This window comes from Allobosea sp. 2KB_26, assembly GCF_052115715.1.
Taxonomy (GTDB): Bacteria; Pseudomonadota; Alphaproteobacteria; order Rhizobiales; family Beijerinckiaceae; genus Allobosea.
Genome location: NZ_JBFRHE010000003.1, coordinates 1 through 56248, shown reverse-complemented (window position 1 = coordinate 56248; position 56248 = coordinate 1). Strand labels below are relative to the sequence as shown.

Here is a 56248-nt window from a genome sequence, read left to right as displayed (position 1 = left end):
GATCCCGACCTTGTTGGCCGTGCTCGATGTTTTCGCGCCGACGGGAATCGAGCTCGAGATCGAGATGAAGATGGATGCCTTCGGCAAGCCCTATCCCGGCCTGCTCGAGAAGGTCATCGCCCTGGTCGAGGCCAGGGGCATGGCCTCGCGCGTCGTCCTGACCTGCTTCGTGCCCGAGGTGATCGAGGAGATCAGGGCGAAGGCCCCTCACATGCGCCGCCTCGCTTCGGTCGATCGCCGCTCCTGCGAAGCCTTCGGCGGTGTCGACGCGACGCTGCGGCGCTTCGTTGATCTCGGCTGCATCATTGCCGTCGAGCAGTCGCTGCTGCGTCTGGCGCTCGATCGGGCCCTCGACATCGTCGGGCGCGACAAGCTCGGCGTCTGGGTGCCGAACACCGTGAGCGAGCTCGATCACTGGCTGGGACAGCCGGTCGCGCAGATCACCAGCGACCGGCCCGATCTCGCGCTGCAGCTGCTGGCTGCGAAGGCCGGGTGAGGCCATGGCCGTCACTCTGTCGCGAGCCCGGCTGGGGGAGATCGGCCGCGCGGTTTCCCGGCCGCGTTATCAGCCGCAGGATCTCAGCGCCGGCATCGTCCATTTCGGCGTCGGCAATTTCCACCGCGCGCATCAGGCCTGCTATCTCGACGAGCTCTTCGAGAGCGGGGCCGACCGCGACTGGGCGATCATCGGGACCGGCGTGCAGGAGGGCGACGCCGCGATGGGGCGCGATCTTGCCGCCCAGGACTTCATGACCACGGTCGTCGCCCAGGAGGCGACGTCCTCGCAGGCGCGGATCACCGGCGCGATGATCGATTTCATTGCGCCCGGAGACAGGGCCGCGCTCCTGGCGCGCCTCGCCGACGCCCGCACGCGGATTGTCTCGCTCACCGTCACCGAAGGCGGCTACTACGTCGATCCGGCGACGCAGGCCTTCGATGCGAACCATCCAGACATCGTTGCCGACGCCACCGATCGTCTCGCCTCGCCGAAAACCGCCTTCGGGCTGATCGGGGCAGCCCTGCTGCGGCGCCGCTCCGCCGGCATCGCACCCTTCACCGTGATGTCCTGCGACAACCTGCCGGGCAACGGCCATGTCACGGAGAACGCCGTCGCCGGGCTGGTGGAGCTTGTGGACCGCTCCGATGCGCAGTGGATCCGCGAGGCCGTCGCCTTTCCCAACGGGATGGTCGACCGCATCACGCCCGCGACCTCGGAGCGGGAGCGCGCTGCCTTGCGCGACGATTTCGGCATCGACGACCGACGCCCGGTCTTCTGCGAGGATTTCCGGCAATGGGTGCTGGAGGATCGCTTCCCCGCCGGGCGGCCGCGGCTCGAACAGGTCGGTGTCCAGTTCGTGGCCGATGTCGCGCCCTTCGAGCTGATGAAGATCCGCATCCTCAATGGCGGGCACGCAGCGGTCGCCTATCCCGCTGGCCTGCTCGATATCCATTTCGTGCATGAAGCGATGGCAGACCCGCAGATCGCGCGCTTCCTCCAGGCGCTGCTCGAGGACGAGATCAGCCCACTCGTTCCGCCGGTCCCCGATACCGACCTCCAGAGCTACCGACGGACGATCGAACGGCGCTTCGCCAATCCGAAGATCGGCGACACGATCCGCCGGCTCTGCCTGGACGGATCGAACCGCCAGCCCAAGTTCATCCTGCCGACGCTACGCGATGCGCTCGAGGCAGGTCGCGCCATCGACGGGCTCGCGCTCGTCTCTGCGCTCTGGTGCCGCTACTGCTACGGCGAAACCGAAAGCGGAAAGCTGATCGCGCCGAACGATCCGAGCTGGCAAAGGCTGACCGAGCAGGCGCGCAAGGCCAGGGCCGCGCCGGAAGCCTGGCTCGGGATGCGCGACGTCTATGGCGACCTGGCAGACGACCCGCGTTTCCGGGAGGCCTTCGGCCAGGCCCTGCAACGGCACTGGCGCGACGGCACGCGCGCGAGCCTCGACCATTATCTGGCCCGCCGCGCCCAGAGCTGAGCGCGCCGGCGTTCGGGCGCCGCGCTGCCAGGCTACAATCGGGGCATCAGGCTAGTCCGGTTCGCGGAACGGGGCGGGAATCTGGCTTATCGGCCAAGCTTGATGTCCAGCAGTCTTTCGATGGCCTTGATCCCGATCTCCGCCTGGAGCCTCTCGTCGATTTCCTCTGCGCTGAGGCATCCTTCGAGCCAGAGTCCGTCGATCACGGCGTTGAGCGCGATGCTGAGGCGTTGCCGCTCGGAGGCGCCCGGATTGCGCCCCTCGGCTGCCAGCACCTCGCCGATCAGGACGTCGCAGGCGCGCCGGTAGGCGAGATATTTGTCGCGATGCACCTCGGCGAAGGCAGGGTTGATCGGAACCTGGCTGATGAAGGTCGCCCAGAGCGACAGGACGCGCGGATCGGCGACCGGCCCGCTGATGCTCGCGAGGATGAAACGGCGCAGCTTTTCATGCGCGCTGCCCTCCGTCTCGACGATCGCGAGAGGCGGTCCCGTGATGATCTCGATCGTCCGACGGTACGCTTCGACCATCAGATTGTCCTTCGACGCGAAATGGTGCCGGATCAGGCCGTTGCTGACACCGGCATGGGCCGCCACGGCGCGCACGGTCGTGCCCTGGATCCCGAGCTCTGCGATGCAGTCGAGCGCGGCCTCGATCAGGTCGGCGCGCCGGTTGAAGTCAGGGGCACGCCTGAATGAAACCGTCACCACGTTGCCTCCGATGCAGTCAGAGTGGGCAATTCAGATTATGCGCTTGCATAGTTACTATACATTCGCATAGTCCGGCGCCACAAGATCCGACAGGGGCAGATCGCTTACGGCATCGGCGGACACAGCGCTTGACCCACCATTCGACATCATTGAACGACCGCTCCAAGGGGACGTTCCTCGTTCTGGCGGCGACGATCTGCTGGAGCGCCAGCGGACTCTATTCGCGTCTGCTGACGACCGATGTCTGGACGGCGATCGGATGGCGATCCTTGTTCGCCGGTCTCTTCCTGATCGGGCCTTTGCTCTTTCTGGGCGGCGGACTGTCGCGTCAGCACTGGCGGACGGTCCTGCAGCCGGCCGGATTGGCCATGATCGCTTGCCAGACGATCAGCCAGGCGAGCTTCATCGGTGCCTATTACACGACCAGCGTCGCCAACGTGGCCGCAATCTATGCAACCGCACCGTTCATTGCCGCGCTGCTGGGTTGGTTGCTCCTGAAGGAGCGCGCCTCCTGGCGCACGCTGGCGACGGGCCTGGTATGCCTGATCGGGGTCGGCATCATCATGGCTTCGTCGATCGGCGGCGGGCGGGTCGTCGGCGACCTGCTCGCCCTCGTCATGACGGCCTCGTTCGCCATGGTCATCGTGCTGCCAAGGCTGAACCCGGACCTGCCGGCGCTGCCGCCCATCATCGTCAGCGCGCTTTTGACCTTCGTGCTGTTTGCGCCCTTCGGCTCGGCAGGCTCGCTCGATATCCATAACTGGGTCGTGCTCGCGGCCTTCGGGGCCACGAATTTCTCGATCGCCCTGGTGTTGTTCATCATGGGGGCACGCCATTTGCCGCCTGCTGAGGCGGCGCTGATCGGGACGACCGAGATCGTGATGACCCCACTATGGGTCTGGCTCCTGCTGGCCGAAGAACCGCCGCTTGCCACGGTCATCGGAGGCGCGGTCATCTTCGCCGCGGTGGTCTGCCATACCGCAGTCGAACTGACCCGGAACCGCGGGCTGAGCAGATCCTGATCTGACGTGCAGCCCGCACGGTCGTTCGGGCAGGTTCGAGGTGCGGGATCGGGCTGCCTCTGCGGTGTGGGCGTGCCACGTGCCCACCCTCTGGATTACCGGATCCGGGCAACGCATCGTCACCCGGGACGACCGGGATCGCCGGCGATCAGCGAGCCCGATCAGCGGGCCGCGAAACAACACGGATATTTGTTTGACCGGGCGAGGATGCGTGGTCGGAATAGGGCAAGCCCTTGGTGCCGGACCGGGCACGGATGGGATGGACTGCGGCGATCGATTTCGCGCGGGGTGGAGGGATATCGGACAGGCACAATTCATGCTTCGCGGGGATTGCAGCAGGGGAGGCCAGGATGACGAAAGCCACCTACGCAGACTGGATGGCAGTGCTGGAGCGCATGGAGCGAACCCAGCGCGAGCACTATCTCGCAGGTCATGACGACGAGGGCGATGCTTTGGGCAAGCAGATCGAGCAATGGATCCTGGCGGGCCGGGCCCAGGGCTATTGCGTGCGGGACGGCAGGCCCCTGACGGACACGCGGCACCCTTCCGAGACAAGGCTGGCCGGCGAGATGCAGCGCCAGTCGGGCCAGCACCGGTCGTCAAAGCACTGAGCCCCGCGGACGCGTAGCGCGCCGCCGCAACAGGATGCCACGCGGCGAACGGGCGTCCGCTGCGCGCAGCTGGCCGGTGGCCGATGCTGGTGCGAAGCGGCCGCCAGCGTCGGTGGCCCTGACGCCAGGGAGACCCCATGCAACGCATCGCCTCCTGCACATGCGGCCAGCTGAGCATCTCTGTCGAAGGCGAGCCGCGTGGGGTCGGCCTGTGCCACTGCCTTGCATGTCAGAGCAGAACGGGAAGCGCTTTTGCCTATTTGGCCAGCTTTGCCGCGCCCTACACCGTGTCGGGGCGGGCCTCGGAGTACACTCGCACTGGCGACAAGGGAGCGAGGTTCAGGTTCCGCTTCTGTCCAAGCTGCGGGACCAACCTCTACCAAACCGAGGAGGGCAGTACCGGATCCGTATCGGTTGCCGTGGGCGCCTTCGGCGACCCGGATTTCCCGCTGCCCGAGGTGTCCGTCTATGAGATCCGGCGGCATGGATGGGTCGCGCTGCCGTCCGGCATCAAGGCGTTTCCGCGAGACCCGGGCTGAGCGGTCGGATACCGGCCTCACGCCCTTCTGAGCGAATTGCCGCCTCAATCGGGAGCTTTGCGAAAATCACCGCTATCGAACACCGCTGCCAAAAGCCGCGTTCCCAGATCGGCTTCCTCCTCGGAAAGCCCGGAAAATCCGAGCAACAGTCGCGATGTGTCGGAGGACGCGACATTCATCCGGGACAGCGGCATGACGACGACGCCCTTCGCCAATGCGGCCGCGGAGACGGCCCTGTCGTTGCTCCAGGTTCCTGTGCTGCGGGCGGTGAGATTGATGCCCTGATCGGGAACGACGACGGCAAGATGATCGCTGGTACGGTCCCTCAGGAGGCCGGTCAGCAGATCGCGCGACGCGCGCAGGCGCTCCCTGAGGCGGCGCAGATGCGCGGGAAAATATCCCTCATTGAGAAAATCGGCGACAACACGTTGCTGGAAGGTCGGCGGGCAACGGTCAAGCGCGGGGCGCACGGCCCGGAACACCGGAACGAGATCGGCCGGAACCACGAGATAGCCAAGGCGCAGGCTCGGCAACAGGGCTTTGCTGAACGTGCCGGTGTAAAGGACGCGATGGGCCTGATCGAGGCCCTGCAGGGATGCGATCGGGTGCCCGTCATAGCGAAATTCGCTGTCATAGTCGTCCTCGACGATCCAGCTTCCGTGTTCCCTTGCATAGGAGAGAAGCTCCAGCCGCCGCGGCAGGGAGAGAACGGAGCCGACCGGATACTGGTTTGACGGCGTCACATAGAAGAGGGCCGGCGGTTGCAGCGAGCCGGTCGCCAGGACCTCCGTCATGACCCCCTCGTGATCCACGGGCAGGCCGACGATCTTCGCGCCATTGAGCGTCAGGCATTGGCGGGCCGGCGGATAGCAGGGGTCCTCGACAACAACACTGTCGCCGGGGGAGGCCAGCACGCGAAAGGCAAGATCGAGCGCCTGTTGTGTTCCGGCCGTGATGAATAGCTGATCGGGCGTGCAGCGCACGCCCCGTGAGACGGCCAGATGAGCGGCGATCGCAGCCCGAAGCGCCGGCTCCCCCTGAATATCGCCATAGCCTTCAAAGGCGTAGTTCATGTGTCGGCCGGCAATGCGGTTCAGCAGGCCCGCGGTGCGCTCATCATGAGCGATCCGGCCGGTCACAAAGGGCAGGGGCTTTTGGGGTTCGAGGCTGGGTCCGGAGGTCAGAACCCGTGTGACCGCTTGCGAGACCGTGCGGCTGGTCGCATGCCCCACGGGCTCCTTGCGCTCGCCAGCCCGCAAAAGCCCATCTGGAACGCCCGAAGAAATGTAAGTGCCGGACCCGTGACGGGCGATGGCATAGCCTTCGGCGATCAGGATCTCATAGGCCTCGGCAATGGTGCCGCGCGACAGCTTCCATTCCTGCGATGCCAGGCGGGTCGAGGGCAGCCGCTGTCCCGCATCCAACCGGCCGTCGGCAATCGCACCGCGGAGGGCGAGGTAGAGCTGCCGCGCCAGGGATGCCGGCGAGGACGGGTCGATCCGTGGCTGAAAGCGAGCCGATGGGCTTTCCCTGCGCCGCTTCAGATTCATCCAGCCTCGCATCGGAGTGGCTCAGGCAAGTGGCTCAGGCCGGAATCGTATAGTGGCTCTGTGAATTGAATCAATGATGCATTTTAATCGAGCCACTTTCAGATTGCCGCCGCAGGCCAGCGAAGGGAGGAAGGGATGGAGACTCAGACGCCGCGCCGTTGCAGGCGGTCTTCGACCGCGTCCTTGTCCGTCGCGGCATCGCGGCAGGTCTTTGAGCCTCCTGCAAAGCGAATCCCCTGGAGTTCCTGATGTCGATGTCTTCGCCCCGATTGCGGATTGCCGTGCTGTTCGGCGGACGCTCCGCCGAGCATGACGTGTCCGTGCTGTCGGCCACCAATGTGATGAATGCCCTGGAGCCCGCGAAATACGACGCGGTTCCGATTTTCGTGACGCGCGAAGGGCAATGGCTGCTGAGCCGCTTCGAGGGCGGCATGCTTGCCAAGCCCGAGAGCGGTACGGAGATTTGCCTCGTCCCGGGCGGCCGCGGGCGAATGATCGCGATCCAGGCCGGCGGCAGAATGACGGACGCCGGGACGATCGACATCCTGTTTCCGGTCCTGCACGGGCTCTACGGTGAGGACGGTTCGATACAGGGGCTGGCGGAAGTCGCGCGCGTGCCGCTCGCAGGCTGCGGCATCCTCGGCTCCGCGACCGCACTGGACAAGGATATCGCCAAGCGCTTGTTGCGGGCTGCCGGCCTTCCGGTCGCCCGATCGGTGACCATCAGTGACGATACTGCACCTGACCTTCCGGCCCTGGAGCGCGAGCTTGGGCTGCCGCTTTTCATCAAGCCGGCGCGGCAGGGCTCTTCGATCGGCGTCAGAAAAGTCTCCGGAAGCCAGGAATTCAGGCCCGCGCTGAACGAAGGGTTCCGGCATGACCGCAAGCTGCTTGCCGAAGAATTCATCCAGGGGCGCGAGATCGAGTTCAGCGTTCTGGAAGATGAAATGGGCGGGTTGTTCGTGTCCCGGCCCGGAGAGATCGTTCCGGCCGAGAGCCATGGCTTCTACAGCTACGACGCCAAATATATCGACGAGAACGGGGCGGCCTTGAAGGTGCCGGCGGAATTGCCGCCAGAGGTCGAGGCGCAGATGCGAGAGATGGCCGCCAGGGCGTTCAGGGCTCTCGGCTGCGATGGCATGGCGCGCGTCGATTTCTTCCTGACGGCGGATATGCAGTGCCTCGTGAACGAGGTGAACACGATTCCGGGCTTCACCAATATCAGCATGTATTCCAAGGCGATGGCTGCCAGCGGCGTGAGCTATGCGGAAATCCTCGATCGTCTCGTGTCGCATGGCCTGGCGCGCGCTGGCCGAACCGTCTGACAAGGGCGGTGAACAGCATCGATGCGGCCGGGAGCACGAGCGGTTGGATGAACGGATTGATCGGAGACGTCATCGTCAGCGGGGCATTGCCGGCACCCGCCATCGGGAACCAAAGCCACACCCGCTGGTTCCACAGTAATCCGCGAGGATTCCCATGAACTGACCCGCCATCCCAAGAGGGGTGGCGGGTCTCTTTCGTCGAGCAGGACGAGCCAGCGTCGATTGCTGCTAAAGCATCGGCCCGAAAGGTGGATTGCAGCTTTCGGGAAAGCCGATGCAGACACATAAGGTTAGATCATCGAGATCGGGCGGGAAGCGGATGGGCGAGCATGGGCGTCGAGCTGCGCGACGTGACCGCTGCAACCGTTCGAGCGATCTGCAGCCTGGAGGTCGCTGACGAACAGCGCGCCTATGTCGCGCCGGTGGCTGTATCGATAGCACAGGCCCATTTCGAGCCGACGTCGGTGTTTCGAGCGGTTTATGCAGGCGATGAGCCCGTGGGCTTCATCCTCTGGCGGAGTGGGGAACGGCCGAAATCGGCTTATCTCTGGCGCTTCATGGTCGACAAGAGGCACCAAGGGAAAGGCTATGCTCGCGCCGCGATGGAGCAGGCCTATGCGGAATTGCGTGCGCTCGGCTTCGACACCGTGATGACCAGCGTCGTTCGGGGCCAGCACAGCCCCCTGGGCTTTTACCTCTCGCTCGGGTTCACAGAGGCGAATGAAACCACGCCCCATGGCGAATGGATTCTTCGCAAGACACTATAGCGCTCCAGACGTTGGCATCGGATCGTGGCCGGCTGTCCTGTGTCCGGAAGAGCTGCACGTCTGGGGCGGAGCGGCTGCCTTTGGGTCATACGGCTGGTGCAAGCAGGAGCCAGATTCGGACCTGATCTATCGGGCTCGGCTTCAGACCGCGCTTTTCAATGAATGCAGCCACATCCATGCGGTCGCCGTATCCAGCCGTTGCCAACGGAAGCCAGGTCCCCTGGTGGGCGCGTTCAGTGGTTCGAGAACATCGGTTTTCCCGCCACGGGGAGCCGGGCCTTCAATATCGTCCCGGAGGAGGATTCAGTGATGAAGAGATCCTTCCCGTCGACGCCGCCGAATGCGATATTCGTCGTGTGCAGGCCCTTGCAGGACTGGACACGATAGAGCGGCTGGCCGGTCCGGTCGAAGACCCAGACCGCGCCGATGCCGATATGGGCGACGACCAGTCCGCCATCCCCGGTCAGCGCCAGTCCGTCGGGGCCCGTGCCGCCCGAGAGCTGGATCGAAATCCCGACTTTCGCGGTGGACCCGTCGCGCAGGAATGGCAGCCGCCAGACGCTGTTGCCGCGGGTGGCCGCGACATAGAGCGCCGTTTCCTCAAGGTCCATGACCAGCCCGTTCGGGCTCGGAACGGTGTCGATCAGGCAGGTCACCCTGCCATCCCCAGTCATCCGGAAGACACGGCCGTTCGGGTCCTGCAATCCGCTGAAGCCCTGGTCAGTGAAGTAGAGATCGCCATTGCCCGCGAAGAACAGGTCGTTGACGGCCCGAAAACGCTCGATGCCGGCCCGGACGAGATAGGGCTCGATCCGGCCGTTGACCGGGTCGAGCAGCATGATGCCGTGCTTGTGGTCGGCGACGAAGATGCGCCCGTCGCGATGGATCTTCAGCCCGTTCGGCCAACCGTCATATTCACAGACCAGATGGAAGCGACGCTCGCGGTCCAGCTTGAGAATACGCCCGTTGGGGATGTCGACGCACCAGAGATTGCCGTCGCGGTCGAAGGAGGGGCCCTCCAGCACCGAGGTCATGGAGCTGCCGGGCGGCTGGCTCTCGGCAAAGCCCAGCGCGATCGTCGAGGGCTTGCGCAACTCGTCGGTCAGCGTTGCGTAGACTTCGGTCTCGACCAGCGGCGGCGGGGCATAGAGCGACAGGGACATGCGATTTTCTCTCCGGCGTCTTCGGCATCCACGGCAGGATTGCGAAGAGCGCTATTTCTCGGTTTCGAACAGTCCCTTGACGAACTGCTTCTGCATGGCCGCCACGACGATGACCGGCGGCAGCAGGGCCAGGATCACCGTCGCCATGACGAGATGCCATTGCGGCTGGAAGTCCGAGGCCCGCGCCATGCGCTGGATGCCCATGATGACGGTGTAATAGGACACGTCCTTGGTCATCAGCAGCGGCCAGAGATACTGGTTCCAGCCATAGATGAAGGTGATCACGAACAGCGCGGCGATGTTGGTGCGCGACATCGGGATCAGGATCCACCACAGGAAGCGCCAGGGCCCGGCGCCATCGATGCGTGCCGCTTCGGTCAGCTCATCGGGCACCGTCATGAAGACCTGGCGGAACAGGAAGGTCGCGGTGGCGCTCGCGATTAGCGGCAGCGAGAGGCCGGTATAGCTGTCGAGCATGCCGAAGCCGGCGACGACCTCGTAGGTCGGCAGGATCCGCACCTCGACCGGCAGCATCATGGTCGCGAAGATGATCCAGAACGCCAGGATCCGGAACGGGAACTGGAAATAGGTGATCGCGAAGCCCGAGAGGATCGAGACCGCGATCTTGCCGAAGGTGATCGCCAGCGCGACGACGAAGCTGTTGAACAGCATGGGCCCGATGGGCGGCAGGCCATAGGAGCGCATGCCTTCCCCGAGCACCTGCCCGTAATTGTCGATGAGATGGGCGCCGGGCCAGAGCGGAAGGCCGGTCAGGCTGCGCGACAGGTCATGCGTCGAGGCGACGAACGCCATGTAGACGGGCAGGATCATCAGCGCCGTGCCGATGATCAGCGCGGCATGGCTGGCGACGATGCGGAAACGTGTGCTGCTCATCGCCGGCTCAATAGTGAATGTTCCGCTCGATATAGCGGAACTGGATGATGGTCAGGGTGCCGACCAGGAGCATCAGGATGACTGACTGCGCAGCCGAGCCGCCGAGGTCGAGCGATTCGAAGCCGTCGCGATAGATCTTGAAGATCAGCGTCGTCGTGGCCGTTCCGGGGCCGCCACCGGTGGTCGCGTGGATGACCGCGAAGGTGTCGCAGAAGGCGTAGACGAGGTTCGTCACGATCAGGAAGAAGGTCGTCGGCATCAACAGCGGCAGCACGATCTTGCGGAAGCGCACGAATCCGTCGGCCCCGTCGAGCGCGGCCGCTTCCAGCAGCGATTTCGGGATCGTCTGCAGGCCGGCGAGGAAGAACAGGAAATTGTAGCTGAGCTGCTTCCAGGCCGAGGCGATGATCACCAATGCCAGCGCCTGCCCGGAATTGAGGTGATGGTTCCAGTCGATGCCGATCGCGGCCAGTGCACGCGAGAAGATGCCGATGGTCGGATTGAACAGGAACCACCAGAGCACGCCGGCGATGGCGGGCGCGACCGCGTAGGGCCAGGTCAGCAGCGACTTGTAGATCGCCGCGCCCTTGACGACGCCATCGGCGAGAACCGCAAATAGCAGCGCCAGGCCCATCGACAATACAGTCGTCGCCAGCGCGAAGAACAGCGTCAGGCCCAAGGCCTGGCCGTAATCGGGCTCGGCGAAGAGCTTGATGAAATTGTCCAGGAAGACGAATTCCTCCGACATGCCGAAGGCATCCTGCCGGAACAGCGCGCTGCGCAGCGACTGGATCGCCGGCCAGACGAAGAAGACGAAGGTTACCGCCAGCTGCGGAGCGAGCAGGATGGCCGGCACGGCCATGCCGGGAAAGGTAACGCGCTTGCCGCGCATGGGCGTGGTCCTCGCAGGTGAGGGGGCAGCCGCGTTGCGGCAGCCCCCCTGTAATCAGGAATTGGACTTCTGGAACTGGCGCAGGAGTTCGTTGCCGCGGGTGACGACCGCATCGAGCGCCTGTTGAGGCGTCTTCTTGCCCTGCAGCGCGTTCTCGATCTCCTCCTCGATCACGGCGCGGATCTGCACGAAATTGCCGAGCCGCAAGCCCTTCGAGTTCTCGGTCGGCGGATTGAGGTTGATCTCCTTCACCGCAACATCGGTGCCGGGGTTCCTGTCATAGAAGCCCTGGCTGCGGGAGAGCTCGTAGGAGGCCGTGGTGATCGGCAGGTAGCCGGTCTCCTGATGCCACCAGGCCTGGACCTCGGGCTTGGAGAGATAAGCGAAGAACTGCGCGACGCCCTTGTAGTCGGCCGGCTTCTGGCCGCGCAGCACCCAGAGGCTGGCGCCGCCGATGATCGAGTTCTGCGGAGCGCCCTGGACATCGGCGTAATAGGGCAGCAGCGCCATGCCGACCTCGGCCTTCATGTTGGTGACGATGCCGAGACGGGCCGCCGCCGAGGACACCGTCATCGCACATTCGCCGGAGAAGAATTTCGGCTTCGAGCTGTCGCCGCGTCCGCCATAGTCGAAGACCTTCGTCTTCTGCCAGTCGACGAGGTTCTGCAGATGCTTGACCTGCACCGGCCCGTTCAGCTTCAGCTCGGCATCGAGGCCAGCGAGCCCGTTCTCCTTCGTCGAGATCGGCTGGTTGTGATAGGCCGAGAAATTCTCGAACTGCATGTAGGACGGCCATTCCGTGGTGAACCCGCAGGGCACGCCGGCCGCTTGGAGCTTCTTGGCGTAGGCCTCGAGATCGGCGAATGTCTTTGGAGCGGCCTCAGGGTCGAGCCCCGCCTTCTTGAACAGGTCCTTGTTGTAATAGAGGATCGGCGTCGAGGAGTTGAAGGGGAAGGACAGCATGTTGCCCTTCACGTCGGAGTAATAGCCCGACACCGCCGGCAGATAGGCCGTGGCGTCGAACGGCGCGCTCTGCTCCTTCATCAGCTCATGGACGGGATAGATCGCGCCCTTGGCCGACATCATCGTCGCGGTGCCGACTTCGAAGACCTGGACGATATGCGGAGGCTGCTTCGCCCGGAAGGCGGCGATCGCCCCGGTCATCACCTCGGGATAGGTGCCCTTGTAGACGGCGACGACCTTGAAGTCCTTCTGGCTGGCGTTGAAGTCGCTCGCGAGCTTCTCGACGCGCTGCCCCATCTCGCCGGCCATGGCGTGCCAGAACTGGACCTCGGTCTGTGCGAAGGCCGGCGACAAGGTCGACAGGCCGGCAACCAGGGCGGTGTAACTCAACAGGCTCTTCATTGTTCTTCTCCCTTTGCAGTCGTCTTGTTGCTCTTGGCTTGGTTCAGCGCAGTTCGTGTCTGGCACTCAGGAAGGGCGCGAGCTGCGCTTCGGTGATCTCGATGCCGAGGCCCGGTCCGGTCGGGACCGCGACCTGCCCGTCATCGTCGAGCGGGCACTCGGCGAAGGCGCTGCGCAGCGGATTGAAGGACGCGTCATATTCGAAGAACGGGAAGCGGTTGCCCGGCCGCGTGCGGTTGGGCAAGGTCGCCGCGTAATGGAGCGAGGCGTTGAAATTGATCGCACCACCCCAGACATGCGGCGCGATTGGAACATTGAACGCCTCGGCAAGCGTCGCGATGCGCAAGCCCTCGGTCAGCCCGCCGCAGAGCGCAAGATCGGGCTGGGCGACGGCAAACAGGCCCGCGCATAGCGCGTCGCGGAAACCGGGAAGCCCGTAGAGCGATTCCCCGCCAGCCAGTGCCATGCCCGTGCCAGCCGCGATGCGCTTCCAGCCGGGCATGTCGTCGTGCAGGATCGGCTCTTCCAACCAGATCAGGTCGGCATCGGCGGCGCGGTGCGAGAAATCGAGCGCCTGTGCAACGTCCCCGGCTTCGTTGAGGTCGACCATCAGCCCGATCCCGTCGCCGATCTGGGCACGGGTCTCGGCCACGAGCTTGGCATCGGCGCCTGAGCCGATGCCGGCGCGGATCTTGATCGTGCGGAAGCCCTGGGCGAGGTAGCCGTCGATATCCGCGCCATAATGGGCGTAAGGGTCGGCCCCGGGCTTCAGGAACGGCCCGCTGACATAGCAGGAAAGCCGCTCGCGCAGCGCGCCGCCGAGTTTGTTCGCGAGCGGAACACCCGCCGAACGGGCGCAGGCATCCCAGACCGCCATGTCGAGTGCGCTGATCGCCATATGCGTCAGCCCGCGCCGGTCGTTGACGATGAAGCGCGACAGCTTGCGCCAGGTCTTTTGGGGATGGCGGACGTCCTCGCCGAGCAGCGCCGGCCCCAGCACCGTCTGGATCAGCGCGGCTGCCGGGGCCGCCATCGCCCAGGTCTCGCCCCAGCCGACGGCGCCGCCGCGCGTCGTGATCCGCACGAACAGCGTTTCCCGACGATCGAAGAAGCGCGCGGCATTGCCGATCGTCTCCGGCAGCTTGCAGGACAGGATGAAGAGCTCGATGCGATCGACGGCAGTGTCCAAGGCGTGTCCCGGCTGGTTTCTTCGGAAGTGGCCGGGACGCTATTGTCTTTTGCAAACCAAATCTAATTTGTTTATTTGAGCCAGACATATTTGGAAAAATGATAGATGCGCTTCACGATCGCCCAGCTCGAGGCGTTTTTTTGGACCGCGCAGCTTGGTTCCCTGAACAAGGCAGCCCTCCATCTGCACATGGCGCAGCCGACGATCTCGTTGCGGCTGCGCGATCTCGAGAAGGCGCTGGACGTCACGCTGTTCCAGAAGAACGGGCGCAGCCTTGCGCTGACGGCCGAGGGCTTCGCCCTCGTGCCCCGTGCGGCGGCCCTGCTCGAGGAGGCCGACCGCATCAGGCTCCAGACCGATCCGGCCGCCGTCAGCGGCAGCATCCGCGTCGGCTTTGCCGAGGGTTTTGCGATGACCTGCCTGCCCCGGCTGCTCGAGACGGTTCGCGAGGATTATCCGCTGCTGAAGCCGGAATATGTCGTCTCGATCAGCTATGAACTCGAACGCGAACTGAACGATCGCCATCTCGACCTGGCAGTTCTGGTCAACCCGACCGGACGGCACGGCATGAGACTGTTTCCACTGGGCGTCCAGGACACGGCCTGGGTCGCCTCCGTCGCCTGGGGGCTCAGCCCGGAGGTCAGGCCGGCCGATCTTTACCGCCTGCCGATCGTCAGCAACCAGCCGCGCTCGGCGATGTTTCGCCAGATCAAGGACTGGTTTGCGACGGCGGGCCTCGAACCGCAGCGGCTCGACCTGTGCAGCAGCGTTGCCGTCATCGGCCATCTCGTCTCGTCGGGGGCGGCACTCGGCGTCCTGCCCGCCAAGATGATGGAGGCTGATGTCCTGGCCGGGCGTGTCCAGGTCCTGCGGCCCGTTCCCGATCTCAACCATGGCAGGGTTTATGCGAGCTATCCCGATGGCGGCCTGACCGCGCCCGTCAACGCCATGTTGAAATCGATCCAGAAGGCGCTTGCCTCGATGGATTACCTGCGCGTCGACAAATCCGAAGCCTGAGCGCGCTGCCCGACGAGGTCGCCCATATCGCCGTCGCACATTCCTGCGAGGGCCAGCATGGGGTCGTCAGCGCCGAACGCATGATCATCCGCCAGCCCGGCACGAGCCGGTGGCATGTGGCGGGCGCTCTCGGGTTGAAATCCGACAACGATCGGGGGACTGGCCTCGTATCTGACGGCGCCCCGTGGCGCAGCCGTCCTGAGGCCGTCTCAACCGGCGCCGTTCTCGCGTCCGGCGCCGGTTTCCCTGGGGCTCGTGCTCCAGACCTCCTTCAATACGGAATAGAAGGTCTGGGCAGCAGGAGAGAGCGTGCCGCCCGCGCGCCGGAGAATGCCAATTCGGCGGCTGAGAACGGGGTTCGCCAGAGGCCTGAATGCGATGTTGGGGTTATGGTTCAGGCGCTTCAGCAGCGTCGAGACCACGCTGATGCCCAGTCCTGCCTCGACAAGGGGGAGCGAACTGCCGAGATGCTGGACCTCGTAGAGCCATTTCGGTGGGGCCTGGCCTCGAGACAGGCTGAGATCGATCAGCAGCCGGTTGCCGTTGTTGTTCCCGGCGCGAATGAAGGGATAGGGCTGGAGGTCGCTCCAGTCGACCTCGGCCTTGAGGGCGAGGGGATGGTCCGGCCGGCAAGCCACCACATAGGGGTCCTCCATCAGCAGATCGAAACTGATGTCGTCGCCGAGATCGCGGCCGAAGGCCAGGCCGAGATCGGCATCCCCGGCCAGGACCGAGGTCAGCACCACATTGGCGGGCTCGTCGACGATCTTCACCTTGATATGCGGCAATTTCGGGCTGTAGGCCGCCAACGCCTTCGGCATGAAGTAATGCGCTGCCGTCGGCACGCATGCGACCGTGATCTGCCCGGCCGTCTTCTCCGCCATGCCCGATATCGAGAGGAGCGACGCATCGAATTCCTCGAGCAGCGCATGTGCCTTGGGAAGGAATTCGCGGCCCACCGCCGACAAGGTCACGTTGCGCGTGGTGCGGTCGAAGAGCTGGATGCCGAGCGTCTCCTCGAGCTTCTGGATCCGGCGGGTCAGCGCGGGCTGCGAGCAGGCAAGTGCCAGGGAGGCGTGATGGTAATTCCCGCTATGGGCCAGAGTCACGAAGCTGCGGAGATCCGGGAATGAAATATTCATGCGCTCGCCATTAATGCAAGAAACGCATTAATCGCTCGAATCATTGCATTTTACAAGGGCTGATGCAGCGCGCAGATAGTCTGCGACGGGGACGGTTCGCCGACACGATACCAGCACCCCGCAGAAAGCACAGGCCCGATCGCAGCACAGGCTCGGTCGAGGCGCCTGGCGACAATACGGGAAGGAAACGACATGAACATTGTCACAAGACTGGCTGCCGCTGCAGCGGTGGCAATCGGCATTGCGGCGCCCGCCGCGGCGCAGGATTGGGTCCCCCGGAAACCGGTTTCCGTCGTGGTGCATACTGGTCCGGGCGCCGGCTCCGACGTCTTCGCCAGGGCCGTCATCAACATCATCGACAAGGAGAAGCTGGCTCCGGTCCGCTTCGTCGTCGTCAACAAGACCGGTGGCGGCAGCACGAATGCGATCAACTTCACGACCAGCAAGGATGGCGACGACTACACGCTAGCGGTCTATGCCAGTAACTGGACGACGGATTACCTGGTCCAGAAAGATGCGACGAATTCGCTTCAGGGCCTGACGCCGATCGCGAATCTGATCTTCGAGCCGGCGCTGATCATGGTGCGCGCGGACTCGCCCTTCAAATCGCTCAAGGATTTCATCGACTCGGCCAAGGCCGCGCCGAACATGCGCAAGCAGGCCGGTGGCACGCCGCTCGGCCGCGACGCGATGCTGCGCCACGTGCTGGTGGCTAACACCGGCGCGCAATGGCCGCTGATCTCGTTCCCCGGCGGCGGCGAGCGCATCTCGGCGCTGCTCGGCGGCCATGTCGATACGCTGGTGCTCGATGGCTCTGAGATCGGGGACTTCATCGAATCCGGTAAGTTGCGAGCGCTGGCCCAGGTCGCCGACAAGCGTGTCGAGTCCTTCCCGGCCGATGTCCCGACCATCCGGGAATCCGGCTACGACATTCCGATTCCGCTGCAGCCGCGCGGCGTCATGGGCCCGCCGAACATGTCGAAGCCTGCCGCTGAATACTATCGCAATCTGCTGGCCAGGCTGGTCGAGACGCCGAGTTGGAAGCAATATGTCCGCGAGGCGCGGCTGGAGAGCTCGTTCATTGCGGCTGGCGACCTCGCGGCCTTTCTCGAGAAGTTCGGAGACAGCACGAAATCCGCGCTGAAGAGCGCGAATATCGAAGTCGTGCGCTGACCGGCGAGAGCCGTTTCCCCCCTCTGCAAAGCGCGACGAGAGCCTGACCAGCCGGCGCAATGGCCCTTGTGGCTGCGCCGGGAGGGCTGAGCGCGGCCGCAAGTGGCCAAGAAGGACTGACATGATGACTGGCAAAACGCCGTATGGCGATCTGCTGTCGGGGCTCTTCATAACGGCCCTGAGCATCTACATCGTCACGGCCGCGGTGCCCTGGGGCGTCTACGGCGCTGCCGGACCCGGCCCCGCCTTCTTCCCGCTGATCTATGGCGGCCTGATGCTGGTGCTGGGGCTCGTCCTGCTCGGCCGCAGCCTCTTCGGGCGGCGGACAGTGAGCGCTGCGGGTGAGCCGCCGGCCGTCGATCCCGAGGGCCGGCGCGCGGCCATGGCGACCTGGTTGGCCCTGGCGGCCAGCATTCCCGCGATGATGCTCCTGGGCTTCCTCGGCGGTTTCTTCCTGTTCGCCTTCTTCCTCATCAAGGTGATTTTCCACAAGCCCCTGATCACGAGTGTGGTCGCCGCTGTCGCGATCACGGGCGGGCTCTACTTGCTGTTCCAGGTGTTGCTCGACGTCGATCTTCCCCTCGGCATGTTCAAGGGGCGCTGAGACATGGACGCAATCTACGGACTGATGCATGGCTTCGGCGTCGCCTTGATGCCGGCCAACCTGATGTGGTGCTTCGTCGGCTGCTTCCTGGGCACGATCATCGGCATCATCCCCGGGCTCGGGCCCTCGGCGACCATCGCGATCCTGCTCCCGATGACCTTCAACATGGATCCGACTGGCGGCATCATCATGCTGGCCGGAATCTATTACGGCGCGAAATACGGCGGCTCGACGACCTCGATCCTGCTGAAGATGCCCGGCGAGGCCTCGTCGGTCATCTCCTGCCTCGACGGCTACGAGATGGCCCGCAAGGGGCGCCCGGGGCCGGCTTTGGGCATTGCCGCGATTTCCTCCTTCATTGCCGGCACGGTCGGGGTCGTGCTGCTGAGCTTTCTGGCGCCGCCGATCGCCGCCTTCGCCCTGTCCTTCAGTTCGCCGGAATATTTCGCCCTGATGGTCATGGGGCTGTCGCTCGTCGTGCTTCTCGCTGGCGATGACGTCCTCAAGACCCTGCTCGCGCTACTGGTCGGGCTCTGGCTTGCCAGCATCGGTACGGACCTCTTCACCGCGCAGGCACGCTTCACCTTCGGCCAGAGCGCGCTGCTCGGCGGCATCGAGTTCATGTCCCTCGCCATCGGCGTCTTCGCGATTGCCGAGATCCTGCTCAGCGTCGAGGCACGTGAAAAGGTCGAAATGCTGAAGATCCCGAAAGGGCTGCGCAATCTGCTGCCGAGCCGCGAGGAGCTGAAGGCCTGCCGTTTCGCCTTCTTCAACGGCTCGGTCACCGGTTTCATCATCGGGGTGCTGCCGGGAGCAGGGTCCACGATCGCCTCCTTCGTCTCCTATGGCATCGAGAAGGCCGTCTCCCGTCATCCCGAGCGCTTCGGCACCGGTGTTCCCGAGGGGTTGGCCGCGCCCGAAGGGGCGAACAATGCCGACACGGGCGGCGCGCTGCTGCCGCTGCTGACGCTCGGCATCCCCGGCGGATCGTCGACGGCGATCCTGATGTCGGCCCTTATCCTCTGGGGCGTGAAGCCCGGGCCGCTGCTGATGACGCAGCAGCCCGACATCTTCTGGGGCCTCGTCGCCAGCATGTATGTCGGCAACATCGCGCTGCTGATCATGAACCTGCCGCTGATCGGGGTGTTCACGCATATCCTGCGCATTCCGCTCTATGTCCTCTACCCGATCATCCTCGGGGTCGCGATCGTCGGCGCCTACAGCGTCTCGGGCAACATGGTCGATGTCGGGATCCTCGTCGGGTTCGGCCTGATGGGATACGGGATGCAGAAGCTCGGCTTCCCGACATCGCCACTGATCCTCGGCTTCGTCCTCGGCGATGCCATGGAGCGGGCACTGCGCCAGTCGCTGTCGATGTCGAACGGCGACCCGACGATCCTCGTGGCGCGCCCGATCTCGGCCGTGCTCCTCGTCATGGCCGCGGTGATCCTGCTCTCGCCCTTGCTGCGCCGTGCCTTCGCCAAACGAAACCTGGCGGCGGCATCGGCTCCGCACAGCTGATCGAACCCTTCCCACCGCCGCAATGCGGCGCTCTCGACCGTTATGTTTTCACGGAGCCCTAGATGACGTCCCCCAGTCGCGATCTCGCCGAGTTCGCCATTCGCCTCTCCTATGACGACATTCCGGCAGCCATCGTCGAAGCCGCACGCAACGCCATCATCGACTCGGTCGGGGTGATGACCTTCGGCTCGACGCTGCCGTGGAGCCGCATCGTCATCGATTATGCCAGGCTCTACGGAAGCGGCGGCACGAGCACGATCATCGGCACCGACTACAAGGTCAGCACCCCCTTCGCAGCGCTCGCCAACGGCACGCTGGCTCACGCCTTCGAGATGGACAACCTGCGCCAGCCGAGCGCCGGCGTGCATTCGGGATCGACGATCGTCCCCTCCCTGATCGCCGTCGCCGAGGAGGTGGGGGCCAACGGCCGCGACGTTCTGGCGGCCTTTGTCGCGGCCTCGGAGGTCATGTCGCGGATCGGCATCGCGGCCGACAATACCGCCGAGAAGCTCGGCTTCCATTCGCCCGGGCTGACCGGGACCTTCGGCTCGGCCATCGCGGCCGGGCGCCTGCTGGGCCTGAACGCGCAGCAGATGAATGCCGCGTTCGGCATCGCCGGCTCGCTCTGCTCCGGTCTGCTCGCCTTCGCGAAGGCGGGCAATGGCGGCATGATCAAAAGGCTGCATACCGGCCGCGCCTCCGAAGGCGGCGTGATGGCCGCGCGCCTCGCGGCCGCTGGCTTCAGCGGGCCCGACGTCATCCTGGAGGGCAAGTTCGGCTTCTTTGAAGCCTTTACGCGCGCCCCGAAGCTTGAGGAGTTGCTGCGCGGCCTGGGCGAGACCTGGGAGACCGCGCGCATCTGCACCAAGTGCTACCCCTGCCATATCACCGCCCATACGCCTGTCCGCACGCTGGTCGAACTCAAGCAGCAGCATGGCTTCGCGGGGGACGACATCGCGCAGATCAAAGTCGCGAGCAGCGAAAAGGTGCTGAGCCACCACAATCTCACCAGGGCTCAGGACATCACGACGGTGCAGTACAGCTTGCCGTTCTGTCTGGCGACCGCAGCCTATCGCGACCCGAGCGATCCGAATTCCTTCCTGAACAACCCTCACGAGGATGCGAAGATCGCGGCCCTGGCACAAAAGGTCCAGGTGACGCTGAACGAGGAGAGCCTTCAACCGGGATCAGGCTGGGCCACCCGGATGACCGTCATCCTAAAGAACCAGGCGGAGTTCCACGGCACCCGCAAGGATTTCCGCGGCGCGCCGAGCGATCCGATGACCGCAGCGGAATTCGACGCGAAATTCCTGAGGCTTGCAGGCACTCTATCGGCAGAACCATCGAAATTGCTGGGCGATATACGAAATCTCGAAGGCATCACCGATATGCGCACTCTGCTCGCCTAGGCTGATGGGCGAGGGGGCGCCGAGAGCCAGTCGGGAACCGGAGACGGGTCTGCTCGTTCAATAGTGATCAGCGAGAATTCCCAGGAACTGGCCCGCGATCTCCAAGGAGGTGGTGAGTCTTTTTCGTTAACCTTCACCCGATAACTTCCTCAATCGATGGAACCGATCGGGGAGATGGTAGTTTCCCCTCCGTCACACGGCATCGAATGGGCGGCGTCGTCGTCCTGGCAACGAGGGATAACCGATATGAAAACCATACTGGTTCTGGCCGTTTCTGTGGGGCTGATGGGTATTGGGGGCTGTGCCGCCGATATGTATGGCAAGGGCAAGGGTAAAGCCCCGCCGCCGGTGGCTTCGCCGATCGTGACCAAGGGCTGACGTCTTAGATCCAGCGACTGTGGTCGCCGAGTTTTGCCCGCCGCTCCGAAAGGGGCGGCGGGCATTTTCATTGAGAGCCGGTCGGATTCGAGAACCGCGCGAGGCGATCGGGCTAGGGGCGAGGAGGCCTCTGCGAGCAGTCGAGCGATCTTCCCCTGCCGACCAGCTGGAAAGACCGGCATCTGCCGGTCGCAGCTGCGCACTGGGGGCCGGCCTCTGTTCAAGGCCGACCGCCTGCGAGCTCGAATGCGGCTCGGGCGATTGTACGGGGACTTGTGCTGACCGGGGGAACGCGATGCCGTCAGACACGTTTGCCAGTGGGAGGCGCCCTGTCTCCCGTGAGGCGGCACTGAACATGACCCGTTATTTCTTCGACAGCACGGATGGTGACTTCGTCGAGAACGACGAGGACGGAATCGAGCTTCCCAGTGACGGCGAGGCGCGGCGATCGGCCTTGGACGCCTTGCCCGATATGGCGCGCGCGGTGATGCCAAACGGCGACCATCGATTGTTCACCGTGACCGTTCGCCGGGAAGATGGTGGCGTCGTGTATCGCGCGAGCATGGAACTTTCAGGTGAATGGGTCGAATCCTGGACAACCGCGGAGGCTGACATGAATGCAAAACACACCAACCCGACGGGGCAGGCCGGGCGCACAAGCGATAGCCGCCCAAGGCCGGGGAAAGGCATACCGAAAGACGACGGGGCCAAACCGGCGCAGGATGAGACCGTCCCTGCACCAGCAAGCGGCGATCCAAAGCCTTCCAGCTCACCGAGCGCACTCGACCCCGGACGCGCCGTGAAGAAGCGCTGATCTGCGGTGACGGCGAAGCCCCGCCATTGCGATCTCGGCTTTGACTGAGGTGCGGCGACTGCGAGGATTTCCGCGGTTGGTTCGATGGCGTCGTCTGACGCGCCCCACTCCCTGAGCGGAGCCGGTCGGGCATCCCGTTCGCCCGATTCCTGCCCGTCCCGCCCGGGAGCCCAGGGAACCGAATGCCTCATCAGATGTTGCTCGGTCGTGGCGCTGGCCACGGGCAATCAGGAGGAGGGGGCAATGGACGGTATCATCTATCTCGTGGGGCTGATCGTGGTGGTCATGGCCATCCTCTCGTTCCTTGGTCTGCGTTGAGAGGAGGCGAGAATGGCTGTTCTTCCCACTGAAACCGATGTCTCGATCGCGGTCGCGCCCGCTCCGTCCTCCTATCTGGAATGGGCTCCCATTCTGGGGGGAGCGGTGCTGGCAGCCGCCATCTCCTCGATCATGACGGCCTTCGGTTCGGCGATTGGGCTTTCCCTGGTTTCCGCCGAGCCGTCGCGCAGCTCTTCATTCCTGGTGCTGGGCATCGTTGCAGCGCTATGGGCGCTCTGGATCACCGTCTCCGGCTGCATAGCGGGCGGATATGTGGCCGGGCGGATGCGGCGTCCCGTTCCCGATGCCACCCCTCATGAAAGGGAGATGCGGGACGGAGCCCATGGCCTCCTGGTCTGGGCGACGGGGGCTCTGCTGTTGGCTTTCATCGCGACGTCATCGGCTGTCGGCGCGGGCCGCACAGCCCTGGAAGGCGCGGCAGCGGCGACCTCGGGGGCGGCTTCGCTCCTGAAGCTGCAACCGGATCCGCTCGGCTCGGCCCTCGATGGCATCCTGCGGGCGCCCGGCGCCGGTGCGCCGGTGACGCCTGAAGAGCGCTCGGAACTGAGCCGGCTGATGTCGACGGCGATGGTGAGCGGCACGCTCGATCCGGCGGACCGTGACTATATCGCGACCCGCATGGCAAGCCGTGCCGGGATCGGCAAGCCCGAGGCTGAAAAGCGGGTCGACGACGCACTGGCAAAGCTGAACCAGGCGAAGGAGACGGCGAAGCAGGCCGCCGAAAAGGCGCGGAAGGTCGGCATCATCTCGGCCTTCCTGACGGCCGCCGTGCTTCTCGTCGGTGCAGCCGCTGGCTGGTTCGGGGCCGTGCTGGGAGGCAGCCACCGTGACGAACAGCGCCAAATGCCGGGCTGGGGCCGGCGCCGCCTCTGATCCCGACACTCTGCCTCATTGCCCATCCAATGATCGGGCGGGCACCTCGTGAAGAGGTGCCCGCCCATCGCATTCAGGCTTTGATGCATTCAGGCCTTGATGAAGGCGTGAACGTCGGCATTGAAACGGTCTGCGTCCACCTGGGCTAGGCCGTGGCTGCCGCCTTCATAAATCTTCAGCTCGGAGTTCTTGGCGATCCTGGCTGCCTTGTGAGCGGATGCTCCACCATGTATTGCTCGAAGTCTTCGTCCATGTGCCTTTCCCGCCAGGCTTCGGGGAAGACAGAGACAAGATAGAAGCGGCTTACGCCGGCGATCTTCATCGCTTGCGCCACCTTGTCGGGGCCGTCGCCATCAATGGCGGTCGTGGCCTCGGGACCGTCCCCGCCGCCGGCTCCGGCGGTGAAGAGGACGACGTCGCTGCCCCTGATGACATCCGCCAGGGTCGCCACAGAAACCCTGACGAGGTCCCCGAGGACGGCGTCGATGCCGAGGCCTGACAGCGCCTCGACCTGTACTCGACGCCGGACCAGGCGTTTGGCCTGATGTCCCCTGGTCGCCAGACGTTCGGCAACACGACGCCCAATGCCGCCGGTCGCGCCAATGATGAAGGCTTTCATCATCCTTCTCCCGGTTTGGAAGATGCTGGCTCAGGGCACGCCAAGGCACCGGCCGGCGTGACCGGTCCACCGCCGGCAAGCCGCCGGCAGATCGCGATGCGTGGTTCGCGGTCGCTTCACGCCGTCCTGGCCGATGTCAGGGCGGCAATGAGAGCCTGGGCGGCTTCGGCCGATGACGCCGGATTCTGGCCCGTGATCAGCTGACCGTCGACCACCGTGTTCACGCCCCAGTCCTCGACCTTCGAGAAGACCGCACCGAGGCGGACGAGCTCGTCCTCCACCAGGAATGGCACGACCTGCGTGAGACCCACGGCTTCTTCCTCGCTGTTGGTGAAGCCGGTGACATGGCGCCCCTGAACGAACGGCGTGCCGTCGGGGTTCTTGACGCGATGCAGGACGCCCGGTGCATGGCAGACGAGGGCGATCGTCTTTCCGGCCGCGATGAAGGACTCGATCAACCCGATGGACGTCTGGTCCTCGGCGAGATCCCACATCGGGCCATGGCCGCCGGGGTAGAAGACCGTGTCGAAATCCTCCTGGTTGACGCTGTCCAGGCGGAGGGTCGCGGCGAGCTGGGCCTTGGCGGCCTCGTCCGCGCTGAAGCGCCGCGTCGTGTCGGTCTGGAAGGCCGGCTCATCGCTCTTCGGGTCAAGCGGGGGCTGGCCACCCTTCGGCGAGGCGAGGGTGATGTCGGCGCCGGCATCCTTGAACACGTAATAGGGCGCGGCCAGCTCCTCGAGCCAAAAGCCGGTCTTCTTGCCCGTCTCGCCGAGAGTGTCGTGTGAGGTGAGCACCATGAGGATTTTCATCGCCTTGATCCTTTCGAACCATGTCGCGGGCAAGCCGCTTTCGGGAACTTGACGTTCGACGAAGCGGCGCTGGCCGTTTCGATGGAGGGATCATCGCATCGATCAAAATATTAGAGAAATTTATTTCTTTTATTTTAGATATTACGCGGAGAGTATAACTGGATGAGGTACGATCTCAACCTGCTCCCCGTTTTCCTTGCTTTGATGGAGGAGCGGAGCGTCACGCGGGCCGCGGCGCAGCTGGGCATCACCCAGCCGGCGCTGTCCAACTCGTTGAATCGTCTTCGCGACACGCTTCGCGATCCGCTCTTCATCCGGGAAAGGTACGGCATAAGGCCCACGCAACTGGCCGAGGAGATCGCGCCGACGATTCAAGCGGCGCTCGCGCAGTTGGATGATCTCGTCGTGAACCAGCAGGAGTTCCAGCCGGACAGGGCGGAGCGCCTGTTCACCCTCGCGCCCAACAGCTACGCGGAGCTCGTGCTGATGCCGGCGCTCGTTGCGCGGCTGCGCAAGCAGGCACCCAGGATCAAGCTTCGCATGACGCCGTTCGGCAACGATCTGACCGAGACCGGCGTCATCTCCGGCACGACGGCCATGGTGCTCGGGCGCATCGTGGACCCTCCCGACAATCTCGTCGTTCAGCGCATCATGGAGGATGGGCTCGCCTGCGTGGTGCGCGCGGACCATCCGGACGTGACCGGCAACATGTCCCGGAAGCAGTATGAGCGCCTGAAGCATGTCAACGTGCTCCCGCCCGGTCGGCTGCGGGCAGGGCTGTTTCAGATGCTGGAGCAGCGGGGCGTTCGACGCGAGGTGGTCGTCTCGGTGACGCATTTCCTGGCGGTGCCCGAAATGATCGCCGTCACAGACTATTGCGCGACATTGCCCATCCTGGTCTGCCGAGCCCTTGCGCGAGACCCGCGCTTCCAGGTGATGCCGGCGCCGGTCGATCTCGGCACCTTTCCGGTCGAGATGGCATGGCATGTGCGCTATCGTCACGATCCGGCGCACCAGTGGCTGAGATCGCTGATCATGGAGACGGCGGGAGAACTTTCGGAACGTCGGTAGGTCCCCAATCGGCAAGCGGATACGCGGCGTCCCCAGCTGGCAGAAATGAAGCGGCCGCATGGCAGCGGTCCGTGTCGGGCATGTTCTTTGGAGCGGAATGCGTGCTGCTTCAGTCATGTGGCGCGCTCGCGCAACGGCCGGGCATGGGCCGATAGGGATGCCCAAATCGGTGGGTTCAAATGTGCCGGGCGAAGCTGATGATGGCGTCGTTCAGCCGATCGGGGCGCTCCTGTGGAAGCCAGTGACCGCAGCCGGGGACGACGATCGTCTCGGTGAGTTGCGGGACGAGCGCCGGCATTGCATCGATGGTGTCGCGCATTCCAGGTATGCTGAGGCCGGTATCGCGTTCGCCGACGACGAACAGGGCGGGGATATCGATTGTCACGCCGGCAAGTGAAGCCTGTAACTGCCAGTTCCGGTCCAGATTGCGATAGTAGTTCAGCCCTCCGCGAAAACCGGAATTGACGAACGCCTTCGCGAAACTGTCGAGATCGGCGGCCGTGAGCCAGTCCGGCATTCGTCCCGGGTCGGGCAGCGCCGAAAGCAGTCCATCCCGGCGCGACACCATTCCGAACGGATTCGGCGTTTGGTCTCCAGCTTGCCGCGCACCGGCCTCTCCGGAGGCTGCAAAGAGGATTTTGCGAAGCGTCTGCGGAATGTCCCGCTCCAGTTCGGCCTCGGCGACGCCGGGTTCCTGGAAGTAGAGCGTATAGAGCTGCGCGTCGTCGGTCTGGGGGAAGATGCGGGTTGGCGTCACGGGGGGCTGTCCCATCATCGGCACGCTGACAGCGACGACGCCACGGAATCGATCCGGTCGCATCAGGGCGGCCTGCCAGGCAACGCTCGCTCCCCAGTCGTTGCCGACAATGATGGCTGTCGGGGCCTCGAGCGCGTCGAGCAGCGCGACCATATCGCCGACGAGATGAAACACGGTGTACGCGTCGATGGCCGCGGGGGCTTCCGTTTGGCCGTATCCGCGCATGTCGGGCGCTACCGCATGAAACCCCGCAGCAGCAAGCGCGCGGATCTGGTGCCGCCAAGCATGGGCGCTTTCCGGAAAACCATGGCACAAGAGAACGAGCGGGCCATCTCCCTGCTCGACGATGTTCATTCGAATGGTCCGCGTTTCGACAATCCGGGTCCGCATCTTCGTTCTCGTGGTTGTGAGGTGGCGTCTCGAACACCCATCTGGCGGCCATCGGATATCTCGCCGCCCGCATGCCGGCGAACATCCTTCATGACCGCTGTTCGGCCTTCTTAATTCCGTAACCATGTAAGTTACAAAATCGCGCGGCGTCAAGGACGCGTAACAATCATTGTTACGCTATAGGAGGTAGGGATGAAGCGGGACGGTCGGCTGGCGCGGATGATCCATGTGCTCATTCACATGGGCCTGTTGGGCGGGCGGGAGACCTCGGAGACCATCGCCAGGATGCTGAACACCAACCCTGTCGTCGTGCGCCGCACGATGGGAGCACTGAAGCGCAGGGGCGTGGTGGACTCGGAAGGAGGACGTGGAGGAGGCTGGGTTCTCCTGCGTCCCCTTGACGAACTGACGATGCTCGACGTGCAGAGCGGGCTTGATGAAGGGCAGCTTCTGGCCGCTGGCGTGTCGGAGGATCACCCATCCTGCCCGGTGGAACGCGCCACGAACGCAGCCCTGGTGGAGGCATTCGGTCGCGCGGAGCTCACCTTACGCGAAGAGCTTGCGCGGCTTAAGCTCTCGACCATTGCCGAGCGTGCGGTGGCGGCCGCAAATGCGCGATGATGGCGGCCCCGGGTTCCGCGATCGCGGCACTGGAATGTCTGGAGCACCCCGGTTAACTCGGGCTCAGCCGCCCGTCAGGTCGCGGCTTTGGCGATCGAGTTCCGCGTTGTAGCGGCGCAGGGCGAATTGCTCGGTGAGCAGGCCGATGACTTGCAGCGTCTCGCGGCTATCGACGACGGCGAGTTCTTCGCTCTGCGATGCCGCGAACAGCGCCGCAGCCTCGCGGATGTTCATCGAGGGCAGCAGGACGTCCTTCTGATTGCGGGCGAGCTCGGCGATCGTGCCGATCTCCAGATCGGCGCCATACGCCTCGGATACCAGCACCAGGCCGGCATAGCGCCCCTGTCCGTCGACCAGCACGGCGCGTTGGTTCGCGCCCAGCGGGAAGGTGCGGCGGAAACCTTCGAGGGATGTGCCTTCCGCGACCGTCCGAACGTCCCGGCGCATCATGCGCCCGACGGCGAGGTCGCGAACCCAGCCGATATCGGCCGCGCTGCGGATGGCCTCGCCGCGCAGGTGGAAGCGCCAGGTCGCGAAGGAATAGCCGAAGGTGCGGCGCACCGTGATCGAGGAGATGACCGAGGCGGCGAGCACCGCCACCGTGAGCGGCAGGCTGCCCGTCGTCTCCAGGGCGAGGAGGGCCATGGTCAGCGGCCCACCGACGACCGCGGTTGCCATCGCGCTCATGCCGACGACGGCGAAGACCGTCGAAGCGGCCGGAATCCCGAACCCGGCGGTCCAGGCCAGAGCCATCAGCTTGCCGAACATGGCGCCGATGAAGAGCGAGGCGAAGAACAGGCCGCCGCGAAAGCCGGAACCGATCGAGACCGCCGAGGCGACCGATTTCAGCAGGATCACGGTCACGAGGAAGGCCGCTGTGTAGTCGGCGGCAAAGCCGACATGCAGCGCACTGTGTCCCGAGGACAGGACGGTCGGCGTCAGCAGCGCCAGCAGGCCCACCATCAGCCCCCCGGCGGCGGGACGCAGGGCGAGCGGCAGCCGGCTTTGCCTGAACAGATATTCGGCCACCGATACGCCCCGCATCAGCAGGATGCCGAGGCCGGCGCAGAGTGCCCCCATCACCATCACGAGGGCGTAGTCCTGCCCGGTGAGCGGCGCGGTGATGTCGACCTGGAACGGCATCGGCGTGAGGAAGAGCCGGGTCACGCCGATGGCGCAGAGCGATGCGACGACGACCGGGGCGAGCATCGCGACGGTATAGGTCGCGATGATCAGCTCGAAGGCGTAGAAGGCGCCGGTCAGCGGCGCGTCGAAGGCGGCAGCGATCGCGCCGGCGGCGCCGCAGCCGACCAGCACGCGCAAGTCGCCGCGCCGGACCTGCAGCAGCCGTCCGATCTTGGAGGCGAAGGCGGCCCCGCCCTGCGTATAGCCGGCCTCCATGCCGACGGACGCGCCAAAACCGTTCGAGATCAACGTCTGGGCTACGAGGATCAGGCTGTCCCGAAGCGACAGGCGCCCGCCATGGAGTGCATTGGCCTCGATCGGGTCGACGACGGAGCCTCGCCTGCGGCGAGCCAGCACCACCCCGAGCACCCCCATCAAGAGCCCACCCAGAACAGGGATCGCGACCGCACGCAGCGGATCGACCAGGGCGGCCCCGCTGACATCGCCCTTATGGGTCGCGAAGAAGGACAGGTGCAGGAATTTCGAAGCCCCGACCATCGCAACGACGAGCAGGCCGGCCGCGATGCCGACCAGGCCGGCGAAGACGACGAGCGCGATCTCGTCGCTGCGCAGCCGCCGTGGCAGGTCCCGTCTGAAGCGGAGCCAGACCGCACGCGCGTTGCGGCGCAGACGGTTGCGACCGAGGGTTCCGAAGACCGTTGGCTCCACCACGCCTGTCACCCCAGCTAGCCGCATTCGGCTGGGAGCCACGACAGGGCGGATCGTGCTGGCCCGGCCGCATCTACCTGCTGCGTGCTAGATGGCCGGGCCCCTGTGCGTCAACCCGCCGGCCGTTCTCTTCGCTCCGCTGCCCCTGACGACCGCGCTGCAGCCGATGGCGGCGTCAGCGCGCTCACTCAGCCAGCTCTCGCATGACCTTGATCAGGTCGGATTTTCCCTCGAATCCAATTCCTGGCAGGTCCGGCATGACGATGTGGCCATCCTCGACGCGAACCGAATCCGGGAAGCCGCCATAGGGCTGGAAGAGATCGGGGTAGCTTTCGTTCCCGCCGAGGCCGAGGCCTGCCGCAATGTTCAGGGACATCTGATGCCCGCCATGGGGAATGCAGCGGGACGGCGACCAGCCGAATTGCTGGAGGACATCGAGCGTCCTGAGATATTCGACAAGCCCGTATGACAGGGCGCAGTCGAACTGAAGCCAGTCGCGATCGGGGCGCATGCCGCCATAGCGCAGCAGGTTGCGTGCGTCCTGGTGAGAGAAGAGGTTTTCGCCCGTCGCCATCGGGCCGGGATAGAATTCCGAGAGGGCGGCCTGGAGGGCGTAGTCGAGTGGATCGCCGACTTCCTCGTACCAGAACAGGGGATAGTCGCGCAGCATCCTGGCATAGGCGATGCCGGTCTCCAGGTCGAAACGACCATTCGCATCCACGGCCAGTTGGGCTTGCGACCCGATCTCCTTCAGCACCGCCTCGATGCGCTTGCGGTCCTCGTCGATCGAGGCCCCGCCGATCTTCATCTTGACGACGGTGTAGCCGCGCTCGAGATAGCCCCGCATCTCCGCCTGGAGTGCCGAGTTGTCCTTGCCCGGATAGTAATAGCCGCCTGCCGCATAGACGAAGACGCGCGGATCGGCTTCGCGGCCCTTCTTGTCGGCCAGAAGGCGGAACAGGGGCTTGCCGGCGATCTTCGCGACCGCATCCCAGACCGCCATGTCGAGCGTGCCGACCGCGACGGAGCGCTCACCATGCCCGCCCGGCTTCTCATTCGACATCATTGCCGCCCAGAGGCGCTGGGGATCGAGATTGGTACCGGCATCATCGAGCAGGCTCTTCGGCTCGGCCTCGAGGATGCGATTGCGGAAACGCTCCCGGATCAGCCCGCCTTGACCATAGCGCCCGTTCGAATTGAAGCCGTATCCGACCACGCGTCGGCCGTCGCGCATGACATCGGTCACGACGGCTACAAGGCTCGCTGTCATTTTCGAGAAGTCGATATAGGCGTTGCGGATGGGAGAGGCGATGGGCTTCGTGATCTCGACGACATCGACGATACGCATGGTCAGGTCCTTCCGTTCGGTTCTGGGTTCTGTGCTGGTGGAGCGTCGGTGGGCCACGGCCGGCATCGACTGGTCTCCTGCTCACCTTGGATCGCCCTCATCTCGGCTATGCCGATATTGGCAGTTCCGAAGACGAACGGAGACAGGAGCATCTTGCTCAGTTTGATGACGTCATCGGTTCCAGGCTGGCGCTGCGCCGGGGCCAGAAGAGCCCGATCAAGCCGCCACTCCCGATGCCGATGTGACCTCGCACATAGAATTCGCCAAACCATCTGATTCCGAGAAAATTCCTCATTGTATGGCCTCCCTCCGCTGTTCCGGCGAGGCTCGGGCGGTCCTCTGTTCGGGCGCCAGTCGGCGAGATATCGCCATCGGGGGCCCGGTCTCGATGGCAGCGATCACAGGTGGCGACGGGAGCGAGGGTTAGAACTGGCTCGCAGTAAATGCTAATGCTATTGCCGGGATTGATCATGCGATTCCAGCATTACCGATGGAACTGATCTGGCTTGAAGATTATCTCGCGCTGGCTGATGCCTTGAACTTTTCCAGGGCCGCTTCTGCACGGCATGTGACCCAGCCGGCCTTCAGCCGGAGGATCCGCGCGCTTGAGAATTGGATCGGTGCGCCCTTGTTCATCCGCACCACGCATAGCGTCGCGCTGACCCCGGCAGGCGAGCAGTTCCACACTCAAGCCGAGGTGCTGACGCGCGCGCTGCATCAGCTGCGGCGCGATACGCTGGAGGTTGCCGGCCGCGGCGCTGGTCCGTTGTCGATTGCGGCAACGCACGCGCTGTCCTTCACGTTCTTCCCGAAATGGGTTCGTGGAAATGAGAAGATCCTGGCCCTCGGGACCCTCAACCTGATCTCAGACAGCATGCAGGCATGCGAGCAGATGATGCTGCGGGGGGATGTGCAGTTTCTGCTCTGCCACCATCACCCGAACATCCGCAGCCGCGTTGAAACCAGCCAGTTCAAGAGCATCGTGGTCGGGGCCGACACGCTTGTGCCGCTCAGTGCGCCTGACGGGGATGGGGGGCCGCGCTGGCGGCTCGGGCGCGCTGCGCCGGTCAGATATCTCGGCTACAGCGAGCAGTCCGGCCTGGGGCGGATCATTGCCGGGCTTCGGGGCACTGCAGATCGAAGCCTCGCGCTGGAGACGGTCTTTACATCGCATCTCGCCGCCACGCTGCTCTCGATGGCACGCGCTGGAGACGGTGTCGCCTGGCTGCCCCGGACTTTGGCCGAGGAGGATATCTCACTCGGTCGGCTGGTCCAGGCCGGTGATCCCGGCCTGGCCATCCCGATCGAGATCCGATTGTTTCGGCCCGTGGCGCGCCAGGGACCGACCGCCGAGGCGGTCTGGGCCGCTTTCGAGCGGCGTTGAGAGTCAGCCCGCCATCAGGTGGCTGAACAGGATCGAGGCGCCGAGGCCGATGAGGGCGATGCCGCCGATCCGCTCGGCCCAGCGCCCGAATTTGGCGCCGACCAGGTTGCCGGCCATCATGCCTCCCGTCGACATCACGAATGTCGCAAAGCCGATGGCCAGTGCGACGACGAAGATGTTCACGTCCAGGAAGGCGAGCGACACGCCGACCGCCATGGCATCGATGCTGGTGCCGATCGCGGTCGCCATCAGGGCCCAGAGCGAGTTGCCCTGCGCAGCATCAACGCGCTCGGCCGCGGGCTTCATGGAATGCAGGAGCATGCGTCCGCCGACGATGCCGAGCAGAACAAACGCGATCCAGTGGTCGACGGCGGCGACATACTGGCTTGCGGCAAGCCCCGCGGCCCAGCCGATGAGGGGCGTGATGGCCTCGACGATACCGAAGATCGCGCCGGTGCGGAGCGCCTCCCTGAAACGGGGGCGGCTGGAAGCGGCACCCCGGCCGATGGAAGCCAGCAGGGCGTCGACGGACATGCCCACGGCGAGCACGGTGATAGAAACAGGTGACATGATGTTCTCAAGGCGCGGACGGAGGACCAGACGGATCTCGGGCCTTGTCCGCAAGGCCTCACCGTCACGGTCTCGCTTGGCCGAAATCAATCCGGCTGATCGCACCACGCAGTCCTCGCCGCGAGCGTGTTGATGCGATCGCGCGCCGAAGCACGCCGCTACTCCCCGATGCGTCTGCACCTAGTGAATCGCGCTCACGCTGTCAATTCGATAATGATTTCAAATTCTTAGCATTGAGACGCATTTGCAATAGAAATCCGATGCGCGACGCCATGGGCGATTGTCGCATCGCCATATCGGGCGCGTGAGAACGTCCGGCGGGCCCGTCCGGCGGGCCGATCCCGGTCCTTTCCAGAACGCGGGCTTGCCCGGAAATGGCCATGGCGCGGGGAGGGCGATCCTACCCCTGCCGAACCTCAAACACGCGATCTTGAAAGAGTCGCAACGGAATTCCCAAGACAGGATGGGCCCGGTGCGTAGGATCGGCCGCGTGATACCAATGATACCACAGGGGAGAACGACTGTGTCGCGCCTGACCGCCAAGGATTTTCCGCAGGAACTGCTCGAACTGTATGATTATTACGCGCATGGAAAGATCACCAAGCGCGAATTCCTCGACCGCGCCGCGAAATTCGCCGTGGGCGGCGCGACGGCGGCCTCGATCCTGGCCTCGATGAGCCCCGACTACGCGCTTGCGCAACAGATCTCGTTCACCGACCCCGATATCGTGGCCAGCTATATCACCTACCCCTCGCCGAAGGGCCATGGCGATGTGCGGGCCTATTTGGTGCGTCCGGCGAAGGCGTCCGGCCGCGTCCCCGGCGTGGTCGTCGTGCACGAGAACCGCGGCTTGAACCCGTATATCGAGGATGTCGCGCGCCGGGTCGCGAAGGCCGGCTTCATCGCGCTCGCTCCAGACGGCCTCAGTTCTGTCGGCGGCTATCCCGGCAATGACGAGAAGGGCCGCGAGCTGCAGCAGCAGGTCAATTCCGAAAAGTTGATGAACGACTTCTTCGCGGCCATCGAATTCCTGATGAAGAGCGATCAAACCACCGGCAAGGTCGGCATCACCGGCTTCTGCTATGGCGGTGGCGTGGCCAATGCGGCCGCCGTCGCCTATCCCGAACTGGGCGCGGCCGTGCCGTTCTATGGCCGGCAGCCCCGCACCGAGGATGTGCCGCGCATCAAGGCGCCGCTCCTGATCCATTACGGCGCGCTCGACACCGGCATCAATGCGGGCTGGCCGGCCTATGAGGCGGCCCTGAAGGCGGGCGGGAAGACCTATGAGGCGTATATCTATCCGGGCGCCAATCACGGCTTCCACAACGACTCCACCCCCCGCTATGACGAGGCGGCCGCCAAGCTGGCCTGGGACCGAACCATCGCCTGGTTCAAGCGCTATCTGAGCTGAACGACCGCACGCACCGTCCCGCCTGAGCAGACGGGACGGTGGCCAGGGATAGGCTGGTGCTGGCCCTCTCCGATGGAGATCGTGGTGACCGGGAGCTGCTCGTCAATGCTGCGAGTTTACCCACTCGCGACGACGCGGGCCGCTGAACCCAGGAAGGCAGAGCGCCCCGCGCCCGATTCAATCAGCCTAACGCGGCGCTTTGCGCGAAGGCGGAAGGCCGAAGCGGCAGGGCTGGGCATGAAGCGTTGATCGACAATTAGAGCCGGCGCGGCGAATACACGCTTCAGATGCCATTCCTGATGGCCTGCTCCAGCCGGGCGGCGATGTCGAGGAGATCGCTGTCCTCGTGCCAGCGACCGACGAGCTGCAATCCGATTGGCAAGCCGTCCGCCGAGCGACCGCAGGGAAGCGACAGCGCCGGATGGCCCGTCAGGTTGAACGGAAATGTGTAGGGGTACCAGGCTCCGCGAATGGTGCCGGCATCCTGGCCGGCGATCGTGATCGAGCCGAGCGGGTCGAGGCCGATGGGAAGCGCCGGCGCCGATAGCGTCGGCGACGCGATGACATCGTGGTTCGACAGGATCTCCTGGACCTTCGCGAAGCAGTTGGTCCGCGCGAACTGCGCTTCGCAGAGATCGGTGGCGCTGTAACCGCGCCCGGCCTCGATCGTGGCCAGCAGGGTCGGATCGAACAGCTCCGGCGAACGTTCTGCGCGTGCCCCGAGCCGCGCCAGAAGCAGCGAGCGCAGGAGCACCAGGAAATGCGGCTCCATCGCTACGAGATCGAGTTCGATCGGCTCGACGATCATGCCGAGCGCCTCGGCCCGCTTCATCGCGGCAACGACCGCCGCTTCTACCTCCGGATCGAGCAGGTTGCCGCAACGCAGCAGGAAGGCGATGCGCGGTCGCTCGCCCTGAGCGAGGGGCCGGCGCGGCGGCGCCGCGATCTGGCCGTAGGGATCGCGCCGATCAGGCCCGGCCAGGACGTCGAACATCAGTCGGGTGCCGGCGACATCGCGTGCCATCGGCCCGACATAGGAGTTGGCGCCGAAGAGATCGGGCGCCTGCAGGTTCGGAATGGCGCCCAGCGTCGCCTTGAGACCGACGACGCCGCAGCACGCCGCCGGGATGCGGATCGAGCCGCCGCCATCGGAGCCCAACGCAAGCGGCCCGATTCCGGCCGCCACCGCGACCGCTGCACCGCCGGAAGAGCCGCCGCAGGTATGGCCGTGGCTATGCGGATTAAGGGTGCGGCCGAAGAACGGTCCTTCCGTGAAGGGCTTGTGGCCGAATTCCGGGGTCGTCGTCTTGCCGATCAGGATCGCGCCGGCCGCGCGCATCCGGGCCACGGCGACGGCATCTGCCGTTGGGACGGTATCGGCGAACAGGGCCGAGCCCTGCGTCGTGACCACGCCTTCGGTATTGGTCAGGTCCTTGACCGAGAAGGGAAGGCCGTGGAGCGCGCCGAGCGGCTCGCCCCCCATGAGCTTCTCTTCCGCGAGCCTTGCCTCCGCCCGCGCGCGATCGGAACAGACCGCCATGAAGGCGTTGAGCTCGGCGCGCTCCTCAAGGCGGGAGAGGGCGGCCTCGACCGCCTCGACCGGCGAGACAGTCTTGGATCTGATCGCCGAGGCGAGGGCACCGGCAGACAGATCGGCAATGGCGGTCATGGTCGTTTCCTTGTCAGATCATCCAGCGGCCGCCGTCGATCAGCAGCGTCTGGCCGGTGACGTAACGAGCGTCGTCGCTGGCAAGGAAGGCGACGCAGCCGGCGACGTCCTCCGGCTCGGCAATGAAGCCGGCAGGCGTGGTTGCCTTGATCCGCTCGATGACCGCCGGTGTGAGGCGATCATGGGCACGGGTGCGGATCGCGCCAGGCGCAACCGCGTTGACCGTGACACGATGCGGCGCCAGCTCGCGCGCAAGCGAGCGCGTGAAGCCGATGATCCCCATCTTGGCCGCCGCATAATCGGCAAGGCCGGCATCACCGACCAACGCCGCATCGCTCGACATGTTGATGATGCGGCCGCCGCGTTCGCGCATGGCCGGGGCAACGAGCCGCGACATCCGCATCGCGGTGAAGAGCGAGACCTCGAGGACGAAGCGCCAGACCTCCTCCTCGGATTCATGGAACTGGGTCGCGCGCTCGCGCCCGCTCTGGCCGACATTGTTGAACAGGATATCGACCGGCCCAAAGGCCGCAATGGTGCGGGCGTGGAACTCGGCCAGGACCGCGGCATCCGTGCAATCGCCGACCAGCGAGAACTGACGCTGCGGCGGGAACGCGCCGAGGGCTTCGGCGAAATCGTCCGCCTCGCGATCGATCACCGCGACGCTGGCACCTTCCGCCAGGAAGCGGCGCGCGGTTGCCGCGCCTATGCCATGGGCTGCGCCTGTGATGGCAACGGTCTTGCCCAGAAAGCGTTGCGTGATCGCCGTCATCGCTTGCTCCTCAATGAAAGGTCCGGCCGCCATCGACAGCGATGGCGGTGCCGGTGACGTAGGAGGACTCGCCACTGGTCAGCCACAGGATCGCCGCTGCGATCTCGTCCGGCGAGGCGATGCGCCGAAGGGCATAGCGGGCCCGCACGGCTTCATAGGCCGCCTGCGGATCGGCCGCGCCGTCGATGCTCGAACGGAACAGCTCGGTCTCGACCGCGCCGGGACAGATCGTGTTGACGCGGATGCCGAACTCCGCGGCTTCGATCGCCAGCGCCTTGGACGCCATCTGCAGGCCGGCCTTGGAGGCGCAATAGGCGGTCCGATGCTTCAGGGGCGAGAGCCCCGCGCCCGAGGAGACATTGACGATGGTGCCGCCGCCGGCCGCCCGCAGATGCGGGAATGCGGCCTGCATCACCAGCATCGGCCCGGTCAGGTTCACGGCGATGATCCGGTTCCAGTCGGCAAGCGTCATCGCTTCGATCTCGGCCAGCAGGTCGACGCCGGCCGCGTTGACGATACCGTCGAGCCCTTCCAGCGCAGCGACGCCGGCGGCGACGGCCGCGGCAACCGCGGTCGGGTCGACGACATCGGCGCTGACCGCATGCAGAGAAGCTCTGTCGAATCGCTCCGCCAACTCGCCCAAGGCCACTTTGTCGCGATCGAGCGCCACGACGCGCGCGCCCTCCGCGATGAACCGGGCAACGCTGGCGAGGCCGATGCCCTTGGCTGCGCCCGTGATCAGGATCCGCCGGCCGGCGAGGGCGCCGCTCACCGCCTCGCTCCGGCCCGCGCCTGCTCCAGCCCGGGGCGCATATCTGCGACCATCTCGTCGCAGCGACCGATCCAGACATTGGGATGTTTCAGCGCGTGCTCGATCAACCCCTCCAGCGCCTTGATCCGCGAGGGCTGGCCGATCATCTCGGGATGCATGCCGACCATCATCATCCGGTCCTCGGCGTAGAGAACGTCGAATTCGCCCTTCCAGGCTTCGAGCAGCGCAGAGGGGGGCTGCATGGTGCGGCCCGGAAGCACGATCGAGTACTGGAAGAAGGGGGCATCATCGAGCACCCAGCGGAAGGGCAGCTCGACGATCCTGGTCTCCTTGCCCTCGACCTCATGCAGATAGGGCGAGTCGTCGTCGAAGAAGTTCGAGGAGTAGTCGAAGCCGTATTCGACCAGCATGGGCATGGTGATCGGGCTGATCTCGGCTGCCGGCGAGCGCCAGCCGCGCGGGGCACGCCCGCTGACGCGCTGGATCGACTGAAAGCCCCGCTCCATCTCCTCGCGCTCCTGCTCCGGCGAGAGGTTCAGGATCCAGGTGTGGCTGTAGCTGTGATGGGCGATCTCGTGGCCGCGCTTCAGGATCTCCTCCATCAGCCATTCCCGCTGGTCGATGATCAGGCCCGGCACGAAGAAGGTCGCCTTGATGCCGTAGCGGTCGAGCAGGTCGAGCACGCGGCCAGTGCCCACCTTCCAGCCATAGGCGCCCTGGGACATCAGGATGGGACGGTTGGCATAATCGGGGTCGCGCCCTGTCCACATCGTCTCGGCATCGAGATCGAAGGTCAGGAACAGCGGGAAACCCTTGCTGGTCAGCGGCATGATGAAAAACTCGCGTCAGACGAAGCGGTGGAAGCCGGCGCGGCGCTCGGCGATGAGCAGGACAATGCCGGTCGCGACGATGAGGAGGGTCGAGACGGCGGCGACGCTCGGGTCGATCCCCATCTCGACCGAGGAGAAGATCAGGACGGGCAGCGTCGTTTGGTTGGCTCCGATCAGGAAGATCGTCACCGGGACATTGTCGAGCGAGGTGATGAAGGCAAAAAGCGCACCGGCAACGAGGCCCGGCCGGATCAGCGGCAATGTGACGAGCCGGAAAGCTTCGAAACCCGTGGCGCCCAGCACCCGCGCCGCCTCCTCGACCGCGAGATCGAGGCCGCTCAGGCTGGCCAGCGCGGAGCGCACGATATAGGGCACGGTGATCACGACACGCAGGCCGGTCAGGCTGAAATACTGCAGCAGCGCCACGCCGATCACGACCGCGGGCAGGATCAGCGGGGCCATCAGGAACGAGGTGATCGCCTCCGAACCCGGCATGCTCTTGCGGAACAGCGCATAGGCGGCGGCGACGCCGAGCACGAGCGAGATCACGGTCGAGCCGCAAGCCAGGATCAGGCTCATCCGGATGGCGGAGAGATAGCTCGGGTCGCTCAGCACCTTGCCGAACCAGGCCAGCGTCAGGCCCTGCGGCGGAATGGTGAGATAGGATGTCGTCGAGAACGCCGCCAGCATGACGACGATCACCGGCACCTGCAGGAAGACGATGACCGCGAGTGCCGTCGTGGTGACGGCCAGGCCTGGCCGGTCGTCGCTGTCGGTTGCGCTAGTCATGCCATCCCCGCCCAACGCTTTGTCAGCCGGCTCGACAACCAGATTACGCCGATCGCCATGAAGGTCAGGGCGAAGGACAGCGCCGAACCGCTCGGCCAGTCGAGAAGCTGCATGAATTCGTCGTAGATCAGCGTCGCCATGACCTTGTAGGTCGGCCCGCCCAGCATGCGCGGCGTCACCAGCGCACTGATCGTCAGGACAAAGACCAGGATCGAACCGGCCAGGATGCCCGGCGCCGACAGGGGCAGCGTCACCGAGGTGAAGACATGCAGCCGGCTCGAGCCCAGCGTTGCCGCGGCCGATTCAACGTCGCGCGGCACGTTGCGGATCGCCGCGACCAGCATCAGCACCATGAAGGGCAGGTAGATATGCGTGAGGCCGATCATCAGCCCGGTCAGGTTGAACATCAGTTTCAGCGGCGCCGAGATCAGGCCGAGATCGATCAGCAGATTGTTCACCAGCCCGCGATTGGCGAGGAGGGCGATCCAGCCGAAGGAGCGCACGACGAGGTTCAGCATCATCGGGAAGATGACGAGCAGGATCAGCGGCACGCGCCAGCGTTCCGGGCCGCGCGCAATCAGATAGGCCAGTGGATAGCCCATCACCAGGCAGGCCAGCGTGACGAAGAGGCCGAGCCCCAGCGTCCGCCAGATCACCTCGCGGTAATAGTCGTCGGTGACGATGCGGGTGTAGTTCTCCAGCGTCCAGACGCCCTTCGCCAGGCCCGCGCCCGGCACATATTCGGCGAAGCTGGTCGGCAGCATCATCAGCACCGGCACCAAGAAGAATCCCGCCAGCACGAGCGCCAGAGGCGCGATCAGCATCAGGCCGTGCCGGGGCGCGATCACGCCGCGGTCCCTTCGGCGCTCATCGCAAAGACCGATGCGGGATCGATCGCGAGTGCGACCGGGCTACCGATCGCCAGTTCGGAATCGGGGCCGCTCGAGGGCGCCTCCGCGACGAGTTCGACCTGCTCGGCCAGTTTCACGACATATTGCACCCGCGCCCCGCTAAAGGAGCGCAGCGCGATCGTGCCGGCGAGCGCACCGGTTTCGGTGCCGTCGCGATGCAGCCGGATCGCCTCCTGCCGGATCACGATATCGACCTTCGCGCCTTCAGGCTGGTCGATCAGACTGGCGGGCAGCTTCAGCCCGCCGCCGAGGCTCAGCGTTCCTCCTGCCCCATTCCGCGACGCGACAGAGCCGGCGAGCCGGTTCGGTTTGCCGATGAAGCTTGCGACAAAGCCTGTCGCCGGGCGGTGATAGATGTCCTCGGGCGTCGCGAATTGCTGCATCACGCCCTTGGCCATGACGCCGACCCGATCCGACATCGACAGCGCCTCGCCCTGGTCATGCGTGACGAAGAGCGTGGTGATGCCGAGCCCGCGCTGCAGGCGCTTCAACTCGATCTGCATCTCGTCGCGCAGCTGCGCATCGAGATTGGACAGCGGTTCGTCGAAGAGGAGTACGCGCGGATGGGGGGCAAGTGCACGCGCTATCGCGACGCGCTGCTGTTGGCCGCCCGAAAGCTGGCGCGGATAACGCTCGCCAAAGGCGGCGAGCCGCACCATCGCGAGCGCTTCCTTGACCCGCTTCTCAAGTTCGGCCCCTGCGACCTTGCGCCGGCGCAGGCCGAAGGCGACGTTCTCGTAGACGGTGAGATGCGGAAACAGCGCATAGGACTGGAAAACAAGCCCGAGCCCGCGCTTGTTCGGCGGTAGCGCAGTGACGTCGTCGCTGCCGATCAGGATGCGGCCGCGGCTTGGCGTCACCAGCCCCGCGACCATGCGCAGGATCGTTGTCTTGCCGCAGCCAGAGGGGCCGAGCAGCGAAACGAACTCGCCCTCCTTGATCGCCAGCGAGACGTCCTGGACGACGGTGGCATCGCCATAGGATTTGCCCAGCCGTTCGAAGGTCAGCGCGCTCATCGGCTGCTCCTGTCTCTCGGAGTTCCAAAGCATCGGCCCGAAAACTGGATTGCGGTTTTCGGGGAAAGCCGATGCACACACAGAAGGTTAGATCATCTGACCGGATACGAGATCCGGTCCGATGATCTGCGGGATCAGCGCGCCACTTCGCGCTGCCAGCGACGTGTCCAGTTGGCCGTGTTCCTGGCGATGACCTCGGGATCGATGAACCAGGCCTTTTCGAGCGTTTCGCCGTTGGGGACGATCTTCTGGAGCTTGTCCGAGAGCTTCACCTTGGTGTTGACCGCGCCGATATAGGCGCGCTCGGAAAAGCAGGCCTGGCCATCGGCCGAGAGGATCTGGTCGAGGAATTTATGCGCCAGTTCCGACTTTGCCGTGCCCTTCGGGATGATCACCGCCGGCAGGATGCCGACTGCACCTTCCTTGGGATAGGCGACGGCGAGCGAAAGCCCCTTGTCGATGGCGACTCCGGCCCGGTCAGGATACCAGGGAGCGAGCGCAATCTCCTGCCGCTCGAACAACGAGAGGAGCTGATCAGCCTGGGTGTAGAGCACGGCTGAGCCCTTCGCGATGGGCTTCATCGCCTCGATCCCGGGGTCGACGTTGTCCAACGTGCCGCCCTTGATCTTGTTGAGTGCCAGCAGGAAATGCAGGCCGGACGTACCGCTGATATCGCCGATTGCGTATTTGCCGGCATAGGCCGGGTCGGCAAGGTCGAGCCAGGAGGTCGGCGGAGCCTTCACGAGCTTCGGATTGTAGACGAGCGCAGTCGCGCTCACCATGGCGACGACATAGCTGTCGTCCTTGCCCCAGGCCGAGGCGATCACGTCGCCTGCATTCGTCAGCTTCTTCCGGTCGATCGTCTCGTTGAGCTTCTCGCCATGCGTCTGAGCGGCCAGGGAGTTGTCGATATAGACGATATCCATATCGGGCTTGCCGGCGGTCGCGCGGATGGACGCGGCGAATTGCGAGGAATTGCCGAGCTTGAGCGCGACGGTTGCCCCGGTCGCCTTCTCGAAAGCGGCGATATGGCAGGCTTTGACGTTCTCGGCGAAGGAGCCTCCGAAGGCCCCGACGACCAGTTCCTCGGCATGGGCGGTCATGGAGAGGCCGGCGCTGAGAATGGCGGTGGCCGTCGCGAAGCGGAGCGTGAGGCGCATGGTCGTGTTTCCCCGTCTGTTGCGCAGCGCCCACCGCTGTCCCGCGGCTTCTCGGCGCGGAGGACAGGTCCCTCCTGTCCTCCGAAGCGGAGCATGACACGCTCCGATTTGTCTTTCAAGAAAGATAAATAAAAGATATTCTCATGTCGCCGACGGGGCCTGCCGCGCTTGCGTGGTGGCGCACATCATGGTCCGAAAGGCCTCTGCAGGAGGAATGGCATGCGCAACAACGCCCAGCGACGCATCGAGTCGGATGAGTCGGTTGCGCTCTGGGACAATGACCGCGTCGGGGCTGGCATGCAGCGCTGGCAGCGCGAGTTCGCGGATATCGATTGCTCCGGCAAGGCGGTGGTCGGTCGTCTGTTGCATCTGCATGAGGTCTTCCTCACCGCGATCAACCGGACCCTGGCCAAACATCGGCTGAAATATCCGGCCTTCGCCGTGCTCGCGACCTTGCGCGTCGAGGGCGCGCCTTACCGGATGTCCCCCAAGGCTCTGCTCGACTCGCTGATCCTGACCTCGGGCGGCTTGTCCAACCTGCTGCGCAAACTGGAGAAGGCTGGCCATATCAGGCGCATGGCTGACGAAACCGACGGGCGCGGCGTCATTGTCGAACTGACCGAGCGAGGCCGCGCCATCGTCGAACCGGCGATGCGCGATCACGCCGAGACCGAACGCCGGCTGGTCGCGGTGCTCTCTGCCGCCGATCAGCAGCAGGTCGGGCAGGCGCTGGGGCAGATGATGCTGGGAACCCGCTAGCGCGGACATGCTCCTGCTACGGGAGCGCGCCGTACTCTCGCATTGGGGCAGTCTGGTTTGAAAATGAGCCCGTTGTGGGGTGGCCTTTTTTCCGACCGTGATGGGGTTCGCCTACGGGCGGCGGAGCTGACCCATCTCTCACGTCGCAGCCGGATCTTGAGAAATTCAGAACATCCACTTTCGTCGCGTTGGGACGTACGAAGATCAGCTCATTCCGGAGCGGAAACAGCGGCTTGGTACATTTTTGTTCCTATTGATAACTTGTTCGCCAGGGCTCTGCTGGCTTCCATCAGTGCTGCGAGATGGTGCGGCAGCTTATCGCCCATGATGCGTTGTAGCGGACCGGTCATGCCGACCGAGTAGAGAACCAGACCGTCGCTCTGGCATACCGGCGCTGCGATCGCCGCCAGGCCCTCATCGATCTCGCCCACACAGGTGGCGTAGCCGCGGTCGCGAACCCGTGCGAATTCCTCCCTGATCCAGGCCTCGTCGCTGCGGGTATTCACGGTGAGCTTGGGCATCTCGGCAGCGAGGGCCTGGCGGATCAAGGCCTCGCTCTGATAGGCGATGATCGCCTTGCCGGTCGCTGCAGCGTGAGGAGGCATCTCGATGCCGGGCTGGACGTAGCTGCGCCAGCGCACCTCGGGAGCCTGCGACACTGCGACGAGGACGCGGCTGCCGACGAGCTTGGTGAGATAGCAGGCCTCGCCGGAATCCTCTGCAAGCGCGGCAAGTGTTGGACGAGCCAGCGCCTCGAGCCATCCGTCCTCGGCAGTGGCGTGAAGGATGCGCGAAAGGCGGGGGCCGACGGAATAGGCGCGCCCGCCTTGCCCGCCGCTGGCGAGCTCGGCCTTGACCAGCCCTTTCAGCAATCGGTGCGCCGTCGTCTTCGGCAGGTCGGACAGTGCCGCCACATCCGCAAGCGCAAGCCGGCCAGGAAAGGCAGCGATAATCTCCAGAAGCCTCAGATAGCGCTCCAGCGGGCTGTCCGCCTCCGTTTGGTCCGTCAACTGAGCCTCCATGTCCGATCCCGGTTGACAGGGTGGGGACGCGCTTCTACGTTCATATCGATTTACGGAACAGTATTCCGAAAATCGGAACGAGTCAAGCGATCTACGCGACGAGCGCCGTGTCGGCCCAGAGCTGCCGAGCAGGGGATCGAACGCGATGTCTGAGGGGACAAGTGATGACGATGACGATGACGAGGCAGGGGTTTCTACGGCTCGTATTGGCCGCGAGCGTCGCTCCGGTGGGTGCTGGGCTGGCTTTGGCTCAGCAGGGCGACATCCTGGTCGGGGCCACGGTACCGATCACGGGGCCGTTGTCGCTGACCGGAAAGCAGTATCACAATGCGCTGCAATTGGCCGAGCAGGACATCAATGCTGCAGGCGGCGTAAATGGCCGCAAGATCAAGATCGTCTTCGAAGACACGCAGGCGTCGAACAGCACGGCCGTGAATGCCTTCATGAAGCTGGCGCAGGAGACCAAACCTGCATTTTACTTCCTGTCGAGCTATTCGACGCAGAACCTCGCCACGTCACCTGAACTCAAGAAGATCGCTGTCCCGGCCATGTATGCCGGTGGAGCCGACATCGTCGCCGAGGGTGGGAATGAGTGGTTGTTCCGCGTGCGCCCGGCCGACGCGGTCTCGGCGCGCGGCATGGTGGAAGCCGCGAAGCTCCTCAATGCGAAGAAGCCCGGGATCATCTTCATCCAGAACGATTTCGGCCAGGGCGGCGCCCAGATCGCCGCCAAGCAGTTCGAGGCCGCCGGCACTCCTGTGGTCGGCATGGAGGCCTATGGTCAAAACGACAAGGATTTCTCCGCTCAGATGATCAGCCTGCGCGGCAAGGGGGCCGACGTCATCCTGCTGTTCAACTATCCGCAGGATGGCGCTCTTCTCCTCCGGCAGGCCAAGATGCTGGGCCTGAAGATGCCGCTGGTGACCTCGTCGGCCGCGCTGGTTCCGGCCGCACTGCAACTGATCTCGCCTGCGGATCTCGACAATGTCTGGGGTGTGGTCGACGCCTATATGGACCCCAGCGTCGGGGGGCGCATGGCGGAGTTCGTCGCACGCTACAAGAAGGCGTTCGGGATCGATCCGGATCCCTACGGTCTCGCCTATTACGACGGTGCCTTGATCATGGCCGAAGGCATGCGGAAGGTCGGCCTCGACCCGAAGGCGCTGCGCGACTGGCTGGTCAACCTCCGGGACTGGCCAGGAATCGGCCACGTCTACACTTTCGATGCGAAGGGCAACGGGGTGAGCGACCTTGCGATCGTCAAGGCCAGGTCGGGCACCAAGACGCTCGAACTGGTGAAAGCGGTCAAACTCGACTGACCATCGCGGAGGCTGGACCGGCCAGGCAGCCCTGTGCGCCTGGCCGCCCCAGCCGTCCGAAGTCGTCGCTGTGAGCCCTTGCTCGCAGTCAAAAGGATCGATCGAGACCGCGAGCGGGACATGGCCGATTTCATCCAACTCTTCATCAACGGGCTGGCGCTCGGCAGCGTCTATGCGCTCGCCGCGATCGGCTTCGTCATCGTCTATTCCGCCACGGGCGTGGTGAACTTTGCCGCCGGCCAATTCGTCATGTTCGGCACCTTCGCCGGTGTGGCCATGCTGGCCAATGCCGGGCTGCCCTGGCCGGTCGGCTATGCTGCTGCCCTCCTCGCGATGGCGGCATTCGGCGCCCTGTTCTTCATCGTCGTCTACTTGCCGCTGAGAACGAGTCCCGTGGTCACCGTGATCATCGGGACGGTCGCGGTCGGCATCGTCATGCAGAATGCGGCGCTGCTCGGCTTCGGGTCATGGCCGTTTCGCCTGGTTTCCCCGCTCGAGGGCATCACCATCGACATCGGCGGCGCGGCGATCTCCGCCCATGCGGCGATGGTGGTGGTCGTGACCGGTTTGCTCGTCGGACTGATCTGGCTGCTGTTCTATCGCACAGCGCTCGGCATCGGCATGCGTGCCGTTGCGCAAGATGTCGAGGCCGCACGGCTGATGGGTCTCAATGTCAATCGGCTGCTGGCCCTGTCCTGGATGCTTGCAGCCGTGCTTGCCGGCATTGCCGGACTTCTGCTCGGGCCGATGTGGTTCGCTGACGTCAATATGGGGGATCCGATTGCGCTCAAGGCCTTCGCGGCGACGATCATCGGTGGCTTCGGCAGCCTGCCAGGTGCGATTGCCGGCGGATTGTTCGTCGGCCTGACCGAACTGCTCGGCGCGTCCTACCTCTCGTCGGCCTACAAGGATCTGATCGCGTTTGCCGTGATGATCCTGTTCCTGCTGGTGCGCCCGCAAGGCGTCTTCGGCGAACGCATCCAGGACAGGGGCTGACCATGCGCCGCTATCACAGTCTCCTCGCCGCCGTGGCGATCCTCGCGCTCGGCGGCCTGCTCTCCCTCGTGCTGGCCGATTATCGGCTGCGGTTGCTGAACGTCTCGGTCATTTCGGCGATTGCCGTCATCGGCTTCAACTTCGCGTTCGGCCTTGCCGGCCTGATCTCGCTCGGCCATGCCGCCTTCGTCGGGCTGGGGGCCTATACCTTGGCGATCCTGAGCACGGCATTCGGCTGGTCGCCATGGTTGGCCATTCCCGTCGCGATCCTGGTCACGACGCTGTTCGCCGGGCTGATCGGCTATCCCCTGCTACGGCTGCGCGGGCATTATCTCGCCCTTGCGACGCTGGGACTGAATGTCAGCTTCACCATCGTCGTGACCAACTGGATTTCGCTGACGGGGGGAACCAACGGCATCTCCGGCATTCCCGAGCTTCGCCTTGGCGCATTTGCCTTCAACGACGAGCGGCGCTTCCTGTGGCTCGGCCTGGTGCTGCTTGCCCTCTGCGCCGCCTTTGCGGTCACATTGCAGCGCTCCCGGTATGGGCGAGCGATGATGGCGGTGCGCGACGATGAAACGGCGGCGCGGATGACCGGCATCGACGTCACCCGGGTGAAGATCACCGCCTTGTGCCTCTCGGCGGCGTTCGCTGCGCTCTCGGGCACGTTGTTTGCCACCCATGTCCGCTTCGTCGCCCCGGAGGATTTCAACTACGCGCACTCCATCATCTACCTCGCGATGCTGATCGTCGGCGGCGAGGGGGCTGTGGCAGGGGCGGTCATCGGTGCAGCGCTGCTGACCTTCCTCCCGGAATGGCTGCGATTTCTCGGCGACGCCTATCTCGCATTCTTCGGTCTGATGCTTCTCGCCATCCTGATCTTTCTCCCCACCGGCCTGGTCGGGCTCGCGGCCCAGCTGCGTCGGCTCGGCGGGCACCGCGAAGCGGAGACGACGTCATGACTCTGCTCCACGCCACCGCCATCTCGAAGCGCTATGGCGGCCTGATGGCCCTCTCCGAGGTCGATTTCCGCGTGGCGCCGGGCGAATTCGTCGCCGTGATCGGGCCCAATGGCGCCGGCAAGTCGACTTTCCTCAACGTCCTGACCGGACTGACTCCACCCAGTGCCGGCAGGGTCCTGTTCGACGGGCGCGACGTCACCCGGGCGCCGACGCATCGACGGATTCGCGCAGGCCTCGGGCGGACTTTCCAGCACGGCCGGCTCTTTGCCCGCCTGAGCGTGCTTGAGAACGTCATGACCGGTGCGGCGATCCGCACCGACCGCACCGAGAGCCAGCTCCGCGCGCTCTCCTTGGGGATGCTGGATCGGATGGGGCTGGTGGGCGAGGCGCACCGAGCCGTCGGCTCCTTGTCCTATGGCCAGCGCCGCATGGTGGAACTCTGCCGCGCGCTCGCCTGCGGACCGAGACTGTTGCTGCTCGACGAACCGGCTGCGGGGCTCAACCTCGGCGAGGTCGAGCAGCTGATGGCACGGCTGACGGCGCTCCGCGCCGAACAGGAGCTCGCGGTCGTTCTTATCGAGCACAACATGGGGATGGTCATGCGGCTCGCCCAGCGCATCCTCGTGCTCAATTTCGGCTGCCGCATCGCCGAAGGATCGCCGGCAGAGGTGCAATCCGATCCCGCCGTTCTCTCGGCATATCTCGGCGAGGGCTACGGCAATGCTCAGCACTGACAAGCTCGTCGTCGCCTATGGCGGCAGCGTTGCACTGCATGGTGTCTCGCTGCGGATCGGGGGAGGCGAGACGATCGCGCTGATCGGGGCCAATGGCGCGGGGAAGACGACCCTGCTTCGTGCCATATCGGGCTTGAATCCGGTCCGCTCCGGCTCGATCCATTTCGACGGCCGGCCGCTGGGAACGCTCGCAAGCGAGAAGCGCGTCAGCCTCGGCATCGCGCAGGCGCCGGAGGGGCGCAGGGTTTTCCCGGGTCTGACCGTCGAGGAGAACCTGATCCTCGGCACGACGCCATGGCGCCGCTGGGGCCAGTCCCCGGCAAAGGACCTGGAACGGGTCTTCGACCTGTTTCCCCGGCTGAAGGAGCGGCGCAGCCAGCTTGGCTGGTCGCTCTCCGGCGGCGAGCAGCAGATGCTGGCGATCGGCCGCGCCTTGATGGCGCGACCGCGGCTTCTGCTGCTCGACGAGCCATCGCTCGGATTGGCGCCGCGCCTCGCGGAGGAGGTCTATGAGCGCATCAGGCAGATCGCTGCGGCCGGGCTGACCATCCTGGTCGTGGAACAGAATACGGTCCTGGCTCTCGCCGTAGCCGATCGCGGCTACGTGCTGGAGAACGGCCGCGTCGTGCTCGAAGGCCGCGCCGCCGAACTGAAACGGGATGCCCGCGTTCGCGAAGCCTATCTCGGCCGCTGAGCGAGACGTTTGCGAGACGATTGAAGGAGACGATCGATGACGTATCCAGCCCCAACCTCCCGATCGCGCGAGCTCTATGCGCGGGCACAGAAGAGCCTGCCGGGAGGTAATACCCGCACCACCGTGTTCATGAAGCCCCATCCGCTTTACGCCGCGCGCGGCGAAGGCTGCCGGGTCACCGATGTCGATGGCGTGGCGCGCATCGACTGCATCAACAATTTCACGGCCTTGATCCATGGGCACGCGCATCCCGTGCTGGTCGAGGCGGCGACCCGGCAGATCGCGCTCGGCAGCGCCTTCGGCATGCCGACGGAATCGGAAATCCTGCTCGCCGAGCTCATTGCCGCGCGGCTTGCGAGCGTCGACCATGTCCGCTTCTGCAATTCCGGCTCGGAAGCCGTGATGATGGCGCTCAAGGCGGCGCGGGCCTTCACGGGGCGGCCGAAGATCGCCAAGTGCGAAGGCGCCTATCACGGCTCCTACGACTATGCCGAAGTGAGTCTCGACCCGTCGCCCGCGGATTGGGGCGGCAATGCTCCGGTATCGGTCGCCTATGCAAAGGGCACGCCCGCAAACGTTCTGGCGGACACGCTCACCATCCCCTTCAATGATATCGACGCGGCGGTCAGCCTGATCCGCGAACACGGCTCGGAGCTTGCCTGCATCCTGGTCGATCCGATGCCCAACCGTGCCGGGCTCGTTCCCGCCGACAAGGCCTATCTCCAGGCGTTGCGCGAGGTTTCGCGCGAGGTCGGCGCGCTGCTGATCTTTGACGAGGTCATCACCTTCCGCCTCGGCTTTCATGGCGCCCAGGGGCTTTGGGGCATCGAGCCGGACCTGACGACGCTCGGCAAGATCATCGGCGGCGGTTTCCCGGTGGGGGCTGTCGCCGGCGGCGCTGCGTTCATGGCGGTCTTCGATCCGACTGAGGGCAAGCCGGCGCTGCCCCATGGCGGCACATTCTCCGCCAACCCGGTGACGATGATGGCCGGACTTGCCGCCATGGATTTGCTCGACGCTGCGGCTTTTGCGCGGCTCGATGCGATCGGCGATCGGTTGCGTTCGGGAACCAACGAGGCGTTTTCCCGTCATGGCGTGCCTGGGCGCGCCGTCGGCATGGGTTCGCTCGCCAAGATCCATTTCACCGACAGGCCAGTGCGCGACTACCGAAGCGCCTATGCGGGGCCGGAGGAAACGGCCCGGATGGCGCACTTCAATCGCGGCCTGCTCGACCGCGGTGTGCTCGCCGCCGGCTATGGCCTGATCGCGCTGTCGACCCCGATGACCGATGCCGACATCGAGATCGTGGTCTCGGCGATCTCGGAAGCGGTCGCAGACGTCGCCGCCATGTAGCCGGCACCGCCGACCCTTCGCATCCCCAATTGCAGCCGTTTCAGGTGGCGTATCACTGCGCCACACGGTCTCCTGCGTCCGAATAGAAGGCATCACCCATGTCAGCCATGGTCGATCCGATCACCCGTTCCGTCGTCCAGCACCGGCTCTCCTCCATCGTGACCGAGATGGGCGAGGCTATGCTGCGCACCTCCTATTCCCAGATCCTGAACTCCAGCCGGGACTTCTCGATCGGCATCTGCGACACGCGCTCGCGGCTGATCGCACAGGCCGATCATATTCCGGTCCATGTCGGCGCCTTGCCCTGGGCGACGCGCGCCATCGAAGCGCGCTTCAAGGACGTCGTGCCGGGCGACGTGTTCCTGCTGAACGACCCCTATCACGGCGGCAGCCACCTGCCGGACCTCACCGCCTTCGTGCCGGTATTCGCCGAGGGGCAGCGCATGCTCTGGACGATCGTGCGCGCTCATCAAAGCGACATCGGCGGAGCGACGCATGGCGGTTACAACCCGCAGGCCACGGAGATCTGGCAGGAAGGGCTGCGCGTGCCGCCCTTGCGGCTCTATGAGGCCGGCAAGCTGCGAGACGATCTGCTCGACATGCTGGCGCTGAACGTGCGCAACGGCCGTGACTTCCGTGGCGATCTTGCCGCCATGGTCGGCGCCGCCAATCTCGGTCGGCGGCGTCTCGACCGTCTCTTCGGCGAGTTCGGGCGCGCGATGGTCGAAGCGGCGATGGAAGGCATCCTGGATGCCGCCGAACAGCAGGCGCGCCAGGTCGTTTCCGGCTGGAAGGACGGGGTCTATCACGGCGAGGCTTTTCTCGACGATGACGGGCGCGGCCGGCAGGATCTGCGCATCGCGGCCAAGGTCACCAAGCGCGGCAGCGACATCGAGGTCGATCTGAGCGACTCCGACCCGCAGACCGAGAGTTTCGTCAATTCCTCCCACGCCAACACCCAGGCGGCGGTGGCGATGGCCTTCGCCTATCTGATCGACCCGGAGACACCGAAGAACGATGGGGCACTGCGCCCACTCACGGTCGTGGCCAGACAGGGCACCATCGTCTGGGCCGACCCCGACCGCCCGGTGACGATGTGCACCAGCCACCCCTCCAACGAGATCGTCGAGGCGGTCATCAAGGCGCTTTCGACCTGCTGCCCGGACCGGGCGATGGCCGGCTGGAGCCGCCGCTTTCGCATGGCGATCCAGGGGGAGGATCCGCGCAACGGCCATCGCTTCATCTGGCACATGTTTCAGGCGCGCCCAGGCGGCGGTGCGTCCCCCGGCGGCGACGGCTGGTCATCGATCGGTGAATGGCACACGGCCGGAGGCATCAAGTTCGGCTCGATCGAAGTCGCGGAGGTGCGCTTCCCGCTTCATTTCCGGCATCACGAGTTCCGGGCGGATTCGGGCGGCCGCGGCCAGCATCGCGGCGGGCTCGGCGTCGCGCTCGATCTCGAACTCGAGATTGCGAAAGGCGCGCTCGCCAATACCGCAGGCGATGGCGTCCGGCACGGCGCCTGCGGCTTGCTGGGCGGCGAAGATGGCGCGCCTCACAACTACCGGTTGCTCTCCGCCGGCAAGCCGCCGCGGCCCTTGAAGACCAAGGAGGTCGGCATCGTGCTGTCGCCCGGCGATGTGCTGGAAATCCGATCCGCTGGCGGCGGTGGCTGGGGACCAGCCGACAGGCGGGACGGGGCCGCGCTCGCGCGCGACCGTGTCCAAGACCTGACGACCCAAGAACTCACGACAGACGCCCTCAGGCGTGAAGACCTCACGACCGATACCCGGAAGGACATGTGACGATGTACACGATCGGCATTGATGTCGGCGGAACCTTCACCGATCTCGTCGCGATTGGCCCGGATCAAGGCGCCGTCTTCGCCAAGTCTCCCTCGACGCCCTCTGACCAGTCGCTTGGGGTCATGACGGGGCTCGCGGAACTGGCTGGAAAGCTCGGGCTCGATCGATCCGCCCTGCTGGCGAGGACCACGCGTCTCGTCCACGGCACGACCGTCGCCACCAATGCGCTGCTCGAGCGGAAGGGGGCGAAGGTTGCGCTGCTCACGACGGAGGGCCATCGCGATATTCTGGAAATGCGCGAAGGTCTCAAGGGCGACCGCTACGACCTGCGGACGCCGCCGCCGGAGCCGCTGGTGCCGCGCGAGCGGCGCTTCGGCGTGCGCGAGCGGCTTGGGCCGGATGGCGCGGTTCGAATCCCGCTCGACGAGGCGTCGCTCAGCGAGGCCATCGACGCCATCCGCCGGTCCGACGCGACCTCGGTTGCCGTGTGCTATCTGCACGCCTATCGCAATCCCGCTCACGAGATCGCCACTGTCGAGCGTCTGCGCCGCGAGCTGCCGGACATTTATGTCTCGCGTTCGAGTGATGTCTGGCCGCAGATCAAAGAGTTCGAACGGGTCTCGACGACGGTGGTCAACAGCTATGTCGGACCAGCGGTTCAACATTATCTCGGCAACCTCGAGCGTCGGCTTGCCGAGGCAGGCTTTGCCGAAAGCCTGTTCATCATCCTCTCGCATGGCGGGATGGCTCCCATCGAGGAAGCGTCGCGCCTCGCCGCAGGAACCGTTCTGTCGGGTCCCGCGGGCGGAATTTCCGGCTGCCGGCGCTGCGCCGAACTCCTTGGCGTTGCCGACCTCATCCCGTTCGACATGGGCGGCACCAGCACCGATATCTCCCTGATCGCGGATGGCCGCGCGATGCTCACCGCCGATGCCGGGCTCGCCGGCGAGCGCATTGCGCTGCGCAGCCTCGACATCGCCAGCATCGCAGCCGGCGGCGGCTCGATCGCCTCGGTCGATGCCGGCGGAACGCTGCATGTCGGCCCGGCCAGTGCGGGGTCCCAACCCGGTCCGGCCTGCTACGGCAACGGCGGAACTGCGGCGACCGTCACTGACGCCAATGTCGTGCTGGGCTATCTCGGCGCCGAGACCTTCATGGGCGGCCGCCGCCGGCTCGACAGATCGGCTGCCGAGGCGGCGGTCGGCAAGATCGGCAGGGCACTCGGCGTCTCGCTCGAACAGGCGGCGGCCGGAATCCACCGCATGGTCAATCTCGGCATGGCGGATGGAATCCGGCTCATGACATTGCGGCGTGGCGTCGACCCTCGGCGCTTTGCCATGGTCAGCTTCGGCGGTGCAGCCGGCTTGCATGCGGTCGAGGTCGCCCGGGAGCTGGAAATCCCGCGTGTCATCGTTCCGGTGGCCGCCTCGGTCCTGTCCGCCTGGGGCATGCTCGCGAGCGATCTGCGCTACGAGGTCGGCCGGACCAGTATCGGCACGGCCCGGGTCGGCGCCGAGACGATCCGAGCGGTCGTCGCCGAGCTGGAATCCGTCGCGATGAGCCGCATGAAGGCCTGGTTCGAGGGGCCCGTGCGGATCGAGCGCTCGGCCGAGATGCGCTATGGCGAGCAGATCTTCGAGATCGACGTCGACCTCGATGGCATCGAGCTGGCCGCTCCGGATCTGGTCGAGCAGATCGACCGGCGCTTTCACCAGCGCCATGAGGATCTCTACACCTATGCCTCGCCCGATCAGGAGGTCGTCTTCGTCAATGCCCGCGTCTCGGCGGTGGGCGACGTGCCCCGGATCAGCGAGAGCGGAGCGGCCGAGGCATCGGCCGGCACCGCGAAACCTAAGGGCGTGAGATCGGTCTATCTCGGCGGTCCGGCAGAGGTTCCGGTCTATGACTTCGCCTCTCTGGGACCGAACCATCGCATCGCGGGACCGGCCTTGATCGAATCTGAAACGACGACGATTCTGATCGGGCGCACCGATAGTTTGCGTGTAAATGCGTTGGGTTGGCTCGATATCGAGATCGGGCGCGGCTAATTCTGTGCGATGGCGAGACCAGGCGGGAACATCGATGACTGAAGCTTTCATCTGCGATTTCGTGCGCACGCCGATCGGCCGCTTCGGCGGCTCGCTGGCATCGGTTCGGGCGGACGATCTCGGCGCCGAGCCGCTGAAGGCGCTGATCGCCCGCAATGAGGGGCTCGACCCGGCCGCGATCGACGAGGTGATCTTCGGTTGCGCCAACCAGGCCGCCGAGGACAATCGCAATGTTGCGCGCATGGCGCTGCTGCTCGCCGGTCTGCCGGTCAGCCTGCCCGGTACGACGATCAACCGGCTGTGCGGATCGGGCATGGATGCGATCATCATGGCGGCGCGTTCGATCAAGGCCGGTGAGGCCGATCTCGTCATCGCCGGCGGGGTCGAGAGCATGAGCCGCGCGCCGTTCGTCATGCCGAAGGCCGAAAGTGCCTACTCACGCAATGCCGAGATCTACGACACCACGATCGGATGGCGCTTCGTCAATCCGCGGATGAAAGCCCAGTACGGCATCGACTCGATGCCGGAGACCGGTGAAAACGTCGCAGCCGACTACAAGGTCAGCCGGGAGGCTCAGGATGCCTTCGCCCTGCGTTCGCAGCAGAAGGCGGTGGCGGCACAGAACAATGGCCGCCTGGCGAGGGAGATCGTGCCGGTGCTGATTCCGCAGCGGAAGGGCGATCCGATCCGCGTCGAGAGCGACGAACATCCGCGCGGCGACACGACACTGGAGAAGCTCGCCAGGCTGCCAACCCCGTTCCGGAAGGAGGGCGGCACCGTCACGGCGGGAAACGCGTCGGGCGTCAATGACGGCGCTGCGGCCCTGATCATCGCCTCGGAGCAGGCGATGCGCCGGCATGGCCTGACGCCGCTGGCCCGCATCGTCGCGGGAGCGACCGCCGGCGTGCCGCCGCGCATCATGGGCATCGGCCCGGCGCCTGCAACGCAGCGGCTCTGCGAGCGCACCGGCCTCACGCCGGCCGATTTCGACGTGATCGAACTGAACGAGGCCTTTGCCAGCCAGGGGATTGCGGTGCTGCGCGAACTCGGCATCCCGGAAGAGGCCGATTTCGTCAATCCGAATGGCGGCGCGATCGCGCTCGGCCATCCGCTCGGCATGTCGGGGGCGCGCATCACGGGGACAGCGGCGCTCGAACTCGCGCTGACCGGCAAGCGTCGCGCCCTGGCGACGATGTGCATTGGCGTCGGGCAAGGCATCGCGGTCGCGCTTGAACGGGCCTGAACGCATTTCAGTGAGCCCTGTCATCGCTGCCGGACCGCGGCTCCGCTGTGGGCCCGGCCGGGTGCAGGGCAGAGAGGAACATGATGGCAGACAAAATCTATGACAGTCCGGCGGCGGCGCTCGAAGGCGTCCTGTTCGATGGGATGACGATCATGTCGGGCGGGTTCGGGCTGTCCGGCAATCCCGAGAGCCTGATCCCGGAGATACGCCGGTCCGGGGTGAAGGGGCTCACCGTGATCTCCAACAATGCCGGGGCCGACGGCTTCGGCCTCTGGATGTTGCTGCAGACCCGGCAGATCGCGAAGATGATCGCGTCCTATGTCGGCGAGAACAAGCTGTTCGAGCAGCAGTATCTTTCAGGTGAACTGGAACTCGAGCTCAATCCGCAAGGGACGCTGGCCGAGCGCATCCGCGCGGGAGGAGCGGGTATCCCGGCCTTCTATACCAGAACTGGCGTCGGCACTGTCGTGGCGGAAGGCAAGCCGGTCGAAGAATTCGAGGGACAGCTCTATGTCCGCGAAACCTGGTTGAGGGCGGACCTGGCGATCATCAAGGCCTGGAAGGCCGATACCGCCGGCAATCTCGTTTTCCGCCGCACAGCGCGCAACTTCAACCCGAACATGGCAACAGCCGCCAAGGTGACGGTGGTCGAGGTCGAGGAGATCGTCGCAGCCGGCAGTCTCGATCCAGAGGCCATCCACACGCCCGGTATCTATGTCGACCGGATCGTCACCAGCACAATCAACGAGAAGCGGATCGAGAAGCTGACTGTCCGCAAGAGGGAGGCCGTCTGATGCCCTGGACCCGCGAAGAGATGGCTGCCCGCGCCGCGCGCGAGCTGCAGGACGGCTTCTACGTCAATCTCGGCATCGGCATCCCGACGCTGGTGGCAAACTACATCCCCGCCGGCATCAACGTGACGCTGCAATCCGAGAATGGCATGCTGGGCATGGGACCCTTCCCATTCGAGGGGGAGGCGGATCCCGATCTGATCAATGCCGGAAAGCAGACGATCACATTGCTGCCCGAAACCAGCTTCTTCTCCTCGGCCGACTCGTTCGCGATGATCCGCGGCGGCCATATCGACCTCACTATTCTCGGCGCGATGGAAGTGGCAGCCAATGGCGACATCGCCAACTGGACCATCCCCGGCAAGATGGTGAAGGGCATGGGCGGCGCCATGGACCTGGTCGCGGGCGTCAAGAAGGTCGTCGTCGTGATGGAACATGCCAACAAGCATGGCGATCCAAAAATCCTCGAACGCTGCACCTTGCC

The 56248-nt window shown here is 65.1% G+C and carries 54 protein-coding genes (1 of these 54 cut by a window edge); 31 read left to right on the top strand and 23 right to left on the bottom strand.

Features of this window, described 5'->3' with window-relative positions; all coding sequences use genetic code 11:
• Together AB4099_RS11095 and AB4099_RS11090 are read left to right on the top strand one after the other, a co-directional pair.
• A protein-coding gene (locus AB4099_RS11095) for a glycerophosphodiester phosphodiesterase family protein (RefSeq protein ID WP_441478104.1) crosses the window boundary here: on the top strand, nucleotides 1-496 show its 3' portion. The gene continues 245 nt to the left of window position 1, outside the view; only the last 496 of its 741 coding nucleotides appear in the window; its start codon lies beyond the left edge, outside the window; the stop codon is at nucleotides 494-496.
• Between the two features lie 4 nt (nucleotides 497-500).
• The gene (locus AB4099_RS11090) at nucleotides 501-1988 is read left to right on the top strand and encodes a mannitol dehydrogenase family protein (RefSeq protein ID WP_441478103.1); all 1488 of its coding nucleotides are present in this window, start codon (nucleotides 501-503) and stop codon (nucleotides 1986-1988) included.
• A gap of 86 nt (nucleotides 1989-2074) precedes the next feature.
• Here the strand turns inward: AB4099_RS11090 and AB4099_RS11085 are convergent, their stop codons facing one another.
• Nucleotides 2075-2695: a TetR family transcriptional regulator C-terminal domain-containing protein gene (locus AB4099_RS11085; RefSeq protein WP_441478102.1), complete on the bottom strand. Its 621-nt coding sequence runs from the start codon at nucleotides 2693-2695 to the stop codon at nucleotides 2075-2077.
• Nucleotides 2696-2826: 131 nt separating this feature from the next.
• Between AB4099_RS11085 and AB4099_RS11080 the strand changes: the two genes are divergently transcribed.
• The 3 genes from AB4099_RS11080 (at nucleotide 2827) to AB4099_RS11070 (ending at nucleotide 4870) form a co-directional block, all read left to right on the top strand.
• Nucleotides 2827-3720, top strand: coding sequence for a DMT family transporter (locus AB4099_RS11080; protein WP_441478101.1), 894 nt, complete (start codon nucleotides 2827-2829; stop codon nucleotides 3718-3720).
• A gap of 350 nt (nucleotides 3721-4070) precedes the next feature.
• A complete protein-coding gene (locus AB4099_RS11075; RefSeq protein ID WP_113517488.1) occupies nucleotides 4071-4331 on the top strand; it encodes a hypothetical protein in 261 nt (86 codons plus the stop codon).
• Between the two features lie 137 nt (nucleotides 4332-4468).
• The gene (locus AB4099_RS11070) at nucleotides 4469-4870 is read left to right on the top strand and encodes a GFA family protein (protein WP_113517487.1); all 402 of its coding nucleotides are present in this window, start codon (nucleotides 4469-4471) and stop codon (nucleotides 4868-4870) included.
• Between the two features lie 44 nt (nucleotides 4871-4914).
• On the opposite strand, the gene pdxR is transcribed toward AB4099_RS11070, so the two are convergent.
• The gene (pdxR, locus tag AB4099_RS11065; protein ID WP_441478100.1) at nucleotides 4915-6420 is read right to left on the bottom strand and encodes a MocR-like pyridoxine biosynthesis transcription factor PdxR; all 1506 of its coding nucleotides are present in this window, start codon (nucleotides 6418-6420) and stop codon (nucleotides 4915-4917) included.
• Between the two features lie 248 nt (nucleotides 6421-6668).
• Here pdxR and AB4099_RS11060 point away from each other — a divergent pair, with 248 nt between their 5' ends.
• Both AB4099_RS11060 and AB4099_RS11055 read left to right on the top strand, forming a co-directional pair.
• Nucleotides 6669-7745 carry a D-alanine--D-alanine ligase family protein gene (locus AB4099_RS11060; protein ID WP_441478099.1) on the top strand — a complete coding sequence of 359 codons (1077 nt, stop codon included), beginning with the start codon at nucleotides 6669-6671 and terminating at the stop codon, nucleotides 7743-7745.
• A 329-nt stretch (nucleotides 7746-8074) separates the two neighbouring features.
• Entirely contained in the window at nucleotides 8075-8512 is a 438-nt protein-coding gene (locus tag AB4099_RS11055) for a GNAT family N-acetyltransferase (RefSeq protein ID WP_441478098.1), read from the top strand.
• A gap of 233 nt (nucleotides 8513-8745) precedes the next feature.
• Here AB4099_RS11055 and AB4099_RS11050 read toward each other — a convergent pair whose 3' ends face one another.
• From AB4099_RS11050 to AB4099_RS11030, 5 genes are read right to left on the bottom strand one after another with little or no spacing between them, the layout of a single operon-like run.
• Nucleotides 8746-9669 (bottom strand): SMP-30/gluconolactonase/LRE family protein, encoded by a 924-nt coding sequence (locus AB4099_RS11050; protein WP_441478454.1) that lies wholly within the window; start codon nucleotides 9667-9669, stop codon nucleotides 8746-8748.
• A 57-nt stretch (nucleotides 9670-9726) separates the two neighbouring features.
• Nucleotides 9727-10569: a sn-glycerol-3-phosphate ABC transporter permease UgpE gene (gene ugpE, locus AB4099_RS11045; RefSeq protein WP_113517483.1), complete on the bottom strand. Its 843-nt coding sequence runs from the start codon at nucleotides 10567-10569 to the stop codon at nucleotides 9727-9729.
• Between the two features lie 7 nt (nucleotides 10570-10576).
• A complete protein-coding gene (ugpA, locus tag AB4099_RS11040) occupies nucleotides 10577-11461 on the bottom strand; it encodes a sn-glycerol-3-phosphate ABC transporter permease UgpA (protein WP_441478097.1) in 885 nt (294 codons plus the stop codon).
• Nucleotides 11462-11515: 54 nt separating this feature from the next.
• Nucleotides 11516-12826: a sn-glycerol-3-phosphate ABC transporter substrate-binding protein UgpB gene (gene ugpB / locus AB4099_RS11035; RefSeq protein ID WP_441478096.1), complete on the bottom strand. Its 1311-nt coding sequence runs from the start codon at nucleotides 12824-12826 to the stop codon at nucleotides 11516-11518.
• A gap of 43 nt (nucleotides 12827-12869) precedes the next feature.
• Entirely contained in the window at nucleotides 12870-14015 is a 1146-nt protein-coding gene (locus AB4099_RS11030; protein WP_441478095.1) for a mandelate racemase/muconate lactonizing enzyme family protein, read from the bottom strand.
• 105 nt (nucleotides 14016-14120) lie between these two features.
• Here AB4099_RS11030 and AB4099_RS11025 point away from each other — a divergent pair, with 105 nt between their 5' ends.
• Entirely contained in the window at nucleotides 14121-15032 is a 912-nt protein-coding gene (locus tag AB4099_RS11025; RefSeq protein WP_441478094.1) for a LysR family transcriptional regulator, read from the top strand.
• 209 nt (nucleotides 15033-15241) lie between these two features.
• Here AB4099_RS11025 and AB4099_RS11020 read toward each other — a convergent pair whose 3' ends face one another.
• Nucleotides 15242-16174: a LysR family transcriptional regulator gene (locus tag AB4099_RS11020; RefSeq protein ID WP_113517478.1), complete on the bottom strand. Its 933-nt coding sequence runs from the start codon at nucleotides 16172-16174 to the stop codon at nucleotides 15242-15244.
• 192 nt (nucleotides 16175-16366) lie between these two features.
• On the opposite strand from AB4099_RS11020, the gene AB4099_RS11015 reads away from it, so the two are divergent.
• The 7 genes from AB4099_RS11015 to AB4099_RS10985 all read left to right on the top strand — a co-directional run bounded on the left by AB4099_RS11015 (nucleotide 16367) and on the right by AB4099_RS10985 (nucleotide 23285).
• Nucleotides 16367-17347: a tripartite tricarboxylate transporter substrate binding protein gene (locus AB4099_RS11015; protein ID WP_113517477.1), complete on the top strand. Its 981-nt coding sequence runs from the start codon at nucleotides 16367-16369 to the stop codon at nucleotides 17345-17347.
• A gap of 121 nt (nucleotides 17348-17468) precedes the next feature.
• Nucleotides 17469-17951, top strand: a complete 483-nt coding sequence (locus tag AB4099_RS11010) for a tripartite tricarboxylate transporter TctB family protein (protein ID WP_441478093.1) — start codon at nucleotides 17469-17471, stop codon at nucleotides 17949-17951.
• Between the two features lie 3 nt (nucleotides 17952-17954).
• Complete coding sequence (locus tag AB4099_RS11005) at nucleotides 17955-19472, top strand: tripartite tricarboxylate transporter permease (protein WP_441478092.1); 1518 nt, start codon at nucleotides 17955-17957, stop codon at nucleotides 19470-19472.
• A 62-nt stretch (nucleotides 19473-19534) separates the two neighbouring features.
• On the top strand, nucleotides 19535-20881 hold the full coding sequence (locus tag AB4099_RS11000; RefSeq protein ID WP_441478091.1) for an MmgE/PrpD family protein: 1347 nt from the start codon (nucleotides 19535-19537) through the stop codon (nucleotides 20879-20881).
• 246 nt (nucleotides 20882-21127) lie between these two features.
• Nucleotides 21128-21259 (top strand): ABC transporter, encoded by a 132-nt coding sequence (locus AB4099_RS10995; protein WP_113517473.1) that lies wholly within the window; start codon nucleotides 21128-21130, stop codon nucleotides 21257-21259.
• A gap of 355 nt (nucleotides 21260-21614) precedes the next feature.
• On the top strand, nucleotides 21615-22073 hold the full coding sequence (locus AB4099_RS10990) for a DUF6894 family protein (RefSeq protein WP_113517472.1): 459 nt from the start codon (nucleotides 21615-21617) through the stop codon (nucleotides 22071-22073).
• A gap of 330 nt (nucleotides 22074-22403) precedes the next feature.
• Complete coding sequence (locus AB4099_RS10985) at nucleotides 22404-23285, top strand: hypothetical protein (protein ID WP_441478090.1); 882 nt, start codon at nucleotides 22404-22406, stop codon at nucleotides 23283-23285.
• A 175-nt stretch (nucleotides 23286-23460) separates the two neighbouring features.
• Here the strand turns inward: AB4099_RS10985 and AB4099_RS10980 are convergent, their stop codons facing one another.
• Both AB4099_RS10980 and AB4099_RS10975 read right to left on the bottom strand, forming a co-directional pair.
• Complete coding sequence (locus tag AB4099_RS10980) at nucleotides 23461-23904, bottom strand: NAD(P)H-binding protein (RefSeq protein ID WP_441478089.1); 444 nt, start codon at nucleotides 23902-23904, stop codon at nucleotides 23461-23463.
• A gap of 116 nt (nucleotides 23905-24020) precedes the next feature.
• Complete coding sequence (locus tag AB4099_RS10975; RefSeq protein ID WP_441478088.1) at nucleotides 24021-24713, bottom strand: type 1 glutamine amidotransferase domain-containing protein; 693 nt, start codon at nucleotides 24711-24713, stop codon at nucleotides 24021-24023.
• 162 nt (nucleotides 24714-24875) lie between these two features.
• Between AB4099_RS10975 and AB4099_RS10970 the strand changes: the two genes are divergently transcribed.
• On the top strand, nucleotides 24876-25784 hold the full coding sequence (locus AB4099_RS10970) for a LysR family transcriptional regulator (RefSeq protein ID WP_441478087.1): 909 nt from the start codon (nucleotides 24876-24878) through the stop codon (nucleotides 25782-25784).
• Between the two features lie 175 nt (nucleotides 25785-25959).
• On the opposite strand, the gene AB4099_RS10965 is transcribed toward AB4099_RS10970, so the two are convergent.
• Nucleotides 25960-26931: an alpha/beta fold hydrolase gene (locus AB4099_RS10965; protein WP_441478453.1), complete on the bottom strand. Its 972-nt coding sequence runs from the start codon at nucleotides 26929-26931 to the stop codon at nucleotides 25960-25962.
• A gap of 192 nt (nucleotides 26932-27123) precedes the next feature.
• On the opposite strand from AB4099_RS10965, the gene AB4099_RS10960 reads away from it, so the two are divergent.
• On the top strand, nucleotides 27124-27552 hold the full coding sequence (locus AB4099_RS10960; protein WP_441478086.1) for an RrF2 family transcriptional regulator: 429 nt from the start codon (nucleotides 27124-27126) through the stop codon (nucleotides 27550-27552).
• Nucleotides 27553-27615: 63 nt separating this feature from the next.
• On the opposite strand, the gene AB4099_RS10955 is transcribed toward AB4099_RS10960, so the two are convergent.
• The gene (locus AB4099_RS10955; protein ID WP_441478085.1) at nucleotides 27616-29433 is read right to left on the bottom strand and encodes a chloride channel protein; all 1818 of its coding nucleotides are present in this window, start codon (nucleotides 29431-29433) and stop codon (nucleotides 27616-27618) included.
• A 157-nt stretch (nucleotides 29434-29590) separates the two neighbouring features.
• Nucleotides 29591-30760: a mandelate racemase/muconate lactonizing enzyme family protein gene (locus AB4099_RS10950; RefSeq protein ID WP_441478452.1), complete on the bottom strand. Its 1170-nt coding sequence runs from the start codon at nucleotides 30758-30760 to the stop codon at nucleotides 29591-29593.
• A 484-nt stretch (nucleotides 30761-31244) separates the two neighbouring features.
• On the opposite strand from AB4099_RS10950, the gene AB4099_RS10945 reads away from it, so the two are divergent.
• Nucleotides 31245-32138, top strand: coding sequence for a LysR family transcriptional regulator (locus tag AB4099_RS10945; RefSeq protein WP_441478084.1), 894 nt, complete (start codon nucleotides 31245-31247; stop codon nucleotides 32136-32138).
• A gap of 3 nt (nucleotides 32139-32141) precedes the next feature.
• Here AB4099_RS10945 and AB4099_RS10940 read toward each other — a convergent pair whose 3' ends face one another.
• Nucleotides 32142-32708 carry a manganese efflux pump MntP gene (locus AB4099_RS10940; RefSeq protein WP_113517468.1) on the bottom strand — a complete coding sequence of 189 codons (567 nt, stop codon included), beginning with the start codon at nucleotides 32706-32708 and terminating at the stop codon, nucleotides 32142-32144.
• A gap of 523 nt (nucleotides 32709-33231) precedes the next feature.
• Between AB4099_RS10940 and yghX the strand changes: the two genes are divergently transcribed.
• A complete protein-coding gene (gene yghX, locus AB4099_RS10935; protein ID WP_113517467.1) occupies nucleotides 33232-34119 on the top strand; it encodes a YghX family hydrolase in 888 nt (295 codons plus the stop codon).
• Between the two features lie 283 nt (nucleotides 34120-34402).
• On the opposite strand, the gene AB4099_RS10930 is transcribed toward yghX, so the two are convergent.
• The 8 genes from AB4099_RS10930 to AB4099_RS10895 all read right to left on the bottom strand — a co-directional run bounded on the left by AB4099_RS10930 (nucleotide 34403) and on the right by AB4099_RS10895 (nucleotide 42038).
• The gene (locus tag AB4099_RS10930) at nucleotides 34403-35788 is read right to left on the bottom strand and encodes an amidase (protein ID WP_441478083.1); all 1386 of its coding nucleotides are present in this window, start codon (nucleotides 35786-35788) and stop codon (nucleotides 34403-34405) included.
• Nucleotides 35789-35801: 13 nt separating this feature from the next.
• Nucleotides 35802-36560, bottom strand: coding sequence for an SDR family NAD(P)-dependent oxidoreductase (locus AB4099_RS10925; RefSeq protein ID WP_441478082.1), 759 nt, complete (start codon nucleotides 36558-36560; stop codon nucleotides 35802-35804).
• Between the two features lie 10 nt (nucleotides 36561-36570).
• Nucleotides 36571-37332, bottom strand: a complete 762-nt coding sequence (locus tag AB4099_RS10920) for an SDR family NAD(P)-dependent oxidoreductase (RefSeq protein ID WP_113517462.1) — start codon at nucleotides 37330-37332, stop codon at nucleotides 36571-36573.
• Entirely contained in the window at nucleotides 37329-38162 is an 834-nt protein-coding gene (locus AB4099_RS10915; protein ID WP_441478081.1) for a polysaccharide deacetylase family protein, read from the bottom strand. The genes AB4099_RS10920 and AB4099_RS10915 overlap by 4 nt, the downstream gene beginning before the upstream one ends.
• Before the next feature lie 15 nt (nucleotides 38163-38177).
• Complete coding sequence (locus AB4099_RS10910) at nucleotides 38178-38951, bottom strand: ABC transporter permease (protein ID WP_441478080.1); 774 nt, start codon at nucleotides 38949-38951, stop codon at nucleotides 38178-38180.
• Nucleotides 38948-39799 carry an ABC transporter permease gene (locus AB4099_RS10905; protein ID WP_441478079.1) on the bottom strand — a complete coding sequence of 284 codons (852 nt, stop codon included), beginning with the start codon at nucleotides 39797-39799 and terminating at the stop codon, nucleotides 38948-38950. Before AB4099_RS10905 ends, AB4099_RS10910 begins: the two co-directional genes overlap by 4 nt.
• Complete coding sequence (locus AB4099_RS10900; RefSeq protein WP_441478078.1) at nucleotides 39796-40878, bottom strand: ABC transporter ATP-binding protein; 1083 nt, start codon at nucleotides 40876-40878, stop codon at nucleotides 39796-39798. The genes AB4099_RS10905 and AB4099_RS10900 overlap by 4 nt, the downstream gene beginning before the upstream one ends.
• Before the next feature lie 134 nt (nucleotides 40879-41012).
• Complete coding sequence (locus AB4099_RS10895; RefSeq protein ID WP_441478077.1) at nucleotides 41013-42038, bottom strand: ABC transporter substrate-binding protein; 1026 nt, start codon at nucleotides 42036-42038, stop codon at nucleotides 41013-41015.
• Nucleotides 42039-42257: 219 nt separating this feature from the next.
• Between AB4099_RS10895 and AB4099_RS10890 the strand changes: the two genes are divergently transcribed.
• Nucleotides 42258-42797 carry a MarR family winged helix-turn-helix transcriptional regulator gene (locus AB4099_RS10890; protein WP_441478076.1) on the top strand — a complete coding sequence of 180 codons (540 nt, stop codon included), beginning with the start codon at nucleotides 42258-42260 and terminating at the stop codon, nucleotides 42795-42797.
• 209 nt (nucleotides 42798-43006) lie between these two features.
• On the opposite strand, the gene AB4099_RS10885 is transcribed toward AB4099_RS10890, so the two are convergent.
• A complete protein-coding gene (locus AB4099_RS10885) occupies nucleotides 43007-43807 on the bottom strand; it encodes an IclR family transcriptional regulator (RefSeq protein ID WP_441478075.1) in 801 nt (266 codons plus the stop codon).
• A 176-nt stretch (nucleotides 43808-43983) separates the two neighbouring features.
• Between AB4099_RS10885 and AB4099_RS10880 the strand changes: the two genes are divergently transcribed.
• The 11 genes from AB4099_RS10880 to AB4099_RS10830 all read left to right on the top strand — a co-directional run.
• On the top strand, nucleotides 43984-45138 hold the full coding sequence (locus AB4099_RS10880; protein WP_441478074.1) for an ABC transporter substrate-binding protein: 1155 nt from the start codon (nucleotides 43984-43986) through the stop codon (nucleotides 45136-45138).
• Between the two features lie 120 nt (nucleotides 45139-45258).
• On the top strand, nucleotides 45259-46134 hold the full coding sequence (locus AB4099_RS10875; protein ID WP_113517455.1) for a branched-chain amino acid ABC transporter permease: 876 nt from the start codon (nucleotides 45259-45261) through the stop codon (nucleotides 46132-46134).
• A gap of 2 nt (nucleotides 46135-46136) precedes the next feature.
• Nucleotides 46137-47096: a branched-chain amino acid ABC transporter permease gene (locus AB4099_RS10870; protein ID WP_113517454.1), complete on the top strand. Its 960-nt coding sequence runs from the start codon at nucleotides 46137-46139 to the stop codon at nucleotides 47094-47096.
• The gene (locus AB4099_RS10865; RefSeq protein ID WP_441478073.1) at nucleotides 47093-47830 is read left to right on the top strand and encodes an ABC transporter ATP-binding protein; all 738 of its coding nucleotides are present in this window, start codon (nucleotides 47093-47095) and stop codon (nucleotides 47828-47830) included. Before AB4099_RS10870 ends, AB4099_RS10865 begins: the two co-directional genes overlap by 4 nt.
• Nucleotides 47817-48524 carry an ABC transporter ATP-binding protein gene (locus AB4099_RS10860; RefSeq protein WP_441478072.1) on the top strand — a complete coding sequence of 236 codons (708 nt, stop codon included), beginning with the start codon at nucleotides 47817-47819 and terminating at the stop codon, nucleotides 48522-48524. Before AB4099_RS10865 ends, AB4099_RS10860 begins: the two co-directional genes overlap by 14 nt.
• 36 nt (nucleotides 48525-48560) lie before the next feature.
• On the top strand, nucleotides 48561-49877 hold the full coding sequence (locus AB4099_RS10855) for an aspartate aminotransferase family protein (RefSeq protein WP_113517451.1): 1317 nt from the start codon (nucleotides 48561-48563) through the stop codon (nucleotides 49875-49877).
• Nucleotides 49878-49975: 98 nt separating this feature from the next.
• Complete coding sequence (locus AB4099_RS10850) at nucleotides 49976-51682, top strand: hydantoinase B/oxoprolinase family protein (RefSeq protein ID WP_113517450.1); 1707 nt, start codon at nucleotides 49976-49978, stop codon at nucleotides 51680-51682.
• 2 nt (nucleotides 51683-51684) lie between these two features.
• On the top strand, nucleotides 51685-53730 hold the full coding sequence (locus AB4099_RS10845) for a hydantoinase/oxoprolinase family protein (RefSeq protein ID WP_441478451.1): 2046 nt from the start codon (nucleotides 51685-51687) through the stop codon (nucleotides 53728-53730).
• Between the two features lie 34 nt (nucleotides 53731-53764).
• Nucleotides 53765-54973, top strand: a complete 1209-nt coding sequence (gene pcaF / locus AB4099_RS10840) for a 3-oxoadipyl-CoA thiolase (protein ID WP_441478071.1) — start codon at nucleotides 53765-53767, stop codon at nucleotides 54971-54973.
• An 83-nt stretch (nucleotides 54974-55056) separates the two neighbouring features.
• The gene (locus AB4099_RS10835) at nucleotides 55057-55767 is read left to right on the top strand and encodes a CoA transferase subunit A (RefSeq protein ID WP_441478450.1); all 711 of its coding nucleotides are present in this window, start codon (nucleotides 55057-55059) and stop codon (nucleotides 55765-55767) included.
• Nucleotides 55767-56248, top strand: a 482-nt coding sequence (locus AB4099_RS10830; protein WP_441478070.1) for a 3-oxoacid CoA-transferase subunit B, incomplete at its 3' end; no start/stop codon positions are given. The genes AB4099_RS10835 and AB4099_RS10830, both read left to right, overlap by 1 nt.

Excerpts from the sequence above, each read along its gene's own strand:
- AB4099_RS11090 (WP_441478103.1), top strand. The coding sequence starts at position 501 with ATGGCCGTCACTCTGTCGCGAGCCCGGCTGGGGGAGATCGGCCGCGCG.
- AB4099_RS11075 (WP_113517488.1), top strand. The coding sequence starts at position 4,071 with ATGACGAAAGCCACCTACGCAGACTGGATGGCAGTGCTGGAGCGCATG.
- AB4099_RS11070 (WP_113517487.1), top strand. The coding sequence starts at position 4,469 with ATGCAACGCATCGCCTCCTGCACATGCGGCCAGCTGAGCATCTCTGTC.
- pdxR (WP_441478100.1), bottom strand. The coding sequence starts at position 6,420 with ATGAATCTGAAGCGGCGCAGGGAAAGCCCATCGGCTCGCTTTCAGCCA.
- AB4099_RS11060 (WP_441478099.1), top strand. The coding sequence starts at position 6,669 with ATGTCGATGTCTTCGCCCCGATTGCGGATTGCCGTGCTGTTCGGCGGA.
- AB4099_RS11055 (WP_441478098.1), top strand. The coding sequence starts at position 8,075 with ATGGGCGTCGAGCTGCGCGACGTGACCGCTGCAACCGTTCGAGCGATC.
- ugpE (WP_113517483.1), bottom strand. The coding sequence starts at position 10,569 with ATGAGCAGCACACGTTTCCGCATCGTCGCCAGCCATGCCGCGCTGATC.
- ugpA (WP_441478097.1), bottom strand. The coding sequence starts at position 11,461 with ATGCGCGGCAAGCGCGTTACCTTTCCCGGCATGGCCGTGCCGGCCATC.
- ugpB (WP_441478096.1), bottom strand. The coding sequence starts at position 12,826 with ATGAAGAGCCTGTTGAGTTACACCGCCCTGGTTGCCGGCCTGTCGACC.
- AB4099_RS11025 (WP_441478094.1), top strand. The coding sequence starts at position 14,121 with ATGCGCTTCACGATCGCCCAGCTCGAGGCGTTTTTTTGGACCGCGCAG.
- AB4099_RS11020 (WP_113517478.1), bottom strand. The coding sequence starts at position 16,174 with ATGAATATTTCATTCCCGGATCTCCGCAGCTTCGTGACTCTGGCCCAT.
- AB4099_RS11015 (WP_113517477.1), top strand. The coding sequence starts at position 16,367 with ATGAACATTGTCACAAGACTGGCTGCCGCTGCAGCGGTGGCAATCGGC.
- AB4099_RS11010 (WP_441478093.1), top strand. The coding sequence starts at position 17,469 with ATGATGACTGGCAAAACGCCGTATGGCGATCTGCTGTCGGGGCTCTTC.
- AB4099_RS11005 (WP_441478092.1), top strand. The coding sequence starts at position 17,955 with ATGGACGCAATCTACGGACTGATGCATGGCTTCGGCGTCGCCTTGATG.
- AB4099_RS11000 (WP_441478091.1), top strand. The coding sequence starts at position 19,535 with ATGACGTCCCCCAGTCGCGATCTCGCCGAGTTCGCCATTCGCCTCTCC.
- AB4099_RS10995 (WP_113517473.1), top strand. The coding sequence starts at position 21,128 with ATGAAAACCATACTGGTTCTGGCCGTTTCTGTGGGGCTGATGGGTATT.
- AB4099_RS10990 (WP_113517472.1), top strand. The coding sequence starts at position 21,615 with ATGACCCGTTATTTCTTCGACAGCACGGATGGTGACTTCGTCGAGAAC.
- AB4099_RS10985 (WP_441478090.1), top strand. The coding sequence starts at position 22,404 with ATGGCTGTTCTTCCCACTGAAACCGATGTCTCGATCGCGGTCGCGCCC.
- AB4099_RS10980 (WP_441478089.1), bottom strand. The coding sequence starts at position 23,904 with ATGAAAGCCTTCATCATTGGCGCGACCGGCGGCATTGGGCGTCGTGTT.
- AB4099_RS10975 (WP_441478088.1), bottom strand. The coding sequence starts at position 24,713 with ATGAAAATCCTCATGGTGCTCACCTCACACGACACTCTCGGCGAGACG.
- AB4099_RS10970 (WP_441478087.1), top strand. The coding sequence starts at position 24,876 with ATGAGGTACGATCTCAACCTGCTCCCCGTTTTCCTTGCTTTGATGGAG.
- AB4099_RS10965 (WP_441478453.1), bottom strand. The coding sequence starts at position 26,931 with ATGCGGACCCGGATTGTCGAAACGCGGACCATTCGAATGAACATCGTC.
- AB4099_RS10960 (WP_441478086.1), top strand. The coding sequence starts at position 27,124 with ATGAAGCGGGACGGTCGGCTGGCGCGGATGATCCATGTGCTCATTCAC.
- AB4099_RS10955 (WP_441478085.1), bottom strand. The coding sequence starts at position 29,433 with ATGCGGCTAGCTGGGGTGACAGGCGTGGTGGAGCCAACGGTCTTCGGA.
- AB4099_RS10945 (WP_441478084.1), top strand. The coding sequence starts at position 31,245 with ATGGAACTGATCTGGCTTGAAGATTATCTCGCGCTGGCTGATGCCTTG.
- AB4099_RS10940 (WP_113517468.1), bottom strand. The coding sequence starts at position 32,708 with ATGTCACCTGTTTCTATCACCGTGCTCGCCGTGGGCATGTCCGTCGAC.
- AB4099_RS10930 (WP_441478083.1), bottom strand. The coding sequence starts at position 35,788 with ATGACCGCCATTGCCGATCTGTCTGCCGGTGCCCTCGCCTCGGCGATC.
- AB4099_RS10925 (WP_441478082.1), bottom strand. The coding sequence starts at position 36,560 with ATGACGGCGATCACGCAACGCTTTCTGGGCAAGACCGTTGCCATCACA.
- AB4099_RS10915 (WP_441478081.1), bottom strand. The coding sequence starts at position 38,162 with ATGCCGCTGACCAGCAAGGGTTTCCCGCTGTTCCTGACCTTCGATCTC.
- AB4099_RS10910 (WP_441478080.1), bottom strand. The coding sequence starts at position 38,951 with ATGACTAGCGCAACCGACAGCGACGACCGGCCAGGCCTGGCCGTCACC.
- AB4099_RS10900 (WP_441478078.1), bottom strand. The coding sequence starts at position 40,878 with ATGAGCGCGCTGACCTTCGAACGGCTGGGCAAATCCTATGGCGATGCC.
- AB4099_RS10895 (WP_441478077.1), bottom strand. The coding sequence starts at position 42,038 with ATGCGCCTCACGCTCCGCTTCGCGACGGCCACCGCCATTCTCAGCGCC.
- AB4099_RS10890 (WP_441478076.1), top strand. The coding sequence starts at position 42,258 with ATGCGCAACAACGCCCAGCGACGCATCGAGTCGGATGAGTCGGTTGCG.
- AB4099_RS10880 (WP_441478074.1), top strand. The coding sequence starts at position 43,984 with ATGACGATGACGATGACGAGGCAGGGGTTTCTACGGCTCGTATTGGCC.
- AB4099_RS10875 (WP_113517455.1), top strand. The coding sequence starts at position 45,259 with ATGGCCGATTTCATCCAACTCTTCATCAACGGGCTGGCGCTCGGCAGC.
- AB4099_RS10870 (WP_113517454.1), top strand. The coding sequence starts at position 46,137 with ATGCGCCGCTATCACAGTCTCCTCGCCGCCGTGGCGATCCTCGCGCTC.
- AB4099_RS10865 (WP_441478073.1), top strand. The coding sequence starts at position 47,093 with ATGACTCTGCTCCACGCCACCGCCATCTCGAAGCGCTATGGCGGCCTG.
- AB4099_RS10860 (WP_441478072.1), top strand. The coding sequence starts at position 47,817 with ATGCTCAGCACTGACAAGCTCGTCGTCGCCTATGGCGGCAGCGTTGCA.
- AB4099_RS10855 (WP_113517451.1), top strand. The coding sequence starts at position 48,561 with ATGACGTATCCAGCCCCAACCTCCCGATCGCGCGAGCTCTATGCGCGG.
- AB4099_RS10850 (WP_113517450.1), top strand. The coding sequence starts at position 49,976 with ATGTCAGCCATGGTCGATCCGATCACCCGTTCCGTCGTCCAGCACCGG.
- AB4099_RS10845 (WP_441478451.1), top strand. The coding sequence starts at position 51,685 with ATGTACACGATCGGCATTGATGTCGGCGGAACCTTCACCGATCTCGTC.
- pcaF (WP_441478071.1), top strand. The coding sequence starts at position 53,765 with ATGACTGAAGCTTTCATCTGCGATTTCGTGCGCACGCCGATCGGCCGC.
- AB4099_RS10835 (WP_441478450.1), top strand. The coding sequence starts at position 55,057 with ATGGCAGACAAAATCTATGACAGTCCGGCGGCGGCGCTCGAAGGCGTC.